A 57,671-nucleotide genomic window follows, 5' to 3' on the forward strand; every position below is an offset into this window, starting at 1 on the left:
TGATGAAATTTTACGAGAAGAAAATATGGACAGAGCCATAGGATTAACTGGTCTTGAGAATCCAAACTCTCCCTTACAGCTTAAAGAATGGTTAAATAAGAAAGGTTTAGAGATAGATTCCTTAGCTAAAAAGGATGTAGAGTCTGCTCTTAAAAACGCTGAAGGTGATATTAAAGAAGTCTTGGAACTTAGACAAGAATTATCTAAGTCTTCAGTTAGAAAATATGATGCTATGAAAAATGTAAAAGGAATAGACAATCGAGTAAGAGGTCTGATCCAATTTTATGGAGCAAATAGAACTGGAAGGTATTCAGGAAGGCTTATTCAAGTTCAGAACTTAAGAAGAAACAATCTAAAAGATTTAGAACTAGCAAGGAGTCTTGTAAAAAATAGAGATTTCGAAACTATGGAAATTCTCTATGAATCTCCTTCTGATATTTTATCCCAACTAATAAGGACAGCCTTTATAGCAAAAGAAGGCACCAGGTTTATTATTTCTGACTTTTCAGCAATAGAGGCCCGTGTCCTTGCATGGCTTGCAGGAGAAAAATGGGTACTGGATGCCTTTGAAAATGGAGAAGATATCTATTGCAGAACAGCATCGAGGATGTTTGGAGTGCCAGTTGAAAAGCATGGAGTAAATGGTCATCTTAGACAAAAAGGAAAGATAGCGACGTTAGCCTGCGGTTATCAAGGGGCATTGGGAGCTCTTAAAGCAATGGGTGGAATTGAGATGGGTTTATCTGAAGATGAACTTCAATCAATAGTCGATTCTTGGAGAGAGGCTAATCCTAACATCGTAAGCTTGTGGTGGGATATAGATTCTGTCGTAAAAAGAGTTGTAAAGACTAGAAGTAAAGAAGAATACAAGAACCTAGTTATTAGCTATGAAAAAGGCATTCTTTTTATAGAACTTCCTTCAAAAAGAAGACTTGCTTATCCAAAAGCAAAAATCGGGATGAATCGATTTGGTGGAGAATCAATTGTCTATGAGGGAATCGTAGTAGGAAACAAGTGGGACAAGATTGAATCCTATGGTGGAAAATTTGTAGAAAACATAGTTCAAGCCATCGCAAGAGATATTTTAGCTGAGACTATGATGAGACTTGAGAAAAAAGAATTTAATATCGTCATGCATATCCATGACGAAGTTGTAATAGAAAGTGATTCATCAAGCATAGAAGAAATAAATGAAATCATGTCCATAGTTCCTAGCTGGGCACCTGGACTTATTCTCGATGCAGATGGATTTGAAAGTGAATTTTATAAGAAAGACTAAGGAGGTATTTATGAACATAGAAATTTTTAGAAATAGCGAATTTAAAGATATAAGAACAATGGTAATGAATGGAGAGCCATGGTTTGTAGGTAAAGATATAGCTGAAAATCTTGGTTACAGTAACTCAAGCAAAGCAGTTATAAATCATGTTGAGACAGAGGATAAACAATTTATAATGTTAGACTTAGCAGATTCCCAAAATGGGAATGTGCCTAAAGGACAAACTAAAACAGCTGTTATAAATGAATCTGGTCTATATAGTCTAATTCTATCTAGCAAATTACCTCAAGCGAAAAAATTTAAAAGATGGGTTACAAGCGAAGTTTTACCAAGTATTAGAGGACATGGGATGTATGCTACAGATGAACTTTTAGACAACCCAGATCTATTCATCTTAGTACTTGAAGAATTAAAAAGAGAAAGGCAAGAAAAGCTAATTCTAAAGCAACAGAATTTAGAGATGAAACCAAAGGCGTCCTATTACGATATTGTCTTATCCTGTAAAGAGGCTGTAGCAATAACAGTAATTGCCAAAGACTATGGTTGGTCTGCCAGAAAAATGAATAAGAAACTTCATGAGTTGGGGGTTCAGTTCAAGCAAGGCAATATTTGGCTTTTATATCAAGATTATGCTGAAGAAGGATATACTTGTACAAAAACTTATCCATTCAATAAAGAAAATGGAGAGATTGGTACAAAAATTCACACTTACTGGACTCAAAAAGGCAGACTGTTTATTTACAATCTTTTAAAATCAGAAGGTTATGTTCCTTTAATTGAAATTAAGGAGGCAGCCTAATGAATAAAGAATTATACAACGGGAGTGGGTGCAAGAATCCCACTCCTTATCAAGCAATTAAAAATGCAGAGAAGAGATACTATCCCTTGGTATATATCTGCAGTTCATTTTCTGGAGATGTTGAAAATAATGTAATTAAGGCAAGAACTTATTCTCGCTATGCTTTGGATAAAGGAAATATACCCATAGCACCACATCTTTTATTTCCTCAATTTATGAGTGATGAAAGTGAGAGAAAACTTGCCATGCATTTTAATTATGTTCTTTTAGGAAAATGTGAAGAAGTCTGGGTCTTTGGTGACTATATAAGCACTGGAATGTCAGAAGAAATAAAGATTGCTGAGAAGAGAAAAATGAAGATTCGCTATATAAAGGAGGTATCCTAATTGAAAATATATACCTCAAATTTAATAGGAGTGGAGTCAAACTGTATTTATCCAAATGAGGTTAATGCAGTTGATGTAAGGTCTTTTGAGAAAGCTGCAAGTTTTGACCATGTAATGGCTAAGTATAAAAACTCCTACAGGTCCAATGATAATTTTATAGAGTCAGAATGCATTCCCATGGATATTGACAACGACCATTCAGAAAATCCAGATGATTGGATTTCGGCTAATGATTTAAAGAGAATATTTGACGGAGTTAAATTTGCCATAGTTTACAGCAGAAACCATAGAAAAGAAAAAAATGGGAAAGCTGCAAGACCGAGGATGCACATATATTTTCCAATTCCTAAGGTCACAAATTTAGATGAATATGTAGGTATAAAAGAAAGCTTGGCAGAGACTTATACTTTCTTTGATGGTAATGCTCTAGATGGGGCGAGATTTTTCTTTGGAGTTAAGAATCCTGCTGTTGAAATAGTTAGGGGAAGGAAATATATAACTGATATTCTAAAAGATGACTTTGAGGATTTTGACAACTCTCAAGACTTGATTCAGCAAGGCTCTAGAAACTCAACTATGAACCATTTTGCAGGTAGGGTTCTAATTCGATATGGAAATACAGATGAGGCGAGAGAACTATTCGATAAAAAAGCTAGTCTTTGCTCACCACCACTTCCAGATGATGAACTAGAACAAATATGGAGGTCTGCTTGCAAATTCTATAAAAAGGTGGCGGCAAGTGAAGATTATGTTCCACCTGAAGAATATACTGAAGGCATAAATTTAAGGCCTTCTGAATTATCAGATATTGGGCAAGCAGAAGTTTTTGTTAGAGAATACCAAGACAGAATTCGATTTTCTCCTTCTACAGGCTTTCTTGTTTATAACAACTCTTATTGGGAGGAATCTGAACTAAAAGCACAAGGATATTCTCAAGATTTAGTGTTAAAACAACTAGAAGAAATAGACAATGAGTTTCTAAAAATGGAAGAAGAAATAAAGAAATCAGGTGTTAGAGAAGCAATGTCTTCTATGAGTGAGAAAAAAGCCTTGGCATCCTTTAATGACAATCAGAAATCTCTATACTATAAGCTCATATTCTTAGAAGCATATAAGAAATATGCTGTAAAACGAGGAGACACCAGAGCCATCCATGCAACTTTAAAAGAATCAAAACCCATGCTTGAAATAGACCAAAGAGAACTTGATACAGACGAATTCTTGTTAAACACTCCGTCATTTACAGTAAATTTGAAAACTGGAGAATGCAGAGACCATAAGGCAGATGACTATATAACCAAAGAAACCTCTGTAGACCCTAGTAATGAAAATATGGATATATGGCTTGATGCCCTAGACACTTTTTTTGTAAAAGATAGTGAACTTATAGAATATGTGCAGAAAGTTGCAGGGATTTCTCTAATCGGAAAGGTCTATATCGAGGCTCTAATTATAGCCTATGGCGATGGTAGAAATGGTAAGTCTACTTTTTGGAATACTATCTCAAGAGTTCTAAATCTATATAGTGGGTCAATCTCAGCAGATATTCTTACAGTAAATTCTAAAAGAAATGCTAAGCCAGAACTTGCTGAAACAAGAGGTAAAAGACTTTTAATTGCAGCTGAACTTCAAGAAGGATTAAGGCTAAATACTTCAAATGTAAAACAGCTTTGTTCTACAGATGAAATTGTAGCAGAGAAAAAATATCGAGATCCATTTAAATTCATACCTTCTCATACCCTTGTCCTATATACTAACCACCTACCAAAGGTGGGTGCTTTAGATGAAGGAACTTGGAGGAGACTTATTGTAATTCCTTTTGAGGCAAAGATAGAGGGTTCTAGTGATATTAAAAACTATACTGATTATTTAGTAGATAAGGCTGGGGGAGCAGTTCTCAAGTGGTTAATCGAAGGCGCTAAAAAGGCTATTGATGAAGATTTTAAATTCAGCTTACCTAAAAAAGTGGCTGATGCCATCAATGAATATAAGGAATCAAATAACTGGTTCAAGCATTTCTTAAGTGAGTGTTGTGAGATTGATTCATCATTTGAAGAGAAGTCTGGAGAAGTCTATCAAGAATATAGAGCCTATTGTTTAAGAACTGGAGAATATGTAAGATCTACAACTGATTTTTATTCTGCTATTTCATCTAATGGATTTAATAGGGTGAAACTACGAGACGGGATTAAGATTCAAGGACTAAAATTAAAAAGTGACTTTGTGTAAATTTAGCCATTGTGCAAGTCTCGAAGGTCATATATATAACTTTTATATAGTAATAAAATTAAAATTAGTATATATATAAAGGTTATAGAAGAGACCTTCGAGACCTTCACACAATCACTAGAAAGGTTGAAATATCAATGCTAGAAAACGAAATAGAAAAAGCCTTAGTTGACAAGGTAAAACTTCATGGAGGCTTTTGTCTTAAATTTACATCTCCTTCAATGACGGGAATACCAGATAGGATAATACTTCTACCTAAAGGAAAGATAGGATTTGTTGAAACAAAAAGACCTGGAGGTGAACCTAGACCAATCCAGAAAAAGAGAATAAGGCAATTTAAGAACTTAGGTTTTAAAGTTTATGTTCTTGACTCAAAAGAAAACATTGATGAAATAATAAAGAGGATTGGAGGTGACTAATTGAAATACACTCCACATAAATATCAAAAATATGCTACTGAATTTATAAAAGAAAATAAAGAATCTGCACTTCTACTGGACATGGGACTCGGCAAGACGGTTATAAGCCTAACGGCTATAAAAGATTTACTCTTTGATTCTTTTGAAATTTCTAAAGTTCTAATCATAGCACCACTAAGGGTTGCTAGGGATACTTGGAAGGAAGAAATAGAAAAATGGTCTCACCTTGATATCTTAAAATATTCAGTGGCCATAGGTAGTGAAAAAGAAAGAATAAAAGAATTAAATAAACAAGCGGACATTTATCTGATCAATAGGGAAAATGTAGATTGGCTAATAAATAAGAGTGAAATACCCTTTAACTACGACATGATCGTAATTGATGAACTATCATCCTTTAAATCTCATAGGTCAAAGAGGTTTAAAGCTTTGATGAAAGTTAGACCAAAGGTAAAAAGAATAGTTGGTCTTACTGGAACTCCATCATCTAACGGACTAATGGATTTATGGGCTGAGTTTAGACTGCTTGATATGGGTCAAAGACTTGGAAGATTTATTGGTCAGTACAGGGAAATCTACTTCAAACCAGATAAGAGAAACGGACCAATCATTTATTCCTATAAGCCACTTCCTTTTGCTGAAGATGCAATCTATGAAAAGATATCAGATATCACAGTTTCTATGAAAGCTGAAGACTATCTAAAAATGCCAAAGAAGATAAACAATGAATTCTTTGTAAATCTATCAGATAAAGAAAGAGAAATCTACGAGACCTTAAAAAAAGACTTGGTCGTTAGTATTAAGGATAAAGATATAGATGCAGTTAATGCTGCAGCCCTTTCTAATAAATTAATGCAAATGGCATCAGGTTCTGTTTATGATGAAGATAAAAATATGATTCATATTCACGACAGAAAACTTGATGCCTTGGAAGATTTAATAGAGGGTGCAAATGGTAAACCTGTTCTGATAGCTTATTGGTATAAGTCAGATTTAAAAAGAATAAAAGACAAGTTTGATGTAAGAGAACTTAAGACAAGTGAGGACTTTAAAGAATGGAATCAAGGTAAGATTCCAGTTGCCATTATCCATCCAGCATCTGCTGGTCATGGACTTAACTTACAAGCTGGGGGTTCAACACTTATTTGGTTTTCTCTTACTTGGTCTTTAGAACTTTATGAGCAAACTAATGCCAGACTTTATAGGCAAGGGCAGAAAGAAACAGTTGTGATTCATCATATCCTAGCAAAGGAAACCATTGATGAAGATGTAATGAAAGCATTAGAAAATAAGAATAAAACACAAGCTGCACTCATTGATGCAGTAAAAGCAAATTTAAAATGAGTAGAGGTTCTATAGAGAACTTACCTCAAAACTTATGGAGGTAAGAAATGAACGCAAAAGAATATTTAAAGCAAGCTTTTTATTTAGACAAGAGAATTAACAGTAAGCTAGAGCAAGTTGAAAGTTTAAATGCCTTAGCTACAAAAGCTACATCGACCTTATCAGATATGCCCAAGAGTCCTAGTAGAGGAACATCTAAACTTGAAGATACTATTGTTAAGATTGTAGATCTTCAAGAAGAGATTAATAGGGATATAGATAAACTTGTAGATTTGAAAGCAGAGATGGTTGGAACAATTAAACAAATTCAAAACAAGGAACTTCAAGTCATTCTTGAAAAAAGATATCTTTGCTTTGAGACTTGGGAGAAGATAGCAGTTGATATGAATTATGATATTAGACATATTCATAGACTTCACAATCTGGGGTTAAAAGAAACTTCAAAGCTAATCAAATCCTGTCATGAAATGTCATAGAATGTCACTATGGAGTTGTAGTATTATTAAAATAGCAAAAGAATAATTAAAAGAGCCTTGGAGATTTAATCTTCAGGGCTTTCTTTATGGAGTGATAAAGTGCCGAGAAAACCTAAGAGACCATGTTCACATCCAGGTTGTCCTGAATTAGTTGATGGACGATTCTGCAAGAAACATGAGATAGAATACAACAGAAACTATGAAAAATATAAAAGAGATCCTAAAACTCATAAGCGTTATGGAAAAGCATGGAGACTTATACGAAAAAGATATGTAGCAGAGCATCCACTTTGTGAGATGTGTTTAAAAGAAAATAAAATGACAAAGGTAGAGGAAGTACATCACATACTTCCTCTTTCTCGTGGTGGAACTAATGACGAAGACAATCTTATGAGTCTTTGTAAATCTTGTCACTCAAAGATTCATGCAAAGAGCGGAGATAGGTTTGGAGGATAGTTTACGTGGGGAGGGGGAGTCTTAATCTCTACGACTGACTTCCCTACCAACGGTGCCGCCCTCTCACGCACAAAAAAACGGGTTCAAAGGCCCTATTAAAGAAGATGATAAATTAGGAGGTGATACTATCGCTAAAGACGGAACATACAGAGGTGGAAGAAGAGTAAAAGCAGGAGGTAAACCACAGCCTGCTGCTGAAAAAATAGAAAAAGGTAAAAAAGTAGAGATACTAATGAATGATATTCCAACATTCACTCCAGAAGAAATAGACGCAGTTGACTTACCAGACGGAGCAGTTCTTGATGGAACTGATATGCCAACACCTAGTGACTATCTATCTGCAAAACAAAAGAATGGTATACCACTTGGTGCTGATGAAATATACAAAGAGACTTGGGGATGGTTAAAACAGAGAAACTGTGAGAATTTGGTAAATCCAAGATTATTAGAATCCTACTCTCAGGCTTTTGCAAGATATATTCAATGTGAAGAAGCAATAAGTCAATTTGGACTATTAGGAAAGCATCCTACTACTGGTGGAGTTATTGCATCTCCATTCGTACAGATGTCTAGTCAGTTTCAAAAGACAGCTAATCTTTTATGGTACGAGATTTATGACATAGTTAAAGAAAACTGCACTGAAGTTTATGAAGACTACGGAGAAGATATGATGGAAAAATTACTAAGACAGAGGAGGTAGAAAATGTTTGAAAAAGTAAATCCAAAGCATCCAGATAAAATCGCAGATTGTATTGCTGGTGCAATTGTAGATTTAGCATATAAAGAAAAAGATAATCCTAAAATAGCAGTTGAAGTTTTACTGGGGCATGGAGACTGTCATGTGATTATTGAAACGGACTGCAATCTAAATAAAAAAGAAATTGAAACAGCAATTAAGAGGATAGCTGGAGATGTCGTAGTAGATACTAAAATCGTAGAACAGGATATTCATCTATTAAATAATCAAAAAGAAAAGATAAGATGTGGTGATAATGGAATCTTTAAGGGAGTACCTACTTCAGACGAAGAAAAGAAACTATCTTTAATTGCTCGTGAAATCTATTCTAATTATCCCTACGATGGGAAATACATTCTTGATGGGGATAAACTTATTATTTGCCAATCAAATGTATCTACAAAAATTTTAAAATCGATTTATCCAAGAGCAATTGTAAATCCATTAGGAGATTGGACTGGAGGGTTTAATGTCGATACAGGAGCAACTAATAGAAAACTCGGTTCTGATATGGGAAGAGCAGTAACTGGTGGGGGTCTTCATGGTAAAGACCTATCCAAGGCTGATGTATCAATTAATATTTATGCCCACCTAAAGGCACAAGAAGAAAAAAGAGAGATTGAATTATCCTGTGCAATCGGGGATGAAACTGTTGATGGTAGACCATATTCAGAAATTGTAGAAATTGCTAGAAACTACATTAACTCTATTGGTGGTTTTGAAGAATTTGCAAAGTGGGGGCTAATATGATTACAACAAAAGAAATGAAATTAGTGGATATCGAAAAACTTGTTCCCTATGTAAATAATGCAAGAACTCACTCACAAGACCAGATTAATAAACTACGATCATCAATTAGAGAGTTTGGTTTCATCAATCCAGTTATTATTGATAAAGACTATGGAGTTATTGCTGGGCATGGAAGAATTATGGCAGCAAAGGAAGAAGGGATAAAAGAAGTACCTTGTGTCTTTGCAGACCATCTAAATGAGGCACAGAAGAAAGCCTATATCTTAGCTGATAACAGAATGGCTCTTGATGCTGGTTGGGATGAAGAACTACTAAGAGTAGAAATTGAGTCCCTGGAAGATTATGGTTTTAATGTAGAACTTACTGGGTTTTCACCAGATGAACTATCTAATATTTTTGACCTTGGTGTAGAGGCTGAAGAAGATGACTTTGATGTTGAAGAAGAACTAAAAAAGCCTACTTTTTCAAAGACTGGAGATATTTGGACTTTAGGTAGTCATAAAGTTATTTGCGGTGATTCTACTCAATGGGAGACTTTTGAAAAGTTATTAAATGATACAAAGGTTAATCTGGTCTGTACCGATGCACCCTATTTTGTAGATTTGAAAAACAAATCGGGAACAATCAAAAATGACAATCTTAATGATGAGGAAGCCTATGAATTTTTAATGAAGGTCTTCACAAATTTTAAAGAGGCAATGGCCAAAGATGCATCTATTTATGAATTCTATGCAACAATGAAAGCGAGAGTATTCTATGATGCCTTTGAAGATGCAGGTTTTAAAGTTGGTGCAGGACTTATTTGGAAAAAGCCTAGAGCTCCTTTTATGAGGACAGATTGGAAATTTAATATGGAGCCTATTATTTTTGGTTGGAGAAAAGATGGAAAGCATAACTGGTATGGAGATCAAAAACAAACAGCAGTCTTTGAATTCGATGGAATTAAAGATTCAGAAAAAGAAGGATGTGGTCATCCATCATCAAAACCAGTACCTCTCATTGCCTACCTAATTAAACAATCTACACAAACGAATGGCTTAGTCCTTGATGGATTTTTAGGAAGTGCATCGACTCTGATTGCCTGTGAAGAACTTAATCGAATCTGCTATGGAATAGAGATAGAGCCAAAATTTGTTGATGTAGCAGTTAAAAGATATTTGAATTTAGTAGGTAGTGATGAGGAGATAAACTTATTAAGGGATGGCAAAGAGTATAAGTATAAAGATGTTATTAATCTGACTTGATATAAATCAGTATTTGAGTGATGTATGTTTATGAGGTGATTAGATGATTTCAAGGGAAATTATACAAAAATTAAAAGAAACTTATCCTGTAGGTACAAGAGTAAAACTAATCCAAATGGAAGATGACCAAGCACCTCCAGCTGGAACTTTAGGCACAGTTTATGGGGTGGATGCCATTGGATCAATCCTAGTAAAATGGGATAATGGCTCAACATTAAATGTAATTTTCAGAGTGGATAGAATAGGAAAAATATCGAGTAAAGGTTGAAATATAGCCATTATATCCCTTAATTAACTTGACTTATTTTTGACAGTACGGTTATATGTACATACAAAAAAAGATAAGGAGAAAAATATGGCATACAAATACATGAAAACACAGGAAGATTTAAATGAGTTAATCGGCTCTTCAGCAATTACAATGCTTGGACTTTATGAAGGAGAAAATGGAGACTTAGCTTTCCAAGATTATTTAAAAGACTACCTTGAAGATGACACTATTTACATCACAATGGGAAAAACAATTAACGAATTTTACGAAACTAACCTTCCTGAAGATTTAAGAATAGTAAGTTTAAAATACAATAAGCTTGGAAGACTTCCAATGATAAGGCTTGAGATTGGAGCAAAGTGGTTTGACGACTTTATAGATAATCTTTAAAAAGATTGAAAAATAGCCGATTTATAGGCATAAAAGACTTGACTAATACTCTTCTATACGGGAATATGTGTACAACAAAAGAAAAGGAGAGCATTACCATGAAAAAAGACCTTTTAGAAAGATTAGAAGCAGAAGTTAAAGCTTACAAAAGATACGCAGAAAACTCAATAAAAAAATCAAAAGAAGGCAAGATTGGAGCAGCTATTAACCTTTTAGACATAGCAGGAACGGCAAAGAAATGTGCAGACCAAGTTCATGAAGAACTTTGGAAAGAGTCACAAGGAAACCTAAACGAAGAAGAATTTGAATTATTTTGTGAATCAGAAACACTAGAAAGAGAACTTAAGAAAGCATACAAAGAATTAAACATAGCAAGACAAAGATAAAATAAAAATCCAAATAGGGTTTAGGCTCTATTTGTCGTAGTAGAAGTCACAATAAGGTGGCTATTTTTTATGCCCATTTTTAAAGAAAGGAGGTTAAATGAAATATAAACCAACAAAATTTATGCTACCTACATCTCACTATGATAAAAACAAAGCAGACTATGCTGTCACCTTTATAGAATGTCTAAAACACACAAAAGGTAGATGGGCAGGTAAAGACTTCAAGCTTATTGATTGGCAAGAAGAAATCATAAGAGACTTATTTGGCATTGTAAAAGATACAGGATATCGACAATTTAATACAGCATATATTGAAATACCAAAGAAGATGGGAAAATCTGAACTTGCAGCTGCTGTAGCACTTCTTCTCACTTGTGGTGATGGAGAAGAAAGAGCAGAAGTTTATGGATGCGCAGCCGATAGACAACAAGCAACTATAGTTTTTGATGTTGCAGCTGATATGGTAAGAATGAGTCCAGCCCTTTCTAAAAGAGTAAAGATACTAGCATCTCAAAAGAGAATGATTTATAAGCCGACTAATTCTTTCTACCAAGTCTTATCTGCAGAGGCTTATTCCAAACACGGATTTAATATTCATGGTGTTGTCTTTGACGAACTTCATACTCAACCCAACAGAAAATTATTTGATGTTATGACAAAAGGTTCAGGAGATGCAAGAACTCAACCTTTATATTTTCTTATAACAACTGCAGGAACAGATACCAAATCAATCTGTTATGAGACGCATCAAAAGGCAGTGGACATACTTGAAGGGAGAAAAACTGATCCAACTTTCTATCCTGTAATCTATGGAGCAGATAGAGAAGACGATTGGACAGATGAAAAAGTATGGCATAAAGCAAATCCGTCTCTTGGAATTACAGTTCCTATAGAAAAAGTAAGACAAGCCTGTGAATCGGCTAAGCAAAACCCAACTGAAGAAAATGCTTTCAGACAGTTAAGATTAAATCAGTGGGTCAAACAAGCAATTAGATGGATGCCTATGGAAAAATGGGACCTATGTAATTTTGCTGTTAATGAAGAAGAACTAAAAGGCAGAGTTTGTTATGGAGGTCTTGACCTTTCATCTACAACAGATATTACAGCCTTTGTTTTAGTCTTTCCTCCAATAGATGAAGATGATAAATATCAAATACTTCCTTACTTTTGGTTGCCAGAAGATAATCTCGACCTAAGAGTAAAAAGAGACCATGTAAATTATGACCTATGGCATAAGCAAGGCTATATTCAGACAACAGAAGGCAATGTAGTTCATTATGGTTTTATTGAAAAATTTATAGAAGATTTAGGTGATATATATAACATCCGAGAAATTGCCTTTGACAGATGGGGAGCAGTTCAGATGGTACAAAACTTAGAAGGAATGGGTTTCACAGTTGTTCCTTTTGGTCAAGGATTTAAAGACATGTCTCCACCAACAAAAGAATTAATGAAACTAACTCTCGAAAGAAAAATAGCCCATGGAGGTCATCCAGTTCTAAGGTGGATGATGGATAATATCTTTATTCGAACAGATCCCGCTGGAAACATTAAGGCAGATAAAGAAAAATCTACAGAAAAGATAGATGGGGTTATTGCTACAATCATGGCTCTTGATAGGGCTATAAGGTGTGGCAATGATACTAGTGAGTCGGTTTATGATGATAGGGGATTGATTATTTTTTAATCTCTCTATTTTTGATTTATCATAGCCAAATTTAGAAAAGTGGCGAGATTTAGAGTTAAGTAAAAATGCACGAAAAAAGCCACCATATAGGTGGCTAGAATATGTATACCAATTGCTTATGAGTGACGATAACACATATCGCTTACCTAGATAATGGCACTTGAATAAGACTTACTGTTGGTATAATCATGATACTTTAAAAATAGAAAAAAGTCAAGTTTTATAGGGGAAATTCAAAAATATATTTTAAGATACCATTGTCTCTTAAAGTTTTAAACTCATCTGCGTAATTACCTGTTTTAAGATGAGAATACAAGATATTTGAGAAAACATCAGCGATTTGAATATTTGAGTTATTGGCAGAGTCAAAATATGAAACCACAAAATTTCCTTGATTAATCCCAGTTATGCAAAGTTCAGTGTTTAAATAGTCCTCAAGAAAGAATCTCGATTCGGTTCTTTCATTTCTTTCATCAAGTTGTAAAAGATGATTCTCACTTGGTATGTAATTATTTCTTATGAAGTAGTCCAGTGATATTTTTAATAGGTAATTGAAAACTCTAGATGTATTTGAACAAAAAGTATCTTTGAGTCTTGAATTGTCAACTTTTAAATAGAAAAGACTGAAGTTGCTTTTTCTGGCAAAGAAGTTTATAAATTTTTGTTTCATGGGTCTATCAAAAGCAGAACCTTTTAACTCATGAAATGTTCCATTTAAAAACATTTTTTGCCTATTGTCTATTCTTTTAAGCTCTTCAAGATTAGATGCTACAAAACGTTTATAGGATCTTTTTAAAGCATTAGAATTATCTGGAATAATTAACGTGATAATGAAGTATTCATTTTTAAGTTGATTATTAATTGTTCCTGATTCGTCGATATATATGTTCATAGTTTGTCCTTCCAGTAAATATATTAACATTATATCACAAATGATTAAAATTTTAGGAGGTGGTAATATAAACATTTTAAACTTAATATTCAAGTCGAGAGACAAACCTAAAGACGGGGAGAGGATATCTTCATCGTCTTTTTTATTTGGGAGAACAACAGCAGGAAGGAATGTCAACGAATTTACTGCCATGCAAATGACGGCAGTTTATTCATGTGTGAGAGTTCTTGCTGAAACCTTAGCAGGACTTCCACTTCATCTATATAAAAGAGGGGATTCAAACTCAAAAGAAAAAGCTAAAGATCACGCCATATATTTTCTTTTGCACGATGAACCAAATACTGAAATGACTTCATTTGTTTTTAGAGAAACACTAATGACCCACCTTTTATTGTGGGGTAATGCCTATGCTCAGATTATTCGTAATGGAAGAAATGAGGTCATTGAACTTTATCCATTAATGCCAAACAAGATGACTGTTATGAGAAGTGAAGATGGAGAAATCTTCTATAAATACAATCACAAATCAGAAGAAGTTTATCTTTTAAAAGAAGATGTTCTTCACATACCAGGACTTGGTTTTGATGGACTCATAGGATACTCGCCAATCACCATGGCTAAAAATGCAATTGGAATGGCTATGGCTTGTGAAGATTATGGTGCATCATTCTTTCAAAATGGAGCACAACCAGGTGGGGTTTTAGAGCATCCAGGAGTTATTAAAGATCCAGAAAGAGTTAGAGCGTCATGGAATGCAGCCTTTCAGGGGCCTAAGAACGCCAACAAAGTGGCTGTACTTGAAGAAGGGATGAAATACCAACCCATAGCCATAGCACCAAGTGAGGCCCAATTTTTGGAAACAAGAAAGTTTCAGTTAAATGAGATAGCAAGAATATTCAGAATACCACCTCATATGATTGGCGACTTGGAGAAGTCGTCATTTTCAAATATAGAACAACAGTCACTTGAATTTGTTAAATACACTCTTGATCCTTGGATTGTTCGTTGGGAGCAATCCTTAGAAAGAGCACTACTAACAAAGAAAGAAAAGGAATCCTACTTTATTAAATTCAACCTTGACGGACTTCTAAGAGGAGACTATGAATCAAGAATGAATGGATATGCTGTAGGAAGACAGAATGGGTGGATGAGTGCAAATGACATAAGAGAATTAGAAAACCTAGATAGGATATCAGCTGAAGAAGGTGGAGACCTATATCTTGTAAATGGAAATATGCTACCACTTGATAAAGCTGGTAGTTTTTATCAGCAGAAAGGAGAAGAAATAAATCCTAATGAAGAACAATAAAATATTTTGGAATTGGAATAAGGATTCAAATGAACTTTATATAGATGGAGTTATTGCAGAAGAGTCTTGGTTTGATGATGAAATCACTCCAAGGCTCTTTTTTGAAGAATTAAAAAACAAAAGTGGAGATATAACTGTGTGGATCAACTCCCCTGGTGGAGATTGTATAGCTGCATCGAGAATTTACACCATGCTTTTGGAGCACAAGGGAAATGTGACCATTAAGATTGATGGGCTTGCAGCATCAGCAGCATCAGTCATTGCCATGGCAGGAACTGAAGTATTGATGAGTCCTACTTCATTAATGATGATTCACAATCCCTTAACTGTGGCAATTGGCGACTCAAAAGAGATGCAAAAAGCCATAGATATGTTAAAGGAAGTTAAGGAATCAATCATCAATGCTTATGAGATTAAGACAGGTTTATCCAGAGAAGAGATTTCTAATCTAATGGATGGGGAGACTTGGTTTGATAAGAATAAGGCTATTGAGATGGGTTTTTGTGATGGAACTCTTACTGACAAAAGAAAAGATGAGAAAGTTACGAACATGGTCTTTTCAAGGCGAGCAGTTACAAATTCACTTTTAACAAAGATAAATAAAGAAGTAAAGACTCATTCAATGAGTGAGGTAGAAGAAAGATTAAACAAAATTAAAAATACTTGGAGGTAATTATATGAACTTAAAAGAACTAATGGAAAAGAGAACTAAAGCTTGGGATGAGGCAAAAGCATTTGCTGAATCTAAAAAAGATGAAAAGGGTCTAATGTCTGATGAAGACTTTAAGACATATGAAGAGATGGAAAGAACTATCGAGAATTACACTCGTGAAATGGAAAGAAAGAAGAGGGAAGAAGAAATGGATAAATCCTTGGAAAAACCTACTACTCAAGCACTAACAAATGAGCCCGCTACATTTAATGAAGAAGATAAACCAATGAGAGCTAGAAATGTCTATAAGAAGTCTATGATGAAAGCATTAAGAACTAACTTTAGAGATATTTCAAATGAATTAAAAGTAGGTACAGATGAAAGTGGTGGATATTTAGTTCCAGAAGAAATGGAAACAGATATTGTAAATGGTCTTGAAAATGAAAATATTGTAAGAAAATTAGCTACAAAAGTTCAAACTTCAGGACTTCATAAAATCAATATTGCAGCTACAAAGCCAGCAGCCCTATGGGTTGAAGAAGGTGGCCAACTTACATTTGGAGATGGTACATTTGATCAAGTATCTCTTGATGCACACAAACTCCATGTTGGTATTAAAGTTACTGAAGAACTTCTATATGATGCAGCCTTTAATTTAGAAAAATACATCACTGAAGAATTTACTAGAGCACTAGCTAATGCTGAAGAAGATGCTTTCTTAAATGGAGATGGAGTAAATAAGCCTACAGGAATTTTTGACTCTAAAAAGGGTGGAGAACTTGGTGTAACAACAAAGGCTCAAACAATTACTGCAGATGAATTAATTGACTTAGTTTACTCTCTAGATAGACCATATAGAAAGAAAGCAGCTTTCATTTTAAATGATGCAACAGTTGCTCAGATTAGAAAGCTTAAGGACGTTAATGGTGCATATATTTGGCAACCATCACTTAAAGATGGAGAACCAGATAGACTTTTAGGATATCCTGCTTACACATCTGCCTTTGCTCCAAAAGCTGAAAAAGGGAAACTTGCAGTAGCCTTTGGCGATTTTTCTTATTACAAGATTGGAGATAGAGGGAATAGATCTTTCCAAGACTTAAAGGAACTATTTGCAGGCAATGGCATGGTTGGTTTCTTAGGCAAAGAAAGAGTAGATGGAATCCTTGTTTTAAGAGAAGCAGTTAAACTATTAAAAATCGGTGCTACTGCCTAGGGAGTAAACTATGATTACTCTTGAAGAGGCAAAGTCCTATTTAAGGGTGGATTTTGATGATGAGGATGAGATGATTAATTCTCTCATCCAATCATCAATAAAGCACTCCATGGATGTAGCCAGGGTTAATAGCGAAGAAGATCTTTCTAAAAATCCAAATGGAAAGATAGCCGTCCTCTATATGACAGCTTATCTTTATGAACATAGGGAAGAGGCAGATTATTCTGAATTAAACTTAACTCTAAGGGCTTTATTATTTGGAATGAGAAAGGCTGAGTTCTAATGAGGATATCGGATTTAAACAGAAAAATAACCTTTCAAAATAAAAATGTTGAGGTAGATGAAATTGGTAACCATAAATCAGTATGGATGGACTATCTAACAACATCAGCCTATATATCTTTTCAAGGTAAAGGCGAAGAAGTTTTTCTTGGGATGGAAGTAGACAGGTCAGATATTTCTTTTACTGTAAGATTTCAAAATAGGTTGAAGAATATTAACACTTCAGAGTACAGGATTCTATTTGAAGATGAAAAGTACAATATCATCTCGATTGATTTTATGAACTACAAGAACAAATATATAAAGTTTAGGTGTAGGAAGGTGAGTAGGTGAACGTAAAAATTGAAAACCTCGCCAGTGAAATAATGAAAGGCTTAGAAGAATATTCTGATATGGCAACAGATGAAGTCAAAAAGGAAGTCAAAAAGGCTGGTAGCAATATTAGAAAAGACATACAAGAAAATGCACCTGTAGGAGAAACAAAGAAATATTCTAAATCTTGGTCAGTAAAAACTATAAAAGAATCTTCGAACTCAATAGAACTTGTGGTCCATTCAAGAAATAGATACCAACTGGCTCATCTACTTGAGAAAGGCCATGTTCTTAGGCAGGGAGGAAGAGTGTCTGCTAAGCCTCATATTGGACCAGCTGAGGAGAAAGGAATCAGAGAATTGGAAGAAAATATAATGAGGAAATTACAAGATGGATAGGCTATTAAAAATAATTGAAGAGATTGGACTTCCCTTTGCATACTCGCACTTTGCTGAAGGAGAAAGTCCAGACCCACCATTTTTGGTTTATCTATTTCCAAAGAATAAACACTTTGGTGCAGATGGAGTAGTTTTCTATAAAAATACTCAGATAGACTTAGAACTTTACACTGATAAGAAAGATTTAAAATTAGAAGAAAAGATAGAAGAGATACTTGATAGAGAAAAAATCTATTATGAAAAATCTGAAGTTTGGATTGAATCAGAAAGATTTTATGAAGTTCTCTATGAATTTACTATGGAGGTAAAAAATGGCTAATAAAGTTAAATTTAATATTTGTAATGTTAATGACCTAACCCCACGAGCATTGCGAGTGGAAGGTAGGTCAGATGTCACGCAATCCAATTCTCTGCGACTGATAAGGAGCGAAGAGAATTGTGATGGAGCTGACTCACTACAATTTATGGGAGGTAACAATTATGGCAAATAAGGTAAAGTTTAATATTTGTAATGTACACTACGCTCTCTTCGATAAAGCTGAAGAGGGCGTTATTAAATATAAGACACCAGTTCCAATGCCTGGTGCTGTTTCAATTTCATTAGATCCAAATGGAGAGCCTGAAAGCTTTTATGCAGATGGAATTGAATACTACACTATTTCAAACAATATGGGATATGACGGAGATTTAGAAATCGCCCTTATTCCAGAATCCTTTAGGACTGATGTTTTGATGGAAAAATCAGATTCTAACAAAGTTCTTATTGAGTCTTCAAATTCTGAAACTGCAAACTTTGCACTGTTATTTGAGTTTGATGGTGACCAAAAGAAAATCCGTCATGTCATGTATAACTGCTCAGCAGCAAGACCTACTCTTGAAGGAGAAACCAACGAGGAATCAAGAGAAGTTCAACCAGAAACCTTATCTATTCAAGCAAGACCACTTCCAAATGGAAATGTAAAGGCTAGAACAGGTGAAGAAACTACGAAGGAAACTTACGATGGTTGGTATAAGTCAGTCTATATGCCAACAGAAACGACAGTAACACCTTCAAGAGCAAGTGTTGGAGGTAAATAAATATGGCACTAACCAAGAAAATTCAAATCGATGGGAAAGAAGTTGTTTTCCGTGCATCAGCAGCTATCCCAAGAATCTATAGATTAAAGTTTGGTCGAGATATCTTCAAAGACTTAATGGAACTTGAAAAATCCATGAAGAACAATGATGAAGACAAATCTAATCTTGACATAGGTTCACTTGAGTTGTTTGAAAATATAGCCTATGTAATGGCAAAGCATGGAGATAAATCTGTGCCAGATAGTCCTGAAGAATGGTTGGATAATTTCTCAACCTTTTCAATTTACCAAATTCTACCTCAGTTAATTGAGTTATGGGGACTTAACATCAAGTCGGAAGAAGTTCCTAAAAAAAAGTAAGACCAACAGAAAGACCAATGACTACACCCTTGTTTCTATTAAGGGCTGTAGAATTAGGTCTTTCTGTTTCTGATTTATCCCTACTAACAATTGGACTTGTAAATGATATGTTCACAGAAAAGAATAACGATGACTATAAATACAAAGAAGTAGCTACGCAAGAAGACTTCGATAAATTTTAATCCTCAAGCTTAGCTACTCTTTTTTCAGCATCTTTATAGACTTTGGATTCCGCTCTTGCACCGATAATAATGACAAGAACTTCATCATCTGATTTTTCCAATTTATAAACGATCCTAAGACCTGAACTCTTAAGTTTAATTTTCATAAGACCAGCAAGCTTAGAATCAGATAGGTTAGAAAGAGGCTTGCCATAGCCACCTTCGGTATTAGGAAGAGGATTTATTAAGATCCTCTTAAGTGCTTTATCGACAATTTTTCTTTGAGATCCATCTAAGGCTTTATAGTCTTGGATGGCTTCTTTTATAAAGGATAGTTTGTAGTTCATTCGATTTCGTCCTCATCAAGAGGAGAGACTTCATTTAAATCGATATGAAAGGCTTCTTCAAATTCATCTTGAGAAATTAAATCGGATTTATCCATTGATGACATCCTAGTATTGGCAAGCATAAGATCTCTTGCATCTTCGAGCTCATCAATGAGTTTCGTATATTCATCAGGGGAAACAAGAATGCACTCAGGAGTGTTGTTCTTTAATACGACCTTAGAACCGTTCACTTTGACATCATCAAAAATACGTCCGGCTAGGCCTCGATTAAATTCAGAAATGGATACAGTCTTGTTGGATAATTCTTTTACAAAATTCATACTTATCACCTCAAGATAAGTATAGCAGAAATCGATAAAAACATCAATAAAAATACTGATAAATATATCTTTAAAAAGGCGGTGAGATATTGGCAAATAGAATAAAAGGGATAACTGTTGAGATTGGTGGGGATACTACCAAATTACAGACTGCACTAAAACAAGTAAATACTGAAATAAAACATACTCAATCGGAACTGCGTGATGTCAATAAACTTCTAAAACTTGACCCTGGAAATACAGAACTTATCTCCCAAAAGCATAAGCTATTAGGACAGACCTTAGAAGAGACAAAGAATAAATTAACCTCTTTAAAAGAGGCACAAAAACAAGCTGAACAGGCTCTCGCAGAAGGAAAGATTTCCCAAGAACAATATGATGCCCTTAAACGAGAGATTATTGAAACAGAACAAGCCCTTAAATCTCTAGAAAGGCAAGGGGCAACCACAAATCAGACTCTTCAAAACATAGCTATTACTGGAGAAAAATGGCAAAACACAGGGCAAAATATAGAAAACGTGGGAAGAAAAATGATGCCAGTATCTCTTGCAGTAGCAGGTCTTGGAGTAGCAGCTGTAAAGACTGCATCAGATTTTGATTCTGGTATGGCAAAGGTAAAAGCAGTATCTGGTGCAACAGGGTCCGACTTTGACGCTCTGAGAGAAAAGGCTCGTGAAATGGGAGCCAAGACCAAGTTCTCAGCATCTGAAGCGGCAGAAGCTATGAACTATATGGCCATGGCTGGTTGGAAAAGTAAAGATATGATTAGTGGTATTGAAGGAGTCATGAACCTTGCTGCAGCTAGTGGTGAGGATCTAGCTACTACTTCAGATATTGTCACAGATGCCCTTACAGCCTTTGGTTTAAAAGCAGAAGACTCTTCTCATTTTGCTGATGTTCTTGCTGCTGCATCATCTAATGCCAATACCAATGTTTCACTAATGGGTGAGACCTTTAAATATGCTGCACCTATTGCTGGGACACTTGGATATTCAGTTGAAGATACGGCAGTTGCTATTGGTTTAATGGCTAACGCAGGAATTAAAGGTTCACAAGCAGGTACAGCTCTAAGAGCTGGACTAACAAGACTCGCATCACCAACTAAAGAAGTTATGAACGGGATGTCCATGTTAGGCTTATCTATTGAAGATGTACAGGGGCTTTCACTTGATGAGACTCTAAGCACTTTTAGAGTAGCCTTTGCCAATTTAGACGGAACTCAAAAAGCACAAGCAGCATCCATGATATTTGGTAAAAATGCCATGTCTGGAATGTTGGCAATTATAAATGCCAGTGAGAAAGACTACAACAGTTTGAGTGATGCCATATATAACGCAGATGGAACAGCAGAAAAAATGGCTGCTACTATGCAGGATAACCTAGCTGGTCAATTAAAGATCCTACAATCTGCCTTAGAAGAATTAGCTATATCCTTTGGAGAACTTTTAATGCCTGCTGTTAGAAAAGCAGTAGATATATTAACGAAACTGGTAAATGGACTTAATGCACTTCCAGGACCAGTAAAAGGTATTATTGCAGGTATCGCCCTTTTTATAGCTGCTCTTGGTCCAGTTCTTATGATTGTAGGAAAACTTATCTGGTCAATAGGAACTATTATGACCAAAGGACCCCTAATAGTAGGAGGAATTACAAAGATAGTTGGAATCTTTACAGGTACACTTATACCAGCAATCACTGCAGTAGTATCAGCCATTGGTATAGTTCCTATTGCTATTGGTGCAGTAATAGCTGGACTTGTTCTTTTATGGAAGAAATGTGACTGGTTTAGAGAAGGGGTCATCTCCATATGGGAAACTATTAAGGAATCAACTGTTGCCATTTGGAATGGAATAAAAGAATTCTTCGCCAATCTATGGCAAGGAATATCAGAATCTTGGACAAGCACCTGGACTGAAATCACAAGTTTTCTATCGGAATTTTGGACTGGATTTATTGAAGGGGTGAAGACTACTTGGAAAGGTATCAAGGACTTCTTTGCCAACCTATGGAATGGACTTGCTGAAGGATGGAATACTATCTGGACATCTATAACAACTTTTCTAACTGAATCTTGGAATACCTTTATTGAGGGAGCCAAGAGTCTATGGCAAAGTTTAGGAGAATTCTTTACAAGCCTCTGGACGGGAATTCAAACTACTTTTACAAATATATGGACAGCTATTTCAACTACAACTACAGAAGTATTTACAGCAGTTGGTGAGTTTATCAGGATTACTTGGGAAGGTGTTAAGACTTTAATTTCAACAGTTCTTGATGCAATCAAAGTAAAAGTTGAAACCATTTGGAATGGACTAAAAGAGTTTTTAACAACAATCATTACTGCCATTGGAGAATTTATTTCTACATCCTGGACCAATATAAAAACTACAATTGAGACTATCTTGACTTCTATTAAGACAGTCCTTGAATCAATCTGGAATGGGATAAAGACCTTTATCTCATCAACAATGAATAATATTAAATCCTTTGTTTCATCTGGTTGGAATTCCATAAAGTCGACTATTTCATCTGCAGTAAATACCGCGAAGTCAGCCGTATCGTCTGCCTTTAATTCTATGAGATCAAGCATTTCATCGACCATGTCAAATATTCAGTCCACTATTAGAAATGGATTTAATAATGCGGTTAATCATATTAAGAATTTGGCGTCTCAAGCTTATACATGGGGAGCCGATATGATTAACGGAATTGCAAGAGGAATTAGAAGTGCGATTAGCAATGTGACATCTGCTGTATCTAATGTAGCATCAACTATTAGGTCTTACTTGCACTTCTCTGTACCAGATGTTGGCCCACTTACCGACTATGAATCATGGATGCCAGACTTTATGGAAGGTTTATCTAAGGGAATAGAAAAGAGCAGAAGATTGGTCCAATCTTCTATGAAGAATGTAGCAAGCGATATGGTTTTAAATCCAAATATATCAACTGTTAGTATGGGTGGACATGATAAAGAATCAGCTATAAATGGAATTGATATAGGTAGACAAATATCCGATGCACTTGCAAACATCAATTTAAAATCGGAAAATTCTGGAGATATAGTCATACCAGTTTATCTGGGAGGGACTCTTCTCGATGAAGTTATTGTTAATGCATCTATGCGTAAGAATTTAAGGAGTGGAGGTAGGTAATGAAGTATCAGTCATATTTAATTATTGAAGGAATAGACCTACCTCTACCAAACACTTATGATTTGGAGTTTAGAGATATAGAGGCAGATACTGGAGGAGAGACAGAGGCAGGAACTATTCAGAGAGATATTGTTAGAAACAAAGTAGCAAGTATTTCTGTAGGTTTTTCTTGTAGTCCTAAACTTGTGAAGATATTGAGTGGTCTTGCTAACAAGTCTAATCTTAAAGTTAAATTCTTAGATACAGAAACGTTGGAACTAAAAGAGACACAAATGTATATGGACAAGTTTCAAGTCAAATTAATAAAAGATACTTCTTATAAAGGATTGTGGGAAGTATCTTTTTCATTGGAGGAGTATTGATGTATCCAATAAGCAATGAATATAAAACAGTTATAAAAAAGAACTCTCGTAAATTTTACTGGACTGGAAATATCATCTTAAAAGATGAAAATACTATCCCCTTTACCAATAAAGATATTCTTAAAGGGTCTGGGTACATCCATCGTTCCTGCTCTGGATCTTCTGAACTTGAAATAGGGACAGTTTATGCTGGAGAATTTGGAATTAGTCTTTTTTCAGATATTGACAGATATTCTTTAGAGGATTCAAAGCTAGAACTTTTTTACCATCAAGAATTAGAAAATAAAAAGATAGAAACCATACCAATGGGAATATTTGATGTCACTGAAGCAAATAGGTCTAAGAAGATTTTAGAACTAAAAGGCTATGACTATATGCTTAGGTTTGATAAGAACTTCCCAGTAACAGATACCTTTGGTACAGCCTTTGAACTACTAAGTCTTTCATGTGAGAAGTGCAAGGTAGAACTAGGCATGACAGAAGATGAGGTAAAAGCTTTTGTAAATGGAGAGGAAGTTTTGGCAATTTATCAAGACCATGATATAGAAACTTACAGGGACTTTATTCACTATATAGCATCGACCCTTGGTGCTTTTGCTGGGGTCTCTCGTGATGGAAAATTAATTTTAAAGAAGTATGCAGAAAGCATATCAACTGAAATTAAAACGAGAGAAAGATTTTCTTCATCTATATCAGATTTTAAGACAAGATATACAGCCATCAACTCAACAAATGCAAAGACTAAAATAGCTGAATACTACTCTTTAGAAAATGACGATGGCCTAACTATGAATCTTGGAATAAATCCATTGATGCAGTTAGGACTTCCAGAGAAAAGAAAAAGAATGTGTGAGGCTCTTCTTACTGAAATTTGCAAAATTCATCACACACCTTTTGATATGGTAACAATAGGAGACCCAAGTCTTGATGTAGGAGACAGAATAGCTATTTCTTATGAAGAAGAAAAGATTGAAGGACTTATCACTGACATAGAATATAAAATAAATAGCAAGCATAGAATTCTTGGTGTAGGAAAAAATCCCTATTTATCTAAAGCTAAGAGTAAGAATGATAAGAATATAGTAGGACTGTTAAATCAAATTGAATCTGAAAAGTTAGTAGTTCATGCTTACTCAAATTACTCTGCTTTTAATCTTTCCACAACAGACACGCCGATAATTCGTATAGAATTTGCCTCCAATAAAGAAACGGAGGCAATTTTTAATGCATCTATCTTGTTAAATATCATCTGTGATACTGAAGAAAAAACAAGAAAGATATCTAGAAAGGTCAAGAAACAAGTAGAGGTTTTAAATAATGATGGAAAATCCTATAATCCTCCAAAGTTTGAAGAAAAAGAAGAAGTAGAGGAATTAGACTTTATTGAAAATATAGAAATACCAACAAGGCTAGTTATTACCTATGTTTTTAATGATACGAAAATAGAACATCACATTCCAAAAGAAACCTACCTAAGTGGTGATCACATTTTAAATCTTTTTTATCCACTAACTAAACTTCAGGAAAAGACGATGAACAATTTTTCAGTTTTAATACGACTTGAGTCTGGTCAAGCAATGATTGGAAAAGATAATGCTATCGCAGCTATATCTGGTCAGTCTCTTGGTTCTACAGAGGCTTGGGATGGAAAGCTTAAGATTGATGAATCCTGGAAGAGAATAGAACTTAGTCATTCATTTCTGCTTAGGAAATTGAATGCTGAATACAAAGTAGAAAGACAAGTACCAAGACCACTAGTATTTGATGAAAAGGTAGGAAGATTTAAATATCAAGGATTGATGCTAGGAAAATATAAAGAAGAAATAACTACAGAATTTAAAGATAAGGAGGAAGAAGAAAATGCTCAAGGGTAAATCAGTCATTGAACTAACTGATGTGAGGACAAATACGAAGGAGATATATGAAGATGAAAACTTAATAACGAATGCAGTCCCAGATTTATTAAGACTCAATCCTATGGGGTTAATGTACCCTATGGGTGATTCGAGAATTACTCAATATGAAAAAGAAATATTTCCTATAGCAACTAAATGTTATGGTGGGATCCTTTTATTTGAGGATAAATTAGAGGAAGATCCAAATAAAATATTTGCTCCTTCTAATAATCAAATCATAGGCTATGCATCCAATGATGTAAATTCAACGGATGCACCAAGAAGAGGTTCAGCTAATCTTAATGAATCAACCCCTCTTGAAAATGGATACAAGTTTGTCTGGGATTTCTCTACATCACAGGGAAACGGAAGAATCTCTTCATTGGCATTAACACATTATAGAGGAGGGAAACATTTTTATGGAGACACTCATGGTAAAGATCCCTTCCTATTATTAAATAAAATTAGCTTATGGAAAAACAGAGAAGTCTCGGACGCATATAACGGATGTGTTGAAATAGACGTTGAAAACAACACCTTGGTTTCAATATGGCCTTTAGACAACAAATCAATAGAATTAGTAAAACTTAAGGAACCATTTACGAGTATAGGTTTAAATGATCCAATTTACACTAAAGGATATAAAAATGAGGAAAGGATAACAATTGATGTATCAGAATTTTTTAGTAAATTGAGTACTTGGAACGAATGTTGTTTTTATGACGGAGAAGATGGGAATTGGTATGGCTTTGGAACTTACAGAGATAAGCTAATAAGAATAAAAATAAATAAAAATGATTACTCAACGAAAATAGATGAGTGGGCATTAAATGAAATAAGATTAGGTAAATTAGGAAGTTACTATGAAAAAAATAGAAGTTACTGTCATAGATATGTATATAGCTGTATTAAAGATGGCTACCTATATTCGATAAATTCATATAGTGCGGATAAAATCTATAAAATTAATATCAATAATCCTGTAGATATTTCTGTTATAGAATTAGGTAAAGAAGTTAGGACTTCGAAATATGGGGGAGAATACTGTTACCTATATAAGTGGGGAGACTATATATTAGGTTATGAATTTGCAATTGATAAAAAAGACCAAGTCATAGTAAACAGTGTTTCTGATTATAGCGGAGAGGGAATACCAAATTTAATGATGGATCCAAAGACAATCGGGCCATTGGTCATTGGATTTGGAGGTTATGAGGAGAGGTTTTACAAACTTTTATTTCTTCATACTCCATATCTTGGAACAATTAACAACCTATCAAGTCCAATATTAAAAACGGCAGATAAGACAATGAAAATAACATATACCTTAACAGAGGAGGAATAAAATGAATAAGTTTTTAGAAATACTAAAAGTATGTTTTACAGCTATCGGAGGATGGTTGGGATTTTATCTTGGAAGTGTAGATGCTTTTATTTACACACTTCTTGCTTTTGTTATTGCAGACTATTTGACAGGAGTTTTAAGAGCAGGGGTCGAAAGAAAGCTATCCTCATCCATAGGATTTAAAGGGATAGCAAAAAAGATTATGATTTTTATAGTTGTAGGTATCGCAAACCTATGTGATGTAAATTTAATTAAAGGTGATGGGACAATGATAAGAACAGCCATCATATTTTTTTATATAGCAAATGAAGGGCTCTCTATTTTGGAAAACTCTGTAGCACTAGGCTTGCCAGTACCAGAAAAACTAAAGGCGATTTTAAAACAATTCAAGGAGGAAAAATAAATGAGCAACAGTTTATTAGTACAAGCAACAATTCTCTCACCTAACCATAGTGGAAGAAGGAATCAAAAGATTACTAAAATAGCTATCCACCACGCAGCTGGAGTTATAAATGGTAGAAATCTTGCTGGAGTATTTGTGCCAAGGTCAAGACGAGCATCAGCTAACTATAATTTAGGATCTGACGGAGTTATTGTTTTAGGAGTTGATGAAGCCAATAGAGCCTGGACAACCTCATCTTCCTGGTGTGACAACCGAGCAGTCACAATTGAAGTAGGAAACTCTACGAGGGGACCTCAGTGGTTAGTTTCTGATTATGTTTTAAATAGACTAATTGATTTGGCGACAGACATCTGCAGAAGAAATGGAATCTATCCTTGTACCTATACTGGAGGCAAAGATGGTGTCCTTCAAAAACACGAATGGTATAAAAACACTAACTGTCCTGGTCCATATCTTGGCAGCAAGTTCCCATATATAGCAAGTGAAGTAAATAAAAGACTAAGAGGCGATAAGACTGTTAGCAAACCAACAAGTGCACTATATAGAGTTAGAAAATCCTGGTCTGATATAAAAAGCCAGAAAGGTGCATTTAAGAATTTAGAAAATGCCAAAAGATGTGCCGATAGATTTGGATTAAAAGTATTCGATGCAAATGGCAAGATAGTATATCCAGTTGGAAAGACAATCGACCAATTAGCCAGAGAAGTTATAAGTGGAAAATGGGGAAATGGAGAAGAAAGAAAAAGAAGGTTAACTCAAGCTGGATATGATTATAAAGAAGTTCAGAGAAGAGTAAATCAATTAGTTTAATAGTAAATAGATAAAAGCCTGTGCTATTTTTATGGTTCAGGCTTATTTTTTATATTTAAATTAAGGTAAACGATACATAACAAAGTGTGAATATATTTATTTGATAGCGATTATTGACTTCATTAGTTTCTTTATGCTAAAATAAAGTAAACGGTGTTATCTTAATTTGGGAGGTGAAACTTACTGAGAGACAAAGATGTTACAATAAAGAAAATATTAAAAAGTGCAAAAAGCGAGTTTACAGAGCATGGATTCGAAGAGGCTTCTATTCGCACTATTGCTAAAAATGCAGGAATTACACCTGGTGCAATATATAAGCATTTTAAATCTAAAGAAGATATTTTTAAGGTACTTGTAAGTCCTATACTTAATCACTTATACAGAAGAAGTAAAGAATTGACAAATCAAGCGATTGAAGAAATTAAAGTAAATGGTTTACAAGCTTTTGGAGAAAAATCTGATGATAGTAATAGGGAATTATTGGAATTTATTTACCAAAACGATCCTATAGTTAATCTTTTGTTTAACTGTTCTCAGGGTACGGAATTTGAATCAATTCGTCATGATTTAGTGAATCTTGAAGTGCAGGGTGCTAAGAAATTGATCGAGGTTCTTAAAGAAAAAAAGATTGAAGTAAATGATTTGAATGATGATGAACTTCATGTTCTTTATACAATGGCATGTACACCTTTATTTGAGGTAATCACACATAGGTATTCATATAATGAAGCCTTGAATTTTATCGATATGATGGAGGCAGCAATGAATTTTGGTTGGAGGAGGATTATTAAATGAAAACATAATATAAAATTAAAAAATAATAAATTTTGAAATCGGGTTAATCCCGATTTTCTGCGTTTTATGGAAAGTAAACAAAAATAAGAAAAATTTACCAGTAAAGATTATTTTGAATCAATCATATTGTAACTGGTAAATAAATATAAAAATTTAAATGGAGGTATTCAAATGAATGAATCAAAATTAAAAACAAAAGATTTAGTTAACATCGGCATTTTTTCAGTGATTTATATGGCGTTATCCATGGCGGTAATGTTTATTCCTGTGTTTTCTCCGATACTTTGGTTATTATGGCCAGCAATGACAGGCATAATATGTAATTTTATTTACATGTTGTTGGTCTCTAAGGTGCCAAAACCAGGAACGGCTTTACTTTTGATAGCAATTACAGGGATTATATATTTTGCTATAGGAGAATGCACTTTTACAATTGTCATAACTTGCGTTATTGCAGGGGTTTTAGCAGAAATTACTAGAAAAATTTTGGGATATAAAAGTCAAAAAAGCGTAATAGTATCTTCAGGATTGATTTGCATTGGGTTGATTGGCTCACCATTGCCTATGTGGTTGTTCCAAGAATCTTATATGAAGTCTATTATTAAAATGGGAATGAGTCCAGAATATGTAAATAAATTACAAACTTTAATTTCAATTCCAACACTTATCGGGATGATCATTACTGCATTTATTGGAGGAGTCATTGGTGCATATATAGGTAAAACAATGTTCAAAAAACGTTTTGAGAAAGCTGGAATTATGTAAATGGAGGGTATTGTAAGAGGCATTATAAAGCTAAATCCACTAACTGAAATCATTTTTTTGATTTCAGTTAGTATTATTAGCTTTGCAAATAATAGCTTAAAATTAGATTTTTTTATTCTTTTAATTGTTGCTATTATAGCCTTATTTATGGGACTTGTTAAAATATCTTTAAAGGCATTATCTATGTTTGTATTATTACAGGGATTGAAATATTTTGTTTTGCCGATTCTACCAGATGTCATATCAGCACATTTTGGATTATTGGTGATTCATGCTCCTAAGTTAATACCGATTTTTTTAGTTGGTCAAATTCTTGTAAAAACTAATCCTATACGAAATATTATGTATGCCTTAAAAATGATGCATTTTCCAAAAAGCCTAATTATTTCTCTAGCAATAGGCATCAGATATTTTCCATCTTTAAGAGAAGAAAAAATATTAATCTCAGATGCAATAAAAATAAGAGGCGTGACTGGATTTAAAAAGATACAATTAGGACTAATATCATTAATAGTTACAGCTTCTAATACCGCAGATGAATTAGCTCAGGCTATTACAGTAAGAGGGATAGAAAATCCTGCAAGAAAGACTTTTATGGATGATGCAGGATTTAACATTTGGGATCTAATAATTATTCTATTATGCATTCTGATGTTCTTTAATTTAAAGTTCAAGTTATTTTTATAAGAGGTACGAAACATGATTAATATAAATGAAGCTTCATATTCCTATAAGAGAAGCTTAGAAGAACAGTTAAAGAAAATTTCAATAAAGATTAATCAAGGAGAAGTTATCTTATTATGCGGAAAATCTGGTTCTGGGAAAACAACTATAACAAAATTAATCAATGGATTGATTCCTCATTTTTTAGAGGGAAATTTATTAGGAAATATTTTTATAAATGGGATAAACACAAAACAAATGAAGATATATGAAATTTCTGAAAAAGTGGGAACAATTTTTCAAAACCCCAAAACACAGTTTTTTAATTTAGATTCAGATAGTGAACTAACATTTGGATTAGAAAATTTAGGTGAAAACCCTGATAAAATAAAAAGACAAGTTTTTAAAGTGGTACGTGATTTGGGAATTGAAAGATTAAAAAACAGAAATGTTTTTATGATGTCAGGTGGAGAAAAACAATTACTTGCTATTGCATCTATTTATGTTACCAATCCAGATGTATATGTGTTTGATGAACCTTCTGCAAATATTGATGAGTATGGCATTGAAAGAATAAGAGAGATGCTTATAAATCTTAAAGCTCAGGGCAAGACAATTATTATTTCTGAACATAGACTCTATTATTTAATGGATTTAATTGATAGAGCTATTTATTTACAAGACGGAAAAATAAAATATGTTTTTTCAAATGTGGAATTTTCTTCAATTACTGACGAATCACGAAAGAAACTGGGACTTAGAACTTTTGTAAGAAAGAAAAATGATGATTTTACAAATCCTGTCACATTTTGTGAATCTGATGACTTTGTAGTTTCAAATTTAGAATATGAAAATAAGAAACAAAAAATTTTAGATAAGATAAATATTTCCGGAAACAAGGGAGATATTATTGCAATAACTGGTAAAAATGGTCAAGGAAAAACAACATTAATGAGAATTTTATGTGGACTGTTGAAAGAAAACGAAGGAAAAATAAACTATAAAGGAAGTCCCATAAAATATAAAAAACGAAGAGAACTTTGTTATATGGTTATGCAAGATGTAATTCACCAGTTTTTTTCTGAATCTGTAAGAGATGAATTTAGTTTATTTGATTCTAAAATAGATGAAAAGCAAATAGATAATATTCTAGAAAAATTAGATCTTAAAAAATTAGATAATCGTCATCCTATGTGCTTATCAGGAGGTCAAATGCAGAGACTTTCTGTAGCATTGGGGATGTTAATGGATAGAGAAATTATTATTTTGGACGAACCAACGAGTGGACTTGATTATACAAATATGCTCGAAATAAGCAAAGTCATTAAAGAATTTTCAAATAATAAAATTATATTTATTGTTACGCATGATAATGAATTGATTGATAGTACATGTAATAAATTATTGGAGATTTGCGATGGCAGAATAAAAAGATTTTATGAAAGAAGGTAAAAGATGGATATTTTAAAGGGACATAAAAGCAAGATTTTCGCAGCTGTATTCATTGCGATAATAGGAGTAGGATTTGGTGTAATACCTTATTTTTCTGTAGCAGCCATTATTAATAACTTGGTTGCAAAAAATACAAATTTAAATAATTATTATCCATATATTTTTGCTATATTTCTGGGATTTATGGCAAGTATATTATTTCATGAAATATCTACTATTATTTCTCATAATCTTGCCTACAGGATTATTGAAGATAAAAGAAAGTTATTAGCTGACAAATTAAGTAAAATTTCTATGGGAGAAGTTGAAAGAAAAAGCAGCGGACAGTGGTCTCAATTTATGGTGGAAACACTTGATAAAATGGAAAAACCGATTGCTCATGTGATTCCAGAAGTTATTGCTAATATATTCATTCCTATAGTATTGATCATAACAATTTTTATAATGGACTGGAGAATAGGAATTGCAAATTTACTTACAATTCCATTGGGATTATTGTTCTCAATGTTAATGATGCGAGGTTATGAAGAAAAATCTAAAAGATACCAAGAAGCAGCTAAAGCTATGAATACGACAATGGTTGAATATGTAAATGGTATTAAAGTTATAAAAGCATTTAATAAATCAGCATCATCATTTGGGAAATTTAGAAAGACTGTTGAAGAGAATAAGAACGCAATGCTTGATTGGTATTTGAGTGTTTGTTTTTCAATGACAGCAACTATGGAAACTATCCCGTCAACTATGGTATTCGTTTTACCAGCTTCCTTGTATTTCTTTATGAAGGGTAGTGTTGAAGTAGGGACTCTTATCATGTGTATATTGCTATCATATGCTTCATATAAACCATTAATAAAAGCTATGAGTCATATGGAAACAATAGCAAATATAAAAGTTGTATTTGAAGAAATAAAAAAAATAATGGAAATTCCTAACTTAAAAAGAGGAGAAGAAGTAAGAGATATAAAATCTTATGATGTAGAGTTTAAAGATGTTACATTTGCATATGAAGAGTCAAAGAATGTATTAAATAATATTTCGTTTAAAGCAAATGAAAATGAGTTAACTGCAATCGTTGGAAATTCAGGTAGTGGAAAGTCTACTATTACAAAACTAATCGCAGGATTTTGGAATGTTTCTAATGGAGAAATTTTAATTGGAAAAACAAATTTGAACGAATTGCCTTTAAAACAGAATATGGAGCTTGTTAGCTATGTGTCGCAAGAAAACTTTCTTTTTAATAAAACAATATTAGAAAATTTAAAGATGGCGAAGGAAGATGCGAGTATGGATGAAATTAAAGAGGCTTGTGAAAAAGCGAGTTGCTATAATTTTATAAAGGGTCTACCAAATGGATATCAAACTATTGTAGGGAAGGGAGGAGCAAATCTTTCTGGAGGAGAAAAGCAAAGAATTGCAATAGCTAGGTGTTTTTTAAAGAATAGTCCTATTGTACTACTTGATGAAGCAACAGCATATTCTGATCCTGACAATGAATCAGTTATTCAACAGTCTATTGATAAGTTAATTAAAGATAAAACAGTGATTATGGTAGCTCACAGGTTATCTACAATTGTAAATGCAAATAAAATAATTGTGGTGGATAATGGAGAAGTAATTGAAGAAGGTACTCATAAACAATTACTCGAGTTAAATGGGAGATACAAAAAAATGTGGGATGTATATACAGAATCTAAAGAAATCGAGGTGATATAAAGTGAGAGAATTGATAAAAACTTTATATGAGGTGTCAGGGTCATATTCAAATAAAATAACAAAAATGCTCATTTTTGATGTATTTAAGGGAGTATTTGAAGGAGTTTCTTTAGGCGCAATTCTATTATGTTTGACCAAAATTTGTGAAAATATATTTACGAACCAAAGCATTTTAATGAAAGATGTGTATATTGTTTTTATTATTGCAGCTATAAGTTTGGTGGGGAAAATTATATTTGGATATCTGGCTGATAAAAACAAATATATTGCTTCGTACAATTTAGGAGCAGAAAATAGATTATATATTGGTGATCGTTTAAAAAATGTAAACATGGGATATTTCAGCACAAATTCTTTAGGGAATATAGCAGGAGCATTGTCAACTGTTATAGGTGAACTTGAAACAATAGGAGTTTTTATTATTGAGCAAATGCTTGTAGGTACAATACAGACACTAATTATGGTTATTTTCATACTACCTTATGATTTTGCAACAGCTATAATTATATTGTTGACTTTGATTGTTGGAACCTTAGTAAACTTATTCACACAAAAAAGCACAGATCAACTAACAGAGAGATTGTTAGGACTTAAATTGGATTTAAGTGAAAAAATGCTTGAGTATGTAAATGGGATAGGAATAACTAAAGCATTTGGAAAAGATCAAAATACAGTTAAGGAACTAAACGAAAGTATTACAAAAAGTCGCAAAGGTTTCCTTGCTGTAGAAAAAATTTTAGTTCCAACACAGTTTTTATTCTTGTTAGTATTTAAACTTGGTATTTGTGTGATAATTTTTAGTTCTATAATAAGATATTTATCAGGGGATATTGAAGTTACTAAAGCTATTATATTAATTGTTATGAGTTTTGTTGTTTTTTCTGGATTTGAATTAGCAGGAAGTATGCAGAGTATTAAGGGTGTTGCCGTACGAAATCTTAATACTGTTATAAATTTAAGAAATTTGCCTGTAATTGAAGAAGGTGAAATGACAGAAGTAGATAAAGCAGAAATATCAATGAACAATATTTCATTTTCTTATGGAAAAGAAAATCTTTTCAATAATATAAGTATGCTTGTTCCAGATGGGAAAACTACTGCTCTTGTTGGATTTTCAGGAAGTGGTAAAACAACACTTTGCAATTTAATGGCGAGGTTTTGGGATGTAAATTCTGGCGAAGTAAAAGTTGGAAATCTAAATATTAAACAGTACAAGTATGATGAATTGCTTTCAAATTTTAGCTTTGTTTTTCAAGACGTGTATCTTTTTGATGATACCATAAAAAACAATATTAAGTTTGGTAATCCAAATGCAACAGATGAAGAAATGATAGATATTGCCAAAAAAGCTCAGTGCCATGATTTTATTATGAAATTGCCACAAGCTTATGAAACTGTTTTGCAAGAAGGGGGTTCAAATCTATCGGGTGGTGAGCGTCAACGAATTTCTATTGCAAGAGCCATGTTAAAACAGAGTAGGTTTGTAGTTCTTGATGAGGCAACTTCGAGCGTAGATCCAGAAAATGAAAAAGAATTATTGATTGCTTTGAAAAACTTATTAAAAGGCAAAACCGTTATTGTAATTGCACACAAGCTTTCTACTGTAAAAAATGCAGATCAGATAGTTGTTTTAAAAGATGGTGTTATAAAACAAGTAGGAACACATAGTGAACTTGCATCTAAACATGGAATATATAAGGATTTTATTGAAATCAGAAAACAATCTGATAAGTGGAAGATTTAAATTTGAGTAATAGATCAATCTTAATTTTTGACGAACCTACAAGTGGTTTGGATTTTAAGAATATGAAAAAAGGAGGATGATTTTATGAAACAAGATATGAAAGAACAATTATTAACAAAAAGACCCATAGATTTACTTTTTCAATTATCTGTCCCTGCTGTAATAGGAATGATAGTAATAGGTCTTTATCCACTAATGGATGGAATTTTTGCAGGAAATATTATAGGACAAACTGCAATGACAGCTTGTGGTGTAGCTATGCCACTTACCTTTTTTAATAGTGGAGTATCTACACTCATAGGTGTAGGTTCAGCATCGGTTTTATCAAGAGCTATAGGAAAGGGCGACCAAAAAACAGTTGATAAAATTATGGGGAATTTAATCTTTTGGGTTATTCTATTCTCATCAATTATTACAATAGGCGGAATTTTACTTGCACCACATTTTTTAGATATGGTTGGAGCAAGTGGAGAAATTAAAGAATATGGTATCAGATATTTACGAGTAATTTTCATTGGTTCTTTCTTTGTAAACTTTACTCAATCAGCAAACATGGTTATGCGTGGAGAAGGATTAATGAAAAAAGCAATGCTCATTATGGGGCTAGGGGCTTTTTTAAACATAATTCTTGATCCCATACTAATGAAATTAATGGGGAAATACGCAATAGAAGGGGCTGCACTTGCAACTATTACAGCACAATTTGTTCAAGCAATAATAACACTCCATTACTTCAAATATAAAAGTAAAGCAGTAAAAATAAATAAAATCAAACCTGATCAGGAAATAAAAAAAGAAATGTTTGGCGTAGGGTCATCTGCTATGATGATGCAAATTTTATTTATGATTCAACAAACAATGCTATATAAAATGTCATTTAAATATGGCGGAGATACAAATGCTATCTTGATGGCAGCAACACTTAGAATATATGCCTTTTCATTCATTCCACTTTGGGGAATGAGTCAAGGATTGCAGCCTGTTGTCGGAACAAACTTCGGAGCAAAGCAATATGACAGAGTAAGGCAAGCAATGAAGGTATTTTCTATCGGAGGATTAGTTCTTGCATCAATATTTTGGATACCAGCATTAGCATTTTCAAAGAATATACTTTCCTTATTTGGAGTAGAAGAAAGTATTATAACTCAAGGGATAGGGAACTTTAGATTATTTTATTCTATCTTTATCCTATATGGAGTAATGGTAATGACTATAACATTCTTCCAATCAATAGGAAACGCAAAAAAAGCCGGCATAATAGTAATGCTAAGACAGTTATTTTTATTCGTACCTGCCATGATTATTTTACCAATGATATTTGGAGTTAAAGCAGTATGGTTTGCAGAACCCCTTGTAGATTTAATTATGATAATAGCTGGTGTAGTAATGATGTTTGGGGAATTAAATAGGATGGATAAAATTAGTTTGAAAAATTCAAGTAATGAATAATAAGTAGGTTTATTTAAAAGAATGGAGGGAAATATGCAAATAAAGATAATTAAAGTAAATTTACCTTTTTTCTTTGGTTTATTCTGTTTATAAGCTATATAACTCAGTTAAAAAATTAAATATAATTCTTATCAGAAAGAGTTTCTTTCATTTTAGAGGACTAGCCATGCCCAAGAGCAGGAGTCCTCTTTTTTTGTTCCTTGAACTTACAAGCATACATGAAGACTGAAAAACAGAAAACCTTATAGTAAAAGAATACTCATCTGATATTGGTAGATAAAAATCAATATTTTACATACCTTTTAACACTTTTAAAAAGGGATGTGCAAAATCACAAAAATTCATTCTAAAAATAAAGCATTAAATTGTATCCAAATAGAGAAAGTTTGAGACCCTCCTTAAAGAACAGAATCATTACATAAAAATCAAATATTATATTTGACCTATTGGTATTCGTACAGGAATACTGATGGGTCTTTTTTAATCTAAATTTTTTAATTATTTAATTTTTACTCAAAACCACTCCCTGTGTCCTAAGGAATATAGAGGAAAGAAAATTAGGGTTAAAAATAGCCTTAATTTCTTTGCCTGTGATATAGGGGGTGGAGTATGAGAGTAGAAAAGTTTGAAGGCAGAAAAGAAATTTTAAAAACTGAATATACAGAAAGGGATTTAAAGGCAGAGCTTAACTTTTATCTATCGGATAAATTCATCCAAGACCTATTTTTGTTAGATGAAATTAGCCTTGAAGAATATAGAAAAATCAGGAGAGAAAACATTAAAAAATTCAAACCTATTCTTTCAGAATTATTGCTATAAGACTTGATAAATACTCACTTGTACGGGAATATAGCACTAAGAGAAAGAGAGGTGAGACGATGAAAAAGATAACCAAAATAGAAGCAAATCAAAAAGAGGAATCGATATTAAGAGTCGCTGCCTATGCAAGAGTATCGACAGATGAGGATGCTCAGCTAGTAAGTCTTAAAACGCAAAAATCACACTACGAAAAGATGATATCTGAGAACAAGTCATATACATTTACAGGTTTATACTATGACGAAGGCATTACTGGAACCAAGAAAGAATGTAGAGACGGTCTTCTAAAAATGCTAAAAGATTGTGAAGATGGAAAAATAGACTTCATCCTAACTAAATCAATCTCAAGACTTGCAAGAAACACAACAGACTGTTTGGAAATTGTAAGAAGACTTCTTGATTTAAACATTGGTATCTATTTTGAAAAAGAAAATATTGATACCAGAACCATGGAAAGTGAGTTGATGCTATCCATACTTTCATCCCTGGCAGAAAGTGAATCCAGGTCTATATCAGAAAATAACAAGTGGTCCATAAAGAAAAGATTTCAAAATGGAACGTTCATTATATCAAGCCCACCCTATGGCTATGAGAATATAGACGGAAAGATGGTAGTGAATGAAGAAGAAGGCAAGATTATAAAAGAAATATTTAAACAGTATCTTTCAGGTAAGGGAACGCATAAAATTGCAGAAGATTTAAATAAGAGAAAGATTAAAGGACAAAAAGGTGCAAGCTGGCATGGGTCGACTATAAATGGAATCTTAAAAAATGAAAAATATATAGGCGATGTCATCTACCAAAAAACTTATACAGATGAAAATTATAATAGACATAAAAATAATGGAGAAGAAGACCAATATAAGATTATTGATAACCATGAAGCCATTGTAAGTAGAGAGGATTTTGAAAAAGTACAAGACCTAATAAAGATAAGGGCTATAGCAAAAGGAAACGGAAAAGACACTAAAAGATATCAAAATAGATATAGCCTATCGGGGAAAATCAAGTGTGGTGAGTGTGGTTCAAGCTTTAAAAGAAGGCATCACTATAATGGCAAAGATAAATATATAGCTTGGACCTGTAGTGAGCACCTAAAAGATATCAATAAGTGTTCTATGAAGTTTATAAAAGACAAGGGCATAAAACTGGAATTTGTAACTTTAGTTAACAAGCTAATCTTTGGAAAAGATAGAATTCTAATGCCACTCTTAGAAACACTAAAGAGAGTGGACAGCAATGAAGAAGTCGAGAAGATAAATAAAATCGAAGAAAGCTTAGAAAAAATAAAGGAAAGAAAAGAAGTTCTAAACAAACTAATAAGATCAGGCGTTTTAGATGCAAGTATTTACGCAAAAGAAAGCAGTGAAATTTCAAGTGAAGAAAGAAATCTACTCATGGAAAAGGAAAGAAGCAAAAAAGCCATCCTTGGAAATGATGAAGAAATAAGAGAGCTTGAAAAACTAATAGGAATCTTAGATAAAAGTAAAATGATAGATCACTTTGAAGATGACTTGCTTGAAGAAATCATTGACCACATTCAGGTTGTTAATAGAGAGACTCTTGATTTTCATTTAAAGTGTGGACTTGTATTAAGAGAGGAAGTGAGAAAAGATGTCTAGACTATGTTATGGCTATACCATAAGAGACGGAAGTTTAGAAGTTGAAGAAAAAGAAGCAGAGAATATAAGAAAAATCTTTAAAAACTATCTTGCTGGCAATGCACTTATAAAGTCGGCAGACCTTGCAGGCTTGAAGAAAAACAGCTCCAGTGTCAAAAGAATATTAACCAATGAAAAATATTTCGGCAATGACATCTATCCCAAGATAATGGATAGAGAAAGCTTTGAAAAGGCAGGTCGAATGCTAAAAGAAAGGGCAGAGGCAATGGGACGAGTTTGGGAAAAGGAAGAAGAGATTATTAAAGTTCCTTGTAAGTTTAGATATAAAGAAGAAGGAGTTTTACCACTAGAACCCTTTGAACGAGCAAGCCACCAGTACAATTTAATCGAGGTGATAGATGATGAATAACAAGGTCATAGTCATACCAGCGAAAAAGAAAAAAGGAAATTCCATCAAGGAATCAGAAAAGAAGAAACTGAGAGTGGCAGCCTATGCGAGGGTATCAACAGATAGTGATGAGCAAGCAACTTCTTATGACACGCAAGTAGACCATTACACAAATTATATAAAGAGAAATCCAGATTGGGAATTTGCGGGAGTTTTTTCTGATGAAGGAATCAGTGGAACTTACACAAAGAAAAGAGCTGGCTTTAACAAAATGATTGAAGAAGCCATGGAAGGAAATATCGACTATATCATTACAAAGTCCATATCGAGGTTTGCCAGAAATACACTAGACTGCTTAAAGTATATTCGTAAACTAAAAGAAAACAACATCCCAGTCTATTTTGAAAAAGAAAACATCAACACCATGGATGCCAAGGGAGAAGTTCTCCTTACCATTATGGCATCTCTTGCTCAACAGGAAAGTCAGTCTTTATCACAAAATGTAAAGTTAGGCTTTCAATATAGATTTCAACAAGGGCAAGTCCAAGTAAACCATAATAGGTTCTTAGGCTATACAAAAGACGAAGACGGAAAACTTGTCATCGTTCCTGAAGAGGCAAAAATTATAAAAAGGATCTACAGAGAATATTTAGAAGGAGCAAGCCTAAGAGATATAAAAGAAGGGCTTGAAAAAGATAAGATAGTAAATGGAGCAGGAAATAAGAAATGGCATGTGTCAAACCTCAATCAAATATTAACTAATGAGAAATATATGGGGGATGCTCTCTTACAAAAGACTTATACAGTGGATTTTCTAAATAAGAAAAGAGTAAAAAATGATGGAATAGCACCTCAATATTATGTAGAAAATAACCACGAAGCCATTATACCTAAAGAAATCTTCATGCGAGTTGGAGAAGAAATGTACAGACGAGCTAATATGGTAAGTGGCAAAGGGAAAAGAAGAATTTATTCCAGCAAATACGCTCTTTCAAGTATTGTCTATTGCTCTAAATGCGGAGATATTTACAGAAGAATAGCATGGAACAACAGAGGAAAGAAATATACTGTTTGGAGATGCTGCACAAGAGTAACCCATGGACCAGAAGCATGTGAAGCAAGAACCATAAGAGAAGAAGACCTACAAGAAGCAGTTGTAGAAGCAATCAATCAGCTTATATCTGAAAGCAGTCAATTAAAAGAAATAATAAAAGAGAATATAGAACAAGTAATAACATGGAATGTAAGTAGCAGAATTGAAGAAATAGACAAAGAAATGCTAAAAGTTCAAGAAGAACTTTTAAAAGTCGCAAATGCCAAGAAAGATTATACAGACCTTGCAGACAAGGTGGAAGAGTTAAGAAATGAAAAAGAAAAGATACTTCTAAATATAGCGGAAGAGAAGAATGAACAAAACAGACTAAAGGAATTAGAAGAGTTTTTAGATAATCAGGAATTGGAAATAGAAAGCTACGATGAAGACTTGGTAAGGAAACTTGTAGATAAGGTAGTTGTATATGATGAGGAACTAAAGATAGTGCTCAAGTCAGGAGTTGAAGTCAATGTATGTGTATAAATATCTTGACTTTCAAATATAACATGTGCTACAATATAACTAAGTTATATTTGAAGAAAGGAGGGCAAATCGTGGCAAACGGAGATTATGAAGTAACTCATAATAGGATTCTTAATAGCGGTAAGAAAATTTTCAAAGAACAAGGATTTGAAAAGGCAAATTTAAGAGCTATTTGCAAAGAAGCAGGTGTTACTACTGGGGCGTTTTATGGTCATTTTGAGGATAAGGAAGCACTTTTTTCTGAGTTAGTTGAGCCGATTGTAAGCCAAATACGAAAATACTATGCTATGTATGAGGATGAGAGTTTTGAGACATATAAAAAGGAAGTTCCACTTGGGAAAGAAACCATTTATAAAATTTTAGACTCTAAAGCACATGGTGCTGTTAAGATGGTCTTGTATTTTTTTGAAAATAAAGATGCATTTGAGTTATTAGTGTTTGGTTCTTATGGAACAAAATACAGTAATTTTTTAGATGAACTCGTGGAAATAGAAGATAAAAATCACATCAAAATATTAAGCATGATTTATGGTGAAGATGGTGTCGGTAGTGTAATAACCGATATGGGAATTCACTTAATTAACCATGCATATTATTATGCTTTATCTGAAGTTGCTGTTCATTCTAAAAGCAGAGAAGAAGTAGAATTAAATGCCAAACTAATTTCAAAATTCTTTAATGAAGGATGGGGCAAAATACGAGGTTTGTAAAATGGAAAAATTTTTGCATCAAATATAACTTAGTTATATTAAAGATTTAATTTTATATAAATTGGCAACATGCTGTTTTATAAGCAGATAAAAAATATTATATGTATTCAAGGAGGAGAAAAATGAATTTAAAAAGTATTGTAAAAATAGCAGTATTTTCTGTTATTGGTTTTGTATTAACAATGGGATTGGGACTTTTGACAGGATCGTTTGGAATGATTCCGAGTTTGTATTTATCATCGGCACTTCCAACAATAATTGCCGCGCCAGTTTTTGTAATAATGTGTAAACAAGTCGCACAAAGAGGAACAGCATTCTTATATTTCTTATTACTCGGCGTGTTCTATGCTCTTATGGGAATGTGGCCTGTAATAGTAGTTTGTGCAATTGCAGGAATATTAGCAGAGCTTGTGATTGGTAAAAAGGAAAATTACTCAGACAAAACTATGAAAGTAGGTCTTGGTTTTGGTGCTGGTATGTTTATATATTCGCTTCATGCGATGTATTTCACATTCGTATTTGGAGTAGAAGGTCTTACAAAACAATTCCCTAAGATGTTTACAACAGACTATGCAACATTTCTTTATAATTTTTACACCCCTAAAAACATTGCAATTTGCGTAGTGATCGCAATCGTTGCATCAATTATTGGTGCTAATTTTGGAACATATATTTACAACAAATTCTTTAGCAACAGGAAGAAAAAAAGTGTTTTGTAAAGGTGAAAAAAACTATATAGAAGGGTACCAACTATTAGATAAAATCAACCCACTTACTATAGTTGGGTTGATTTTACTATTTTCAGTTATTCTAACTGTTGGAGAGCAATCACAATATTTATTTTCCCTTATTTTTGTCTTAGGACTACTATTCTTATTTTCTATAAGAAAGGCATTTAGAACGATATGTTCATTGCTTATAGTATGGGGGCTTATTTATTTGCTGAAACCCCACTTAGGAAATGTTTTGGTTGGTTCTATATATACAATGCTACTTATAGTGTTGAAATTTGCTCCACTTTTCATTTTGGGAAAAGTGCTGTCTTCATATAGTTCTTCGCATCTAATTGCTGCATTTAGAAAAATTGGTATTGATGGTGGAATAGGTATAGGAATCACACTGTTTTTTCGTTTTATTCCGGAAATTTCTATTAGGATGAAGGAAATAAACAATGGCATGAAAATTAGAGGATTTAAAGCAAGTATTTTCAAACCAATTAAAACATTTGAATTATATTTTGTTCCTCTTATGTATAAGTGCATAGATATAAGCGATACCTTAACTTGTTCAATCATATCAAAAGGCATTGAATATGATGGTAAAAAAACAAGTTTTCATGATGTAAAATTTACTTTTATCGATATTGTAATGTTAATGATTGGAATAATTTTGGTTTTGGTGAGTGTATGGAAAATATGTTAGAAGCAAATATACGCAAATTTTCATACGGAGAGGACTTAGTACTAAAAGACTTAAAACTGTCTGTAAAAAAAGGAGAGATAGTTGTATTAACAGGTCTTTCAGGATGTGGGAAAACAACATTTTTAAGACTTCTAAATGGACTCATTCCATATTTTTACGAAGGAAATTTAGAAGGTAATGTTGAGCTTTTGGGAAAAGAAATTTCTTCGTATCAGAAAGGTGAACTTGCAAAATATATAGGAAATGTATTTCAAAATCCCAAGGATCAGTTCTTTTGCGATGTGGTTGAAGATGAAGTTGCTTTGGTAGGAGAAAATCTTGGGTTAGATGGGAACTTATTAAAAGAAAAGGTAGATAAAGCATTAAATTTACTGGAGATAGGTCATATAAGAAAAAAATCTATCTTTGAATTGTCTGGTGGAGAAAGACAAAAGGTGGCGATAGCAGGAACACTTATTTATGATACAGACATTATCTTTTTCGATGAACCTTCAAGTAGCCTTGATTATGACAGTATAAGGAAATTTGAAAACATACTTGTTAAGTTAAAAGCGATTGGCAAGACAATTGTAATAGCTGAACATAGATTGTATTACCTTAAAAATATTTTTGATCGTCTTGTCTATATGAAAGATGGAACGGTAGAAAATATTTTTAAAAAAGGTGAACTCGATAACCGGAAGTGTAAAGAACTGGAATTAAGAACATTAAATGAAAAAGAACTTGTGTCGGAAAAAGAGCCATTAAAAACCAGAAGCTATATAAAAGTCGACAATGCAAATATTCACCAAGGAAAAAGAACTTTGATAAAAGATTTGACTTTTGACATTAAAGAAAAAGAAATCATGGGAATTATTGGTTCTAATGGAATTGGGAAAACAACATTAGCAAATTCTTTGTGTGGGCTTTCAGAAAAAAGATTAGATGTGAATTATGGAAAGAACAAGAAGGAACGATTGAAAAATTCTTATTTAGTTTTGCAAGATGTTGATGCTCAGATTTTTTTAGACACTGTGGAAAATGAGCTGATATTTTGTAAAGAAAAGAATACGGAAAGTGATTTAGAAGAAATACGAGATTACTTAAAGAAAACAAAGTTGTGGCATAAGAAAGTAAGCCACCCACAAAAATTGTCTGGTGGTCAAAAACAAAGACTTGCGATTATTACTTCGTTTTTATCCAATCGAAAATTGATAGTTTTAGATGAACCGACCTCTGGACTTGATTATAGAAGTATGAGTATTATATCTGATTTAATTACAGAAAAATCAGAGGAAGTTCCATTTATCATTATTACGCATGACTTGGAACTACTATTCAAAACTTGCCATTCTGTTTTAATGATTGGCAGTGAAAATTATAAAAAAATATCTGTAAAAGGAAATGAACAAGTGATTATGGATTTTATGGATAATAAAAAATCTTTGATTAAGGAGGAGAATGATGTTAAATAAGGTTTTTGAGTATGCTGGTTCGCATAAGAAAACAATACATTTAGCGAGTTTTATTATGCTATTAAGTGTCATTATGGGAGTTGTGCCATTTCTATTTGCTTATCAGATTATAAATCCCTTGATTTTAGGACAAAATTTGGAGTTCACAAGGTTAGTTATTTTGCTTGCCGGTATTTTGATATGTTTGGTTTTGCAAGCATTATTAGGTGGTTTGGCTCTTAATATGTCTCATAAGGCAGCATATAACACATTATTTGGACTTAGAACATCTCTACAAAAAAAGATGGAGAATCTTCCCTTAGGAGCTATTGAAGAAAAGGGAACAGGTGCTATTAAAAAGATGTATGTAGATGATATTGGTAGTTTGGAAGTTCTTTTGGCACACTCATTGCCTGAAGGAATTGCCAATTTAATTGTGCCTGTAATGGTATATATTGCAATGTTTTTCGTTGACTGGAGACTGGCACTTATGTCTTTGGCATCCATTCCACTAAGCATTGTCGCTATGATGATTATGTATTCCGCAGGAATGAAAAAAATGGGACCATATTATATGGCGAGTGAAAAAATGAATAATACCATTATTGAATATGTGAATGGTATGGAAGTAGTAAAAGTGTTTAACAAGCAAACGGAATCATATCAAAGATTTTCTAAAGATGTTGGAGATTATAGAGATTATGCACTCGCTTGGTATAAGACTGCATGGCCATGGATGGCATTGTATAGTGCCTTGCTCCCATGCACGATTATATTAACATTGCCGCTTGGCGGTTACTTTGCTTACATGGGCTATGTTAGTCTTTCTGATTTGATATTGGTATTATGCCTATCTTTGAGTATTGGCTTACCACTCTTAAAGGCTTTGGGATTTTTACCAACAATGCCACAGCTTAATTATAAAATATCTGCATTGGAAGATGCTTTAAATATAGAACCATTAAAACAAGGTGAAAACAGGTTTAAAGGTATAGATCATACTATTTCCTATGACAATGTTACATTTGGTTATCAACTAAGCAAGATGGGAGAGAATGGACAACCTGAAACATACATTAAAAATGTGATTCATAATGTGAGCTTTACAGCAAAAGTTGGAGAAAAGACAGCCATTGTTGGAGAATCAGGCTCAGGTAAAAGCACTTTAGCGAAACTCTTAATTCATTACTATGATGTTTTAGAGGGAAGCATTAGCATTGGAGGACAAAATTTACAGGATATGAGTCTTAAGGCACTGAATAAAGAGATTTCTTATGTATCTCAAGACCAATATTTATTTAATACTTCACTCTTAGAAAATATTCGTATCGGAAATTTGTCAGCTACCGATGAAGAAGTGATAGAAGCTGCAAAGAAAGCTCAGTGTATGGAATTTTTAGATAAGCTCCCAAATGGTATTTACTCTTTGGCTGGCGAGGCAGGAAAGATGTTATCAGGTGGAGAGAGACAAAGAATATCCCTTGCAAGAGCTATCTTAAAAAATGCACCGATTGTTGTACTTGATGAGGCAACAGCCTATGCAGATCCTGAAAATGAAGAAAAGATGGAAGCTGCGATTGCTGAACTTGTAAAAGGTAAAACATTGATTGTAATTGCTCATAAACTTCCGGCAATTGTAGATGCAGACCAAATATTGGTAATGAATCATGGTCGTTTAGTTGCAAATGGAAAACATAAGGACTTGTTAGAATCATCAGCAGAGTATCGTAAATTATGGAATGCGACAATATTTAGTAAGGAATGGAAAATTGATAGAAAGGCAGGTGAAATGAATGTTTAAGCTAATATCAAGAATTTTAAACTTGTCAGGAAAGTATAAAAATAGAATTAAAGGGGCATTTGTTTTTGCCTTCGTTGAATCCATATTAAGTAAAATGCCTATATTTATTGCATTTACCGTTTTGATAGGATTTTATGAAAAAACGAATACCTCCAAAACTTTTCTATATGTAGGAATAGGACTTGTTTTAGTGGTTTTATTACAAGCGGTGGTTCATTTCTTAAGCGATAAATTGCAAAGTGCAGCCGGCTTTCTGATTTTTGCAGACAAAAGGATGGAGCTTGGAAATCACCTTAGAAAACTTCCTATGGGATATTTCACATCAGGAAATTTAGGAAAAATCAATTCTGTTTTAAGTTCAGATATGGCATTCATTGAGGAAGTATCCATGAGTACCATAGCTAATATGATGAGTTATGTGCTTTCAACCGTTGTGCTTACTATATTCATGTTTGTTTTGGATTATAGAATAGGTCTTGTGTCTGTGTGTGTAACTCTAATAGCAACATTACTTGCAAGCAGAATGAATAAAATGTCTTTATCTGAAGCTGTTATCAGGCAAGAGCAAGGAGAGAAGCTAACAGATGCAGTTTTGTCATTTGCAGAAGGAATTAGTGTAATCAAAAGCTATAACCTTTTAGGAGACAATTCAAAGGCTCTTACAGACAGCTTTGCTTCATCAAGAGACACTTCTATAAAGTTTGAAAAGAAGATGACACCTTGGACAAGCGGATTGAACATCATTTATGGTATCGGAATTACATTTATTTTGGCACTTGCTTTGTATCTTCATTTACAAGGAATGTTGAAACTTCCTTATGTGTTAGGACTGATACTATTTGTATTTGACTTATTTAGTCCATTAAAAACTCTTTATGGAGAAGCAAGTAGGCTAACAGTTATGAATGCTGCTTTAGATCGTATTGAAGAATTATTAAACGAGACAGAACTACAGGATACAGGTAAAAAACATATCTTAAAGGCTAGGTTTGGTGAGCCGGAAATTAGTTTTAATCATGTGAAATTTTCTTATGGAGAAAAAGAGGTTTTGCATGATATGAATTTTGAAATGAAAAAGAATACAATGACAGCTTTAGTTGGACCATCTGGTGGAGGAAAATCTACAGTAGCCAACCTTTTAGCGAGATTTTGGGATGTAGACTCCGGTGAAATTTTGATTAGAGGAGTGAATATAAAGGATGTTTCACTATCTGAATTGATGTCGGAAATTAGTATGGTTTTCCAAAGAGTGTATTTATTTCAAGATACGATTTTTAATAATATTGCCATGGGGAAAGAAAATGCGACGAAAGAAGAAGTTATAGAAGCCGCAAAAAAAGCAAGATGCTATGACTTCATTATGGCACTTCCTGATGGATTTGACACAATGATTGGAGAAGGAGGAGCAACTCTATCCGGTGGTGAAAAGCAAAGAATTTCTATTGCTCGCTGCATATTAAAAGATGCTCCTATTGTAATTCTTGACGAGGCAACAGCAAGTGTTGATGTGGACAATGAAAGCTATATACAGGAAGCAATCAGTGAATTGGTAAAGAATAAAACATTATTAGTTATCGCCCATAGATTAAATACTATTAGAGATGCCGATAGTATTATTGTAATCAAGGAAGGGAATATTGCAGAACAAGGAACCCATAATGAGCTAATTGCTTTAAATGGGATTTATAAAAATATGGTAGAGCTCCAAGAAAAAAATAAAGGACTAAAAATTATATAAAAATTGGTCTAAGAGAGGAGAAGGCAATGAAACAAGATATGAAAGAACAATTATTAACAAAAAGACCGATAGATTTACTCTTTCAGTTATCTATTCCGGCAGTTATCGGAATGATTGTTATCGGTCTGTATCCGTTAATGGACGGAATATTTGCAGGGAAAATTATAGGACAGACAGCAATGACTGCCTGTGGTGTCGCAATGCCACTTACCTTTTTCAACAGCGGTGTTTCAACTTTACTTGGTGTAGGTTCTGCATCTGTACTTTCAAGAGCAATCGGTAAAGGGGATCAAAAAACTGTAGATAAAATTATGGGTAACCTAATCTATTGGGTGATTTTCTTCTCTGTAATTATTACAGTTGGAGGAATACTTCTTGCTCCGCATTTTTTAGATATGGTCGGTGCAACGGGTGAAATCAAAGCCTATGGTATTAGATACCTTAGAGTAATTTTTATAGGTTCTCTATTTGTAAACTTCACACAGTCCGCAAACATGGTTATGCGTGGCGAAGGACTGATGAAAAAAGCTATGACGATTATGGGACTTGGAGCATTACTGAATATCATTCTTGATCCGATTTTAATGACAGTTATGGGTGAATATGCGATTGAAGGTGCTGCCCTTGCAACCATCACAGCACAATTTGTTCAGGCAGTGGCAACACTACATTATTTCTTGAAAAAGAGTAAAGTTGTTAAAATCCATAAGATAAAGTCTGATGCGGAAATTAAAAAAGAAATGTTTTCTGTCGGTTCATCCGCTATGATGATGCAGCTTTTGTTTATGATTCAACAGACTATGCTCTATAAAATGGCATTTAAGTATGGCGGAGATACCAATGGAATTTTGATGGCGGCATCACTTCGTGTATATGCCTTTTCATTTATTCCTCTTTGGGGAATGAGTCAAGGCTTACAACCTGTTGTTGGAACAAACTTTGGAGCAAAGCAGTATGACAGAGTAAGACAGGCTATGAAGGTCTTTTCTATTGGCGGTTTAGTTCTTGCAGCAATCTTTTGGATTCCGTCTTTATTGCTTTCAAGTCAAATACTATCTTTATTCGGTGTAGAAGCAAACATCATTGCACAGGGTGTTGGAAACTTTAGATTGTTCTATTCCGTATTTATTTTGTATGGAGTAATGGTTATGACTGTTACTTTCTTCCAATCAATCGGAAACGGAAAGAAAGCTGGGATAATCGTAATGCTTAGACAACTGTTTTTGTTTGTTCCTGCCATGATTTTATTGCCAATGATATTTGGAGTAAAAGCTGTTTGGTTTACACAGCCACTTGTTGATTTCATTATGATTGTTGTTGGCGTTTTCATGATGATTGGGGAACTGAATAAAATGGGGAAAGAAAAAGTTCAAGCGTAAAATTTCTTATTAGGTGTTTAGAATTTGAAACATTAGAAGGACTTAATTTATGGAAAATAGTTAGCTATAAAATGGAGGGATAGAAATGGAAAAGTCTATATATTTATTTGAAAGAATAAACCACAATAAAAATAGTCCTTTTTCCTATAAGCTTTATAGCTGTTTGTCTTTCCATATGCTCGTCTAAACAATTAAATATAATTAAAGGAAGAACAAGTTTCTTTCGTTTTAGAGGACTTCTTATGCCAAGGTGCAGGAGTCCTCCTTTTTTTGTTTTAAAGCGCATACAAAAAGAAATGGAGGAAGCATATATGCCAAAAAAATATTACCTTTATATCAACGGACAAAAGGTCAAAGTCAATGAAGATATTTATAAAGTCTACTGGCGAGAAAGAGAACACGAAAAGTATTTGGAGCAGGTGGAAAGAAAAAACCACTTGCTCTTTTTTCATCATTGGATCATGACGGACATTTTGTAGATAATATTGTTGATGAAAGTGTTGATGTAGAAAAGATTGTTGAAACACAGATGATGATTGAAGCAGTCAGAAATACAATTTCAAGACTCAATGCAGAAGAAAGGGGCATCATTGAGCGTTTGTACTTTCAGGATGAAATTCTTTCGAGTATTACAAGAATAAAGAAAGTGAGTTATCAAGCTATACAATGGCGTAAGAATAATATATTGAAAAAACTGAAGTTGTTATTAGAAGATTTTTTAAGATAATCGACTTGTAGATAAGGGCAGATTTTCCATTATAAAGTAAAGGTGATATAGGGCTATTTTTCTTTGCTTATTAATAGTATATTATGTAATGAGAGAAGGAATTTATATCATAGATATATTCCCACATACGAGGCTTTTGAAAAATCTCAAATTTTATCCATACAGACCACTCAAGCCATGTGGAGACTATAGCGTTGATACAAAAGATGTAAATATAGAAATCCTGCATTTTAAGCAGTTTTATAAGCATTTTGTCTTCGATAAAGATGAAGAAGGATATGTAAAAAAGACTCAAAAAAACTATATGGACGTAAGAGTAGTTTTGCAACTGGTATGAGGAAACACAAAAAATATAATTAACTCATTTTGTACTTTCTACAAGAGTGGCTTAAAAGGCTGCTCTTTTTTTCTAAAAAGTTGGTACATATAAATTTTAAATATTACGAATAATACAAAATCTAATTTCCGAAAAGCAGAAGTCCAGACTTCCGAAAATCGGAATTCAAGAACTCCGAATATCGGAGAGTAACTATAATAATATTAGTAATATTGAGTTAAGAAAGAATAATTTTAGAAAGGGAGTAAGGATTCGTTATATCCTTTTCAAAATATAAAACAATCACAACCAAACTTTACATATTCGCTTTTATAACATATAATAAAAGCGTAAACGAGAGGAGGCGGACTATGAATACACTTAAAGAATATATACAAGAAAATTTAGTAATAACCAACAAAGAAGCAGAAGAACTTGGATATAGTAGGCATAATCTATCAGAATTAACAAAAATCGGACAATTAGAAAGATTAAGACCAGGACTATATCAACTAAAAGGAAAAGTAATAGATGATTTTGTCCTAATATCATCTAATAGTAATCGAATTATATTTTCCCATCAAACAGCCCTATACCTCCACGACCTATCCGATAGGACTCCAAATGTATTTCATATATCTGTACCCCAAGGCTACAATGCAAGTCATATCAAGAAAAGATATGAAGATTTACAAGTTCACTATGTAAAAAAAGACTTATACGAACTAGGAAAGACAGAAATAAAATCACCACAAGGCAACCTTATTCCAGTTTACGATATAGATCGAACAATTTGTGACATCATAATCGACAGAGAAGAAATAGATAAACAAATTTTCACAGAAGCCATAAAAAGATACTTTAAATCACAAAATAAAAATCTAAGACGACTCATAAAATACAGTAGACTATTTAAAATAGAAGATGAAATTAGAAAATACATGGAGGTATTATCATGATTAATATCGAGAGTATAAAGGGCAAGATAAGAAGTCTGGCAGAGAAGAAAAATCTGAAATCCCAAGAAGTTCTACAAATTTATTTTTTCGAAAGATTTTTAGAAAGGCTCTCTAAATCAAAGTACAAAAATAATTTTGTAATAAAAGGAGGATTCCTAATATCATCTCTAATTGGTATTGAAAATAGAACAACTATGGACATGGACACAACCATAAAAGGCATAGCCCTAAAAGAAGAAAAAATAAAAGAAATCGTAGAAGAAATTATAAATATCAATGTAGATGATGGAATAAGATTTGAAATAAAAGACATCTCTTATATTAGAGAAGAGGACGAGTACGAGAACTTTAGAATTTCATTAATAGCAAATGTTGGAAAGACCAAAAACCCGATGAAACTAGACCTAACAACAGGAGATGCAATAACGCCAAGAGAAATAGAATACACCTATCCTTGTATCTTTAGCAAAGAAAATATAAAAATAATGGCATACCCATTAGAAACAATTTTAGCTGAAAAATATGAAACCATAATCAGAAGAAATATTGCAACAACACGAATGAGAGACTTTTACGACCTATACACCCTCTACAAACTAAAAAAAGATGATATAGACTATAAAGTTTTAAAAGAAGCAATAGAGAGAACCTCAAAGAAAAGAGAAAGTCAGGAGATAATGCAAGACTATGAGGAAATAATCGAGGATATAAAAGAAGATCCATACCAAAGATCCTTGTGGGAAGTATATCTCAGTGAAAATAAGTATATTGGAGATTTGAGCTTTGATAAGGTTGCTGGTGTAGTTACAATTTTATCAAATAGGATTAATGAGATGTAATTTAACAGACACTGTCTGGCAAATCATAGATAAGAAAATATTAAGTAAAAGAGAAGTGGAATTAATCTAATTCTTTTTTACATTTTGATCAGAGTATTTAAAACTAAAAAATTGTATGTCAATTGTTCAGCCTAAGTAGATAATAAAAAAGTGTAAACAATAAGGAGGTAGTATGGAAGTATTAAGAGCTCGCAGTTTATATGACTATATTAAAATTCTTAAAGAAAAAAATTTATTGGATGCATATTTTAGGGGAGAATCTAGGAAATATAAAAATATTGCAGCATCGTGTTATAGGGATAATTTTAATGACTCAGATAAATCTATAATTGATGAGATGATAGATGAATATTTCTATGAGGTTAGTGCACAATTAAGTGATATTGAAAAGTCAAATTTTATATCTTATTCACAACACCATGGATTGCCTACAAATTTAATAGATATTACAAGTTCAGCTTTAGTAGCTTTATACTTTTCATGTTGTGATAACTTTGAATACACAGGATATATTCATATATTTAAGAAAAGTAATTTTATAAAATTTAGTGATGAAATTTCGGGAAGAAAAATACAATACTTTTATAATGATTTAATCGAAAAAAATGAAATAAGAGTTTTGTTTTATAATAAATTATTAGAATTCTATAAGTATAATAGAGAAGGATTCATAATTTCATTATCTAATAATTTAAATATGATCAAAGTTTTATTAAAAAAAAGTAAACACAATGTATATACGTCTGAAATAGTAAAATCTGTAGATTGGTATGATAAGGGGATTAAAGAGGGATACATTATGGATAGACCAAATGAATTAAACCAAAGGCTACTTCAAGTATTTCTTAATGATAAAAATGAAGAGATGAATATGTGGAGGGATATTTTTTTTCAATTATCAAAATTAACAAATTATTCATTTGAACTTAAAGTACAGAAATTAGAAGATTATGTAATAATATATCTAACAACTTTTATATATTTGTTAATTCAAAAGTATAGTAATAATATTTATGAAGTACCTGATTTTCCAATGATATTATATTATCCTAATATTAATTTTGATAGAATGACATTACAATCTGGTAGATTTATTTATCAAAATATTTTATATTCACCACTTAATATTTTGAATAGACAAGAAAAGAGAGACTATATACAGAAAATAGTTCCTGATATTTCCATAGAAATTGAAAATAAAATAGAAATTGTAAAAGATTTAGATTTATTGGGGATAAATAGAAAAAAATTATTTAACGATCCTGATAACATAGCAAAATATGTGTATAAAAAGAGTGAAGTAAGAAAATCAAAATTTGAATTACTAGAAGATTTTTATATAGAAGAGGTATAAGAAATTATCCTTTTATATAAATTCTACATTAAACAAAGAAGATATTTAAAATTGAATCAATGTTGGAGTCAAATACGATACTATAGAAAACTTTAAAGTAAGTAATTTTCAATTATTTATAAAGATGACGATGGAAATAAAGCTTATACCAATTGTTCAGCCTATGGAGATAAGACAAAAGATTTAGAGAATCTTAAACAAGGCGATTTTGTTAAAATCTCCGGACAAGTAAAAACAAGTATTGATAACAACGAGAAAGAACATAAAAATGTTCGTATTTTGTCTTCTAAGCTATTAAAAGCAAAAGAACAAGTAAAGAGTCAAGATAAGGATAAAAAGTCCATATTAGGGCAAATAAAGAGCTTTAAGACAGATGACAAAGCTAGGTCAAATAAGAAAGACCACAGCAAAAGTTCAGAAAGATAAATAACGGCGGTCTTCGGACTGCCTTTATTTTTTTTGCTCGTTTTAACGCAGTGAATCATATAATTGAAAGGAATCTGTGTTATATGCTATAATTAGGTAGTTAATCTATACATTTAGAAAGGTAAAATATAGAATTGGAGAATTATATGGGATTTTCATATAATAAATTATGGAAGTTATTAATAGATAAAAATATGAAAAAAACAGACTTACAATGTGCAATAGCAACAACTCCCAAGACAATTGCCAAGATGGGAAGAGACGAAAATGTAAGTTTGGAAACATTAGGAAAGATTTGTGAGTATTTTCAATGTGATATTGGAGATATTATTGAATATAGAAGAGATGACAGAGATATATCTTAATATAAATCTTGAAGATGCTTTAGATAATAGTAAGTTGTTAAAATTTAATTAGTAGAGGTATTTAAAGATGAAAGATTTTGAAACGCTAAAAATAAGTATTCCAGCAGATTCTGATGGTTATGTTTTATTAAAGTGCCCATCTTGTGGAGAGAAATTTATGCTTATTGTAGAAGATATAGAAGATGACACAAATTTAGATGTTTGGTGTCCTAACTGTGGTTTAAAACACCAAGACTATTTAGATGATGAAACAATAAATCTAGCGGAGAGGATGATAGATAATAAAGTTGCTGATATATTAAATGAGTTTTCAGTGACAATGAAAAAAAGTTTTAAAAACTCAGATATTAAAATAAAAACCGGGAAAATTAAAAAGCAGCCAGAGATACCTATAGGACGAAAAACTGGAGATTTTGAAGAAAAATATTATGATTGTTGCAAGAAAAAAGCAAAAATTAGTAGCGTAAAGAAACTTGAGGGCGGATACTGTCCTTTTTGTGGGGAGCTTGTAGATGGAGATTAATAAGAAAGAATTAAGAAAACTTAGTAGGAAATTTAGAAGCTTAGGTTCTGATGTCATTAATGCGGATTATAGGGAACAAATCGATCTTCTAAAAGAATTTATAGATTATGTAGATAAGACATCTTTGATAAGAAATTATATTGAAAGCTTCAAATATGATATAGACGATCTAGAGGAAAATATAAATAATGTTTACTCATCTTATGGGAGACAATGTTTAGACTTGGGAAGCAATGGTGGAAAAAGATTGTATCTTTTATATTCTACTTTTAAATACATTTTAGAAAATAATTTAAACACCATTAACTTTGGGTGGTTTTACGCTAATAGCAACAAGTATCAAGATATGGCACAAAGTTTTGGGAATAGAATGGTTTACCCATTTATTTCAGGAATTGAAGAATATATTAAAGATATAGCTACTGATATGGGTTACGATGACAATAATAAATATGAAATTAACATAAATAGTTCTGGTGTTCAAGTAAATTTAGCTAGTAATAATTCATCTATAGATGCAATACAAAATAATTATTTAAATATAAATGAGATTAATGAGGAAATATCAAAGTTGGAAAGCCTATTGGAAAATATAAACGACGAAGATAAACGAAGTATTCTAATGGGTCATATGGAGTTGATAAAAGGAGAAGTAGTCAAATCAAATCCTAATAAAAATCTCTTAAAAACAAGTTTTAATTCTTTGAAATTTATAATCGGATCTATAGCAACACTTCCAGATTTTATTGAAGGTATAAACAAATTAGGTGCATTATTAGGAATTCTAAAGTAGGTTTAACTATGCTTAGTTATATAGAAAAAGGATATCTTGATGAATTATTTAATAGAGATGGATATGTTCTAGATTTTTCTACGAATGGTTTTGATGAGTTCACATTTCAAAGTATAGGGATAAGGTTATGCGAGAAATATTGTCTGTCAAAAGGAAAGTTCACTTAGAGAATTTACCAACACAGAAGATCCTTATAAAATTGCTAAATTATATAATGATCTTTTAGAATATTATTCTGTATATTTTAGTGATGAATTAGAAAAAGATAAAAAAAATAATAGAGGAACTTCCTTTAAATCTCTATACAACAAGTGTAAAGATATTATTATTCGAGAGTTATCAAATAGCTCAAATTTTATTTCAGAAGCAGAAGTTTTGAAAATTAAATTCTCATCTGAGTATATTAATTCTCAAATTGATTTAATGCTAGAAATGGTGGATAGGAATCCCACAGAGGCAATTGGAAAATCAAAGGAATTACTTGAAAGTTGTTGTAAGGAAATTTGTAATAATTTAGGAGAGAATAAAAAATATAACTAAAATTAACACAATTAGTTAAAGAAACCTTTAGGTGTTTAAAATTCCAAATGAAAGCATGATAATTGATGAAACTGAAGACAAAATAGTAAGGCAAATTATAGAAAGTTTAAATGGACTTGCTTCAGGAATTAACGATCTTAGGAATCATTATGGAAGTGGACATGGAAGAGAAAGGAATTTTAAAGATTTGAGTAAAAAGCATGCAGAACTTTCTGTGGGTGCTAGCATAACATTGACTAGATATCTTTGTGATTCTTTTAGAGAAATCGAAAATAATAAAAAGATATAAGAACAAGAAGTGAAGATGTTACCTCTCCACTTCCTTTCCATAATAATTTTCATAGTTTTTCCTATACTGAACAAGGTCGTAAAATTGTTCTTTATTCAAAGAATACTCTTGCATAAGCGTGTTCTTTTTTTCTTGTAATTCATCAAGTTTGGTTAGTATTTCTTTTGTGTTTGGTAGTTTTTTATAGTTAACTAAAATTTCTTTAGCTGCTATTTTATAGACAGAAAGTTCACTATAATATTCTTCTGCAAATTGTTTATCTTCAGGATTTTTCTTGTGGTATTTATATATTTCACGATACTTATTTATAGTATTTATATTTTCCATATCTTGGGATAAACTCTTCATCTCAGTTTCAATTTTCTTTATTTTATCTAACAAGTCTTGTCTATCATCAGCAGATTTTTTGATTAGATCATCGAGCTGAATGATCGAATTTATTCCTTGTTCTCTTAATTTAATTATTGAATCAGCCATTGTTTTGATATTATGTTTTCTTGCCCATACTTCGTAACCTTTAGAGGATTGTGCTTTTTTATTAGTAGATATATCAATGACGTTTCCTACACGTTTTTTAATAGTATTAGCTTTGTTTTTAATAGCTAAATCTATTCTTTCTTTGATTTTTTCTTCAGTATAATCTTCTCCAATAGTCTTTGCTCTTGTAAATCTTTGCTTATCTTTATGACGGAAAGCAATGTGCTTACCAAACTTAATTTCATAATCAAGAGATTTCATATTTTCTAAAAACTCTTCCCAAGATTTAGACTTATTAATCATTCTATCTATATCAAATTGCAGTTTAGACTTCCAGGAATTTCCTTTCTTGTTTTGGTCATACTCGTACCAAGATTTACCAGCAGTTTTATATTTTCTCTTGTAAGCTTCATAATATTCATCAATGACTGAAAGCTTATTTTC

General features: G+C 32.8%; 62 protein-coding genes and 3 pseudogenes (2 of these 65 only partly in view). 61 read left to right on the forward strand and 4 right to left on the reverse strand.

Annotation, left to right across the window (positions count from 1 at the left end; translation table 11 throughout):
• The 15 genes from BN2087_RS04990 to BN2087_RS05060 form a co-directional block, all read left to right on the forward strand.
• Positions 1-1,279: the 3' portion of a DNA polymerase gene (locus BN2087_RS04990; RefSeq protein WP_049690758.1), read on the forward strand. Its footprint begins 653 nt before the window's first position; only the last 1,279 of its 1,932 coding nucleotides appear in the window; its start codon lies off the left edge, out of view; the stop codon is at positions 1,277-1,279.
• A complete protein-coding gene (locus BN2087_RS04995) occupies positions 1,257-2,078 on the forward strand; it encodes a phage antirepressor (protein WP_245190833.1) in 822 nt (273 codons plus the stop codon). Before BN2087_RS04990 ends, BN2087_RS04995 begins: the two co-directional genes overlap by 23 nt.
• Complete coding sequence (locus BN2087_RS05000) at positions 2,078-2,464, forward strand: DUF7768 domain-containing protein (protein ID WP_049690760.1); 387 nt, start codon at positions 2,078-2,080, stop codon at positions 2,462-2,464. The genes BN2087_RS04995 and BN2087_RS05000 overlap by 1 nt, the downstream gene beginning before the upstream one ends.
• Entirely contained in the window at positions 2,465-4,693 is a 2,229-nt protein-coding gene (locus BN2087_RS05005) for a phage/plasmid primase, P4 family (protein ID WP_049690761.1), read from the forward strand. It begins immediately after the preceding gene.
• Between the two features lie 137 nt (positions 4,694-4,830).
• Positions 4,831-5,112, forward strand: coding sequence for a VRR-NUC domain-containing protein (locus BN2087_RS05010; RefSeq protein WP_049690762.1), 282 nt, complete (start codon positions 4,831-4,833; stop codon positions 5,110-5,112).
• Positions 5,113-6,456 (forward strand): DEAD/DEAH box helicase, encoded by a 1,344-nt coding sequence (locus tag BN2087_RS05015; protein WP_049690763.1) that lies wholly within the window; start codon positions 5,113-5,115, stop codon positions 6,454-6,456.
• 47 nt (positions 6,457-6,503) lie between these two features.
• Entirely contained in the window at positions 6,504-6,932 is a 429-nt protein-coding gene (locus BN2087_RS05020) for a hypothetical protein (protein WP_049690764.1), read from the forward strand.
• A gap of 99 nt (positions 6,933-7,031) precedes the next feature.
• Positions 7,032-7,388 (forward strand): HNH endonuclease, encoded by a 357-nt coding sequence (locus BN2087_RS05025; RefSeq protein ID WP_049690765.1) that lies wholly within the window; start codon positions 7,032-7,034, stop codon positions 7,386-7,388.
• Positions 7,389-7,440: 52 nt separating this feature from the next.
• Positions 7,441-8,088, forward strand: a complete 648-nt coding sequence (locus BN2087_RS05030; RefSeq protein ID WP_049690766.1) for a P27 family phage terminase small subunit — start codon at positions 7,441-7,443, stop codon at positions 8,086-8,088.
• A 3-nt stretch (positions 8,089-8,091) separates the two neighbouring features.
• Positions 8,092-8,874, forward strand: coding sequence for an S-adenosylmethionine synthetase N-terminal domain-containing protein (locus tag BN2087_RS05035; protein ID WP_049690767.1), 783 nt, complete (start codon positions 8,092-8,094; stop codon positions 8,872-8,874).
• A complete protein-coding gene (locus BN2087_RS05040; protein WP_049690768.1) occupies positions 8,871-10,118 on the forward strand; it encodes a site-specific DNA-methyltransferase in 1,248 nt (415 codons plus the stop codon). Before BN2087_RS05035 ends, BN2087_RS05040 begins: the two co-directional genes overlap by 4 nt.
• A gap of 43 nt (positions 10,119-10,161) precedes the next feature.
• The gene (locus BN2087_RS05045) at positions 10,162-10,386 is read left to right on the forward strand and encodes a DUF4314 domain-containing protein (RefSeq protein WP_049690769.1); all 225 of its coding nucleotides are present in this window, start codon (positions 10,162-10,164) and stop codon (positions 10,384-10,386) included.
• A gap of 87 nt (positions 10,387-10,473) precedes the next feature.
• A complete protein-coding gene (locus BN2087_RS05050) occupies positions 10,474-10,779 on the forward strand; it encodes a hypothetical protein (RefSeq protein ID WP_049690770.1) in 306 nt (101 codons plus the stop codon).
• Positions 10,780-10,877: 98 nt separating this feature from the next.
• Complete coding sequence (locus BN2087_RS05055) at positions 10,878-11,165, forward strand: hypothetical protein (RefSeq protein ID WP_049690771.1); 288 nt, start codon at positions 10,878-10,880, stop codon at positions 11,163-11,165.
• A gap of 97 nt (positions 11,166-11,262) precedes the next feature.
• Positions 11,263-12,852, forward strand: a complete 1,590-nt coding sequence (locus BN2087_RS05060; protein WP_019192398.1) for a terminase large subunit — start codon at positions 11,263-11,265, stop codon at positions 12,850-12,852.
• Positions 12,853-13,072: 220 nt separating this feature from the next.
• Here BN2087_RS05060 and BN2087_RS05065 read toward each other — a convergent pair whose 3' ends face one another.
• On the reverse strand, positions 13,073-13,936 hold the full coding sequence (locus tag BN2087_RS05065; RefSeq protein WP_245190835.1) for a DUF3800 domain-containing protein: 864 nt from the start codon (positions 13,934-13,936) through the stop codon (positions 13,073-13,075).
• Positions 13,937-13,940: 4 nt separating this feature from the next.
• Here BN2087_RS05065 and BN2087_RS05070 point away from each other — a divergent pair, with 4 nt between their 5' ends.
• The 10 genes from BN2087_RS05070 to BN2087_RS09270 all read left to right on the forward strand — a co-directional run bounded on the left by BN2087_RS05070 (position 13,941) and on the right by BN2087_RS09270 (position 19,531).
• Positions 13,941-15,053, forward strand: coding sequence for a phage portal protein (locus BN2087_RS05070; RefSeq protein ID WP_245190837.1), 1,113 nt, complete (start codon positions 13,941-13,943; stop codon positions 15,051-15,053).
• On the forward strand, positions 15,040-15,726 hold the full coding sequence (locus BN2087_RS05075; RefSeq protein ID WP_049690773.1) for a head maturation protease, ClpP-related: 687 nt from the start codon (positions 15,040-15,042) through the stop codon (positions 15,724-15,726). The genes BN2087_RS05070 and BN2087_RS05075 overlap by 14 nt, the downstream gene beginning before the upstream one ends.
• 4 nt (positions 15,727-15,730) lie before the next feature.
• Positions 15,731-16,921 carry a phage major capsid protein gene (locus BN2087_RS05080; RefSeq protein ID WP_049690774.1) on the forward strand — a complete coding sequence of 397 codons (1,191 nt, stop codon included), beginning with the start codon at positions 15,731-15,733 and terminating at the stop codon, positions 16,919-16,921.
• Between the two features lie 10 nt (positions 16,922-16,931).
• Entirely contained in the window at positions 16,932-17,204 is a 273-nt protein-coding gene (locus BN2087_RS05085) for a head-tail connector protein (RefSeq protein ID WP_049690775.1), read from the forward strand.
• A complete protein-coding gene (locus BN2087_RS05090; protein ID WP_049690776.1) occupies positions 17,204-17,536 on the forward strand; it encodes a phage head closure protein in 333 nt (110 codons plus the stop codon). Before BN2087_RS05085 ends, BN2087_RS05090 begins: the two co-directional genes overlap by 1 nt.
• Positions 17,533-17,913, forward strand: coding sequence for an HK97 gp10 family phage protein (locus BN2087_RS05095; RefSeq protein ID WP_148485519.1), 381 nt, complete (start codon positions 17,533-17,535; stop codon positions 17,911-17,913). The genes BN2087_RS05090 and BN2087_RS05095 overlap by 4 nt, the downstream gene beginning before the upstream one ends.
• Positions 17,906-18,232, forward strand: a complete 327-nt coding sequence (locus BN2087_RS05100) for a hypothetical protein (protein ID WP_049690777.1) — start codon at positions 17,906-17,908, stop codon at positions 18,230-18,232. The genes BN2087_RS05095 and BN2087_RS05100 overlap by 8 nt, the downstream gene beginning before the upstream one ends.
• Positions 18,233-18,393: 161 nt before the next feature.
• Complete coding sequence (locus tag BN2087_RS05110) at positions 18,394-18,990, forward strand: major tail protein (protein ID WP_009431460.1); 597 nt, start codon at positions 18,394-18,396, stop codon at positions 18,988-18,990.
• 2 nt (positions 18,991-18,992) lie between these two features.
• The gene (locus BN2087_RS05115; RefSeq protein ID WP_049690778.1) at positions 18,993-19,349 is read left to right on the forward strand and encodes a hypothetical protein; all 357 of its coding nucleotides are present in this window, start codon (positions 18,993-18,995) and stop codon (positions 19,347-19,349) included.
• A 17-nt stretch (positions 19,350-19,366) separates the two neighbouring features.
• On the forward strand, positions 19,367-19,531 hold the full coding sequence (locus BN2087_RS09270; protein ID WP_004816339.1) for a hypothetical protein: 165 nt from the start codon (positions 19,367-19,369) through the stop codon (positions 19,529-19,531).
• On the opposite strand, the gene BN2087_RS05120 is transcribed toward BN2087_RS09270, so the two are convergent.
• Positions 19,528-19,857 (reverse strand): type II toxin-antitoxin system RelE family toxin, encoded by a 330-nt coding sequence (locus BN2087_RS05120; protein ID WP_049690779.1) that lies wholly within the window; start codon positions 19,855-19,857, stop codon positions 19,528-19,530. The genes BN2087_RS09270 and BN2087_RS05120 overlap by 4 nt on opposite strands.
• Positions 19,854-20,177 carry a type II toxin-antitoxin system Phd/YefM family antitoxin gene (locus BN2087_RS05125; RefSeq protein ID WP_019117841.1) on the reverse strand — a complete coding sequence of 108 codons (324 nt, stop codon included), beginning with the start codon at positions 20,175-20,177 and terminating at the stop codon, positions 19,854-19,856. The genes BN2087_RS05120 and BN2087_RS05125 overlap by 4 nt, the downstream gene beginning before the upstream one ends.
• A 530-nt stretch (positions 20,178-20,707) precedes the next feature.
• Here BN2087_RS05125 and BN2087_RS05130 point away from each other — a divergent pair.
• From BN2087_RS05130 to BN2087_RS09440, 36 genes and pseudogenes are all read left to right on the forward strand, one after another.
• On the forward strand, positions 20,708-23,332 hold the full coding sequence (locus BN2087_RS05130) for a phage tail tape measure protein (protein ID WP_245190839.1): 2,625 nt from the start codon (positions 20,708-20,710) through the stop codon (positions 23,330-23,332).
• Positions 23,332-23,694: a hypothetical protein gene (locus tag BN2087_RS05135; protein ID WP_049690781.1), complete on the forward strand. Its 363-nt coding sequence runs from the start codon at positions 23,332-23,334 to the stop codon at positions 23,692-23,694. The genes BN2087_RS05130 and BN2087_RS05135 overlap by 1 nt, the downstream gene beginning before the upstream one ends.
• Positions 23,694-25,568, forward strand: coding sequence for a hypothetical protein (locus BN2087_RS05140; RefSeq protein ID WP_049690782.1), 1,875 nt, complete (start codon positions 23,694-23,696; stop codon positions 25,566-25,568). The genes BN2087_RS05135 and BN2087_RS05140 overlap by 1 nt, the downstream gene beginning before the upstream one ends.
• Entirely contained in the window at positions 25,555-26,934 is a 1,380-nt protein-coding gene (locus tag BN2087_RS05145) for a hypothetical protein (RefSeq protein ID WP_049690783.1), read from the forward strand. Before BN2087_RS05140 ends, BN2087_RS05145 begins: the two co-directional genes overlap by 14 nt.
• A 1-nt stretch (position 26,935) precedes the next feature.
• Positions 26,936-27,337 carry a phage holin family protein gene (locus BN2087_RS05150; protein ID WP_049690784.1) on the forward strand — a complete coding sequence of 134 codons (402 nt, stop codon included), beginning with the start codon at positions 26,936-26,938 and terminating at the stop codon, positions 27,335-27,337.
• Positions 27,338-28,147 carry an N-acetylmuramoyl-L-alanine amidase gene (locus tag BN2087_RS05155; protein WP_049690785.1) on the forward strand — a complete coding sequence of 270 codons (810 nt, stop codon included), beginning with the start codon at positions 27,338-27,340 and terminating at the stop codon, positions 28,145-28,147.
• A gap of 213 nt (positions 28,148-28,360) precedes the next feature.
• Positions 28,361-28,483: pseudogene (locus tag BN2087_RS09520) on the forward strand (TetR/AcrR family transcriptional regulator); the annotation flags it as partial.
• A 60-nt stretch (positions 28,484-28,543) separates the two neighbouring features.
• Positions 28,544-28,942 carry a hypothetical protein gene (locus BN2087_RS05160; protein WP_000184355.1) on the forward strand — a complete coding sequence of 133 codons (399 nt, stop codon included), beginning with the start codon at positions 28,544-28,546 and terminating at the stop codon, positions 28,940-28,942.
• 171 nt (positions 28,943-29,113) lie between these two features.
• Positions 29,114-29,707 carry an MptD family putative ECF transporter S component gene (locus BN2087_RS05165; protein WP_049690786.1) on the forward strand — a complete coding sequence of 198 codons (594 nt, stop codon included), beginning with the start codon at positions 29,114-29,116 and terminating at the stop codon, positions 29,705-29,707.
• Positions 29,708-30,394 carry an energy-coupling factor transporter transmembrane component T family protein gene (locus BN2087_RS05170; RefSeq protein WP_000398547.1) on the forward strand — a complete coding sequence of 229 codons (687 nt, stop codon included), beginning with the start codon at positions 29,708-29,710 and terminating at the stop codon, positions 30,392-30,394.
• 12 nt (positions 30,395-30,406) lie between these two features.
• Positions 30,407-31,822: an ABC transporter ATP-binding protein gene (locus BN2087_RS05175; RefSeq protein ID WP_049690787.1), complete on the forward strand. Its 1,416-nt coding sequence runs from the start codon at positions 30,407-30,409 to the stop codon at positions 31,820-31,822.
• A gap of 3 nt (positions 31,823-31,825) precedes the next feature.
• Entirely contained in the window at positions 31,826-33,538 is a 1,713-nt protein-coding gene (locus BN2087_RS05180; RefSeq protein WP_049690788.1) for an ABC transporter ATP-binding protein, read from the forward strand.
• 1 nt (position 33,539) lies between these two features.
• A complete protein-coding gene (locus BN2087_RS05185; RefSeq protein ID WP_049690789.1) occupies positions 33,540-35,282 on the forward strand; it encodes an ABC transporter ATP-binding protein in 1,743 nt (580 codons plus the stop codon).
• Positions 35,283-35,366: 84 nt separating this feature from the next.
• Positions 35,367-36,731 (forward strand): MATE family efflux transporter, encoded by a 1,365-nt coding sequence (locus BN2087_RS05190; protein ID WP_049690790.1) that lies wholly within the window; start codon positions 35,367-35,369, stop codon positions 36,729-36,731.
• Positions 36,732-37,340: 609 nt separating this feature from the next.
• Entirely contained in the window at positions 37,341-37,550 is a 210-nt protein-coding gene (locus BN2087_RS05195) for an SHOCT domain-containing protein (RefSeq protein ID WP_049690791.1), read from the forward strand.
• A gap of 59 nt (positions 37,551-37,609) precedes the next feature.
• Positions 37,610-39,172, forward strand: coding sequence for a recombinase family protein (locus tag BN2087_RS05200; protein ID WP_049690792.1), 1,563 nt, complete (start codon positions 37,610-37,612; stop codon positions 39,170-39,172).
• Positions 39,165-39,581 (forward strand): recombinase family protein, encoded by a 417-nt coding sequence (locus BN2087_RS05205; RefSeq protein WP_044565597.1) that lies wholly within the window; start codon positions 39,165-39,167, stop codon positions 39,579-39,581. The genes BN2087_RS05200 and BN2087_RS05205 overlap by 8 nt, the downstream gene beginning before the upstream one ends.
• Positions 39,574-41,136 carry a recombinase family protein gene (locus tag BN2087_RS05210; protein WP_049690793.1) on the forward strand — a complete coding sequence of 521 codons (1,563 nt, stop codon included), beginning with the start codon at positions 39,574-39,576 and terminating at the stop codon, positions 41,134-41,136. Before BN2087_RS05205 ends, BN2087_RS05210 begins: the two co-directional genes overlap by 8 nt.
• Before the next feature lie 71 nt (positions 41,137-41,207).
• The gene (locus BN2087_RS05215) at positions 41,208-41,846 is read left to right on the forward strand and encodes a TetR/AcrR family transcriptional regulator (RefSeq protein WP_004835143.1); all 639 of its coding nucleotides are present in this window, start codon (positions 41,208-41,210) and stop codon (positions 41,844-41,846) included.
• 122 nt (positions 41,847-41,968) lie between these two features.
• Complete coding sequence (locus tag BN2087_RS05220; RefSeq protein ID WP_019125108.1) at positions 41,969-42,565, forward strand: MptD family putative ECF transporter S component; 597 nt, start codon at positions 41,969-41,971, stop codon at positions 42,563-42,565.
• On the forward strand, positions 42,498-43,268 hold the full coding sequence (locus BN2087_RS05225) for an energy-coupling factor transporter transmembrane component T family protein (protein WP_425339113.1): 771 nt from the start codon (positions 42,498-42,500) through the stop codon (positions 43,266-43,268). Before BN2087_RS05220 ends, BN2087_RS05225 begins: the two co-directional genes overlap by 68 nt.
• Positions 43,253-44,722, forward strand: coding sequence for an ABC transporter ATP-binding protein (locus BN2087_RS05230; RefSeq protein ID WP_002834845.1), 1,470 nt, complete (start codon positions 43,253-43,255; stop codon positions 44,720-44,722). The genes BN2087_RS05225 and BN2087_RS05230 overlap by 16 nt, the downstream gene beginning before the upstream one ends.
• Positions 44,712-46,502 carry an ABC transporter ATP-binding protein gene (locus BN2087_RS05235; RefSeq protein ID WP_004835097.1) on the forward strand — a complete coding sequence of 597 codons (1,791 nt, stop codon included), beginning with the start codon at positions 44,712-44,714 and terminating at the stop codon, positions 46,500-46,502. Before BN2087_RS05230 ends, BN2087_RS05235 begins: the two co-directional genes overlap by 11 nt.
• Positions 46,495-48,240, forward strand: a complete 1,746-nt coding sequence (locus BN2087_RS05240; protein ID WP_002834843.1) for an ABC transporter ATP-binding protein — start codon at positions 46,495-46,497, stop codon at positions 48,238-48,240. Before BN2087_RS05235 ends, BN2087_RS05240 begins: the two co-directional genes overlap by 8 nt.
• A 26-nt stretch (positions 48,241-48,266) precedes the next feature.
• Positions 48,267-49,619 (forward strand): MATE family efflux transporter, encoded by a 1,353-nt coding sequence (locus BN2087_RS05245; protein ID WP_034439151.1) that lies wholly within the window; start codon positions 48,267-48,269, stop codon positions 49,617-49,619.
• Positions 49,620-49,930: 311 nt separating this feature from the next.
• A pseudogene (locus BN2087_RS05250) lies at positions 49,931-50,346 on the forward strand (sigma-70 family RNA polymerase sigma factor).
• Between the two features lie 136 nt (positions 50,347-50,482).
• The gene (locus BN2087_RS05255) at positions 50,483-50,683 is read left to right on the forward strand and encodes a hypothetical protein (RefSeq protein ID WP_049690794.1); all 201 of its coding nucleotides are present in this window, start codon (positions 50,483-50,485) and stop codon (positions 50,681-50,683) included.
• Between the two features lie 350 nt (positions 50,684-51,033).
• Positions 51,034-51,621, forward strand: a complete 588-nt coding sequence (locus tag BN2087_RS05260) for a type IV toxin-antitoxin system AbiEi family antitoxin domain-containing protein (RefSeq protein WP_049690795.1) — start codon at positions 51,034-51,036, stop codon at positions 51,619-51,621.
• A complete protein-coding gene (locus BN2087_RS05265) occupies positions 51,618-52,460 on the forward strand; it encodes a nucleotidyl transferase AbiEii/AbiGii toxin family protein (protein ID WP_049690796.1) in 843 nt (280 codons plus the stop codon). The genes BN2087_RS05260 and BN2087_RS05265 overlap by 4 nt, the downstream gene beginning before the upstream one ends.
• A gap of 172 nt (positions 52,461-52,632) precedes the next feature.
• Positions 52,633-53,814: an FRG domain-containing protein gene (locus BN2087_RS09430; protein ID WP_245190841.1), complete on the forward strand. Its 1,182-nt coding sequence runs from the start codon at positions 52,633-52,635 to the stop codon at positions 53,812-53,814.
• Between the two features lie 85 nt (positions 53,815-53,899).
• A pseudogene (locus BN2087_RS09095) lies at positions 53,900-54,240 on the forward strand (hypothetical protein); the annotation flags it as partial.
• Positions 54,241-54,386: 146 nt separating this feature from the next.
• Positions 54,387-54,605, forward strand: coding sequence for a helix-turn-helix domain-containing protein (locus tag BN2087_RS05280; protein WP_035111382.1), 219 nt, complete (start codon positions 54,387-54,389; stop codon positions 54,603-54,605).
• A 67-nt stretch (positions 54,606-54,672) separates the two neighbouring features.
• Positions 54,673-55,128, forward strand: a complete 456-nt coding sequence (locus BN2087_RS05285) for a hypothetical protein (RefSeq protein ID WP_035111384.1) — start codon at positions 54,673-54,675, stop codon at positions 55,126-55,128.
• On the forward strand, positions 55,118-55,921 hold the full coding sequence (locus BN2087_RS05290) for a hypothetical protein (protein WP_035111386.1): 804 nt from the start codon (positions 55,118-55,120) through the stop codon (positions 55,919-55,921). Before BN2087_RS05285 ends, BN2087_RS05290 begins: the two co-directional genes overlap by 11 nt.
• An 8-nt stretch (positions 55,922-55,929) precedes the next feature.
• On the forward strand, positions 55,930-56,088 hold the full coding sequence (locus tag BN2087_RS09435; RefSeq protein ID WP_230582864.1) for a hypothetical protein: 159 nt from the start codon (positions 55,930-55,932) through the stop codon (positions 56,086-56,088).
• Positions 56,089-56,492: 404 nt separating this feature from the next.
• A complete protein-coding gene (locus BN2087_RS09440) occupies positions 56,493-56,750 on the forward strand; it encodes an abortive infection family protein (RefSeq protein WP_245190842.1) in 258 nt (85 codons plus the stop codon).
• Positions 56,751-56,768: 18 nt separating this feature from the next.
• Here the strand turns inward: BN2087_RS09440 and BN2087_RS05300 are convergent, their stop codons facing one another.
• Positions 56,769-57,671: the 3' portion of a relaxase/mobilization nuclease domain-containing protein gene (locus BN2087_RS05300; RefSeq protein WP_049690798.1), read on the reverse strand. It continues 429 nt past the right edge of the window; the window shows 903 of its 1,332 coding nt (coding positions 430-1,332); its start codon lies beyond the right edge, outside the window; the stop codon is at positions 56,769-56,771.

The organism is Anaerococcus jeddahensis (assembly GCF_001182725.1).
In the GTDB taxonomy this organism is placed as follows: Bacteria; Bacillota; Clostridia; order Tissierellales; family Peptoniphilaceae; genus Anaerococcus; species Anaerococcus jeddahensis.

Bases quoted from the DNA above. Each gene is read 5' to 3' on its own strand.
- BN2087_RS05000 (WP_049690760.1), top strand. From the start codon at position 2,078: ATGAATAAAGAATTATACAACGGGAGTGGGTGCAAGAATCCCACTCCT.
- BN2087_RS05010 (WP_049690762.1), top strand. From the start codon at position 4,831: ATGCTAGAAAACGAAATAGAAAAAGCCTTAGTTGACAAGGTAAAACTT.
- BN2087_RS05020 (WP_049690764.1), top strand. From the start codon at position 6,504: ATGAACGCAAAAGAATATTTAAAGCAAGCTTTTTATTTAGACAAGAGA.
- BN2087_RS05035 (WP_049690767.1), top strand. From the start codon at position 8,092: ATGTTTGAAAAAGTAAATCCAAAGCATCCAGATAAAATCGCAGATTGT.
- BN2087_RS05040 (WP_049690768.1), top strand. From the start codon at position 8,871: ATGATTACAACAAAAGAAATGAAATTAGTGGATATCGAAAAACTTGTT.
- BN2087_RS05045 (WP_049690769.1), top strand. From the start codon at position 10,162: ATGATTTCAAGGGAAATTATACAAAAATTAAAAGAAACTTATCCTGTA.
- BN2087_RS05050 (WP_049690770.1), top strand. From the start codon at position 10,474: ATGGCATACAAATACATGAAAACACAGGAAGATTTAAATGAGTTAATC.
- BN2087_RS05055 (WP_049690771.1), top strand. From the start codon at position 10,878: ATGAAAAAAGACCTTTTAGAAAGATTAGAAGCAGAAGTTAAAGCTTAC.
- BN2087_RS05060 (WP_019192398.1), top strand. From the start codon at position 11,263: ATGAAATATAAACCAACAAAATTTATGCTACCTACATCTCACTATGAT.
- BN2087_RS05065 (WP_245190835.1), bottom strand. From the start codon at position 13,936: ATGGCAGTAAATTCGTTGACATTCCTTCCTGCTGTTGTTCTCCCAAAT.
- BN2087_RS05070 (WP_245190837.1), top strand. From the start codon at position 13,941: ATGACGGCAGTTTATTCATGTGTGAGAGTTCTTGCTGAAACCTTAGCA.
- BN2087_RS05075 (WP_049690773.1), top strand. From the start codon at position 15,040: ATGAAGAACAATAAAATATTTTGGAATTGGAATAAGGATTCAAATGAA.
- BN2087_RS05080 (WP_049690774.1), top strand. From the start codon at position 15,731: ATGAACTTAAAAGAACTAATGGAAAAGAGAACTAAAGCTTGGGATGAG.
- BN2087_RS05085 (WP_049690775.1), top strand. From the start codon at position 16,932: ATGATTACTCTTGAAGAGGCAAAGTCCTATTTAAGGGTGGATTTTGAT.
- BN2087_RS05090 (WP_049690776.1), top strand. From the start codon at position 17,204: ATGAGGATATCGGATTTAAACAGAAAAATAACCTTTCAAAATAAAAAT.
- BN2087_RS05100 (WP_049690777.1), top strand. From the start codon at position 17,906: ATGGATAGGCTATTAAAAATAATTGAAGAGATTGGACTTCCCTTTGCA.
- BN2087_RS05110 (WP_009431460.1), top strand. From the start codon at position 18,394: ATGGCAAATAAGGTAAAGTTTAATATTTGTAATGTACACTACGCTCTC.
- BN2087_RS05115 (WP_049690778.1), top strand. From the start codon at position 18,993: ATGGCACTAACCAAGAAAATTCAAATCGATGGGAAAGAAGTTGTTTTC.
- BN2087_RS09270 (WP_004816339.1), top strand. From the start codon at position 19,367: ATGACTACACCCTTGTTTCTATTAAGGGCTGTAGAATTAGGTCTTTCT.
- BN2087_RS05120 (WP_049690779.1), bottom strand. From the start codon at position 19,857: ATGAACTACAAACTATCCTTTATAAAAGAAGCCATCCAAGACTATAAA.
- BN2087_RS05125 (WP_019117841.1), bottom strand. From the start codon at position 20,177: ATGAATTTTGTAAAAGAATTATCCAACAAGACTGTATCCATTTCTGAA.
- BN2087_RS05130 (WP_245190839.1), top strand. From the start codon at position 20,708: ATGATGCCAGTATCTCTTGCAGTAGCAGGTCTTGGAGTAGCAGCTGTA.
- BN2087_RS05135 (WP_049690781.1), top strand. From the start codon at position 23,332: ATGAAGTATCAGTCATATTTAATTATTGAAGGAATAGACCTACCTCTA.
- BN2087_RS05140 (WP_049690782.1), top strand. From the start codon at position 23,694: ATGTATCCAATAAGCAATGAATATAAAACAGTTATAAAAAAGAACTCT.
- BN2087_RS05145 (WP_049690783.1), top strand. From the start codon at position 25,555: ATGCTCAAGGGTAAATCAGTCATTGAACTAACTGATGTGAGGACAAAT.
- BN2087_RS05150 (WP_049690784.1), top strand. From the start codon at position 26,936: ATGAATAAGTTTTTAGAAATACTAAAAGTATGTTTTACAGCTATCGGA.
- BN2087_RS05155 (WP_049690785.1), top strand. From the start codon at position 27,338: ATGAGCAACAGTTTATTAGTACAAGCAACAATTCTCTCACCTAACCAT.
- BN2087_RS05165 (WP_049690786.1), top strand. From the start codon at position 29,114: ATGAATGAATCAAAATTAAAAACAAAAGATTTAGTTAACATCGGCATT.
- BN2087_RS05170 (WP_000398547.1), top strand. From the start codon at position 29,708: ATGGAGGGTATTGTAAGAGGCATTATAAAGCTAAATCCACTAACTGAA.
- BN2087_RS05175 (WP_049690787.1), top strand. From the start codon at position 30,407: ATGATTAATATAAATGAAGCTTCATATTCCTATAAGAGAAGCTTAGAA.
- BN2087_RS05180 (WP_049690788.1), top strand. From the start codon at position 31,826: ATGGATATTTTAAAGGGACATAAAAGCAAGATTTTCGCAGCTGTATTC.
- BN2087_RS05190 (WP_049690790.1), top strand. From the start codon at position 35,367: ATGAAACAAGATATGAAAGAACAATTATTAACAAAAAGACCCATAGAT.
- BN2087_RS05195 (WP_049690791.1), top strand. From the start codon at position 37,341: ATGAGAGTAGAAAAGTTTGAAGGCAGAAAAGAAATTTTAAAAACTGAA.
- BN2087_RS05200 (WP_049690792.1), top strand. From the start codon at position 37,610: ATGAAAAAGATAACCAAAATAGAAGCAAATCAAAAAGAGGAATCGATA.
- BN2087_RS05205 (WP_044565597.1), top strand. From the start codon at position 39,165: ATGTCTAGACTATGTTATGGCTATACCATAAGAGACGGAAGTTTAGAA.
- BN2087_RS05210 (WP_049690793.1), top strand. From the start codon at position 39,574: ATGAATAACAAGGTCATAGTCATACCAGCGAAAAAGAAAAAAGGAAAT.
- BN2087_RS05220 (WP_019125108.1), top strand. From the start codon at position 41,969: ATGAATTTAAAAAGTATTGTAAAAATAGCAGTATTTTCTGTTATTGGT.
- BN2087_RS05230 (WP_002834845.1), top strand. From the start codon at position 43,253: ATGGAAAATATGTTAGAAGCAAATATACGCAAATTTTCATACGGAGAG.
- BN2087_RS05235 (WP_004835097.1), top strand. From the start codon at position 44,712: ATGTTAAATAAGGTTTTTGAGTATGCTGGTTCGCATAAGAAAACAATA.
- BN2087_RS05240 (WP_002834843.1), top strand. From the start codon at position 46,495: ATGTTTAAGCTAATATCAAGAATTTTAAACTTGTCAGGAAAGTATAAA.
- BN2087_RS05245 (WP_034439151.1), top strand. From the start codon at position 48,267: ATGAAACAAGATATGAAAGAACAATTATTAACAAAAAGACCGATAGAT.
- BN2087_RS05260 (WP_049690795.1), top strand. From the start codon at position 51,034: ATGAATACACTTAAAGAATATATACAAGAAAATTTAGTAATAACCAAC.
- BN2087_RS05265 (WP_049690796.1), top strand. From the start codon at position 51,618: ATGATTAATATCGAGAGTATAAAGGGCAAGATAAGAAGTCTGGCAGAG.
- BN2087_RS09430 (WP_245190841.1), top strand. From the start codon at position 52,633: ATGGAAGTATTAAGAGCTCGCAGTTTATATGACTATATTAAAATTCTT.
- BN2087_RS05280 (WP_035111382.1), top strand. From the start codon at position 54,387: ATGGGATTTTCATATAATAAATTATGGAAGTTATTAATAGATAAAAAT.
- BN2087_RS05285 (WP_035111384.1), top strand. From the start codon at position 54,673: ATGAAAGATTTTGAAACGCTAAAAATAAGTATTCCAGCAGATTCTGAT.
- BN2087_RS05290 (WP_035111386.1), top strand. From the start codon at position 55,118: ATGGAGATTAATAAGAAAGAATTAAGAAAACTTAGTAGGAAATTTAGA.
- BN2087_RS09435 (WP_230582864.1), top strand. From the start codon at position 55,930: ATGCTTAGTTATATAGAAAAAGGATATCTTGATGAATTATTTAATAGA.